Annotated in this window: 58 protein-coding genes (2 of these 58 only partly in view); 39 read left to right on the top strand and 19 right to left on the bottom strand. The window is 71.8% G+C overall.

Going from position 1 to position 55,206, the window contains the following annotated elements; all coding sequences use genetic code 11:
• Window positions 1–65: the start of a DinB family protein gene (locus BMW88_RS19465; RefSeq protein ID WP_089952718.1), read on the bottom strand. Its footprint begins 442 nt before the window's first position; only the first 65 of its 507 coding nucleotides appear in the window; its start codon is at window positions 63–65; its stop codon lies off the left edge, out of view.
• 255 nt (window positions 66–320) lie between these two features.
• On the opposite strand from BMW88_RS19465, the gene BMW88_RS19460 reads away from it, so the two are divergent.
• Both BMW88_RS19460 and BMW88_RS19455 read left to right on the top strand, forming a co-directional pair.
• Window positions 321–770 (top strand): tetratricopeptide repeat protein, encoded by a 450-nt coding sequence (locus BMW88_RS19460; protein WP_089952523.1) that lies wholly within the window; start codon window positions 321–323, stop codon window positions 768–770.
• A gap of 31 nt (window positions 771–801) precedes the next feature.
• Window positions 802–1,203 (top strand): VOC family protein, encoded by a 402-nt coding sequence (locus BMW88_RS19455; RefSeq protein ID WP_218148132.1) that lies wholly within the window; start codon window positions 802–804, stop codon window positions 1,201–1,203.
• A 49-nt stretch (window positions 1,204–1,252) separates the two neighbouring features.
• Here the strand turns inward: BMW88_RS19455 and BMW88_RS42815 are convergent, their stop codons facing one another.
• Window positions 1,253–1,987, bottom strand: a complete 735-nt coding sequence (locus BMW88_RS42815; protein WP_218148131.1) for an aminoglycoside phosphotransferase family protein — start codon at window positions 1,985–1,987, stop codon at window positions 1,253–1,255.
• Between the two features lie 108 nt (window positions 1,988–2,095).
• Between BMW88_RS42815 and BMW88_RS19445 the strand changes: the two genes are divergently transcribed.
• Window positions 2,096–3,040: a LysR family transcriptional regulator gene (locus BMW88_RS19445; protein WP_089952521.1), complete on the top strand. Its 945-nt coding sequence runs from the start codon at window positions 2,096–2,098 to the stop codon at window positions 3,038–3,040.
• Between the two features lie 39 nt (window positions 3,041–3,079).
• Here BMW88_RS19445 and BMW88_RS19440 read toward each other — a convergent pair whose 3' ends face one another.
• Window positions 3,080–4,699, bottom strand: a complete 1,620-nt coding sequence (locus BMW88_RS19440; protein WP_089952519.1) for an SDR family oxidoreductase — start codon at window positions 4,697–4,699, stop codon at window positions 3,080–3,082.
• Between the two features lie 195 nt (window positions 4,700–4,894).
• Between BMW88_RS19440 and BMW88_RS19435 the strand changes: the two genes are divergently transcribed.
• The gene (locus BMW88_RS19435; protein WP_089952517.1) at window positions 4,895–5,527 is read left to right on the top strand and encodes a TetR/AcrR family transcriptional regulator; all 633 of its coding nucleotides are present in this window, start codon (window positions 4,895–4,897) and stop codon (window positions 5,525–5,527) included.
• A 24-nt stretch (window positions 5,528–5,551) separates the two neighbouring features.
• Here the strand turns inward: BMW88_RS19435 and BMW88_RS19430 are convergent, their stop codons facing one another.
• From BMW88_RS19430 to BMW88_RS19405, 6 genes are all read right to left on the bottom strand, one after another.
• Window positions 5,552–6,505 (bottom strand): class I SAM-dependent methyltransferase, encoded by a 954-nt coding sequence (locus BMW88_RS19430; protein ID WP_089952514.1) that lies wholly within the window; start codon window positions 6,503–6,505, stop codon window positions 5,552–5,554.
• Window positions 6,506–6,614: 109 nt separating this feature from the next.
• Window positions 6,615–7,460 (bottom strand): SGNH/GDSL hydrolase family protein, encoded by an 846-nt coding sequence (locus BMW88_RS19425; protein ID WP_143116148.1) that lies wholly within the window; start codon window positions 7,458–7,460, stop codon window positions 6,615–6,617.
• A 62-nt stretch (window positions 7,461–7,522) separates the two neighbouring features.
• Window positions 7,523–9,742, bottom strand: a complete 2,220-nt coding sequence (locus BMW88_RS19420) for a heavy metal translocating P-type ATPase (RefSeq protein WP_089952511.1) — start codon at window positions 9,740–9,742, stop codon at window positions 7,523–7,525.
• Window positions 9,732–10,640: a hypothetical protein gene (locus tag BMW88_RS19415; protein ID WP_089952510.1), complete on the bottom strand. Its 909-nt coding sequence runs from the start codon at window positions 10,638–10,640 to the stop codon at window positions 9,732–9,734. Before BMW88_RS19415 ends, BMW88_RS19420 begins: the two co-directional genes overlap by 11 nt.
• Window positions 10,641–10,643: 3 nt before the next feature.
• Entirely contained in the window at window positions 10,644–10,850 is a 207-nt protein-coding gene (locus tag BMW88_RS19410) for a heavy-metal-associated domain-containing protein (protein ID WP_089952507.1), read from the bottom strand.
• A gap of 46 nt (window positions 10,851–10,896) precedes the next feature.
• Window positions 10,897–11,178 carry a metal-sensitive transcriptional regulator gene (locus BMW88_RS19405; protein ID WP_089952506.1) on the bottom strand — a complete coding sequence of 94 codons (282 nt, stop codon included), beginning with the start codon at window positions 11,176–11,178 and terminating at the stop codon, window positions 10,897–10,899.
• 163 nt (window positions 11,179–11,341) lie between these two features.
• On the opposite strand from BMW88_RS19405, the gene BMW88_RS19400 reads away from it, so the two are divergent.
• Entirely contained in the window at window positions 11,342–11,950 is a 609-nt protein-coding gene (locus tag BMW88_RS19400; RefSeq protein WP_177221192.1) for a P-loop nucleotide/nucleoside kinase family protein, read from the top strand.
• Window positions 11,951–11,985: 35 nt separating this feature from the next.
• On the opposite strand, the gene BMW88_RS19395 is transcribed toward BMW88_RS19400, so the two are convergent.
• On the bottom strand, window positions 11,986–13,758 hold the full coding sequence (locus tag BMW88_RS19395; RefSeq protein ID WP_089952502.1) for an FAD-binding dehydrogenase: 1,773 nt from the start codon (window positions 13,756–13,758) through the stop codon (window positions 11,986–11,988).
• 170 nt (window positions 13,759–13,928) lie between these two features.
• On the opposite strand from BMW88_RS19395, the gene BMW88_RS19390 reads away from it, so the two are divergent.
• Window positions 13,929–15,047, top strand: coding sequence for a PucR family transcriptional regulator (locus BMW88_RS19390; protein WP_245777916.1), 1,119 nt, complete (start codon window positions 13,929–13,931; stop codon window positions 15,045–15,047).
• A gap of 8 nt (window positions 15,048–15,055) precedes the next feature.
• Here BMW88_RS19390 and BMW88_RS19385 read toward each other — a convergent pair whose 3' ends face one another.
• Window positions 15,056–15,469, bottom strand: a complete 414-nt coding sequence (locus BMW88_RS19385) for a ribonuclease domain-containing protein (RefSeq protein WP_245777915.1) — start codon at window positions 15,467–15,469, stop codon at window positions 15,056–15,058.
• A gap of 187 nt (window positions 15,470–15,656) precedes the next feature.
• Here BMW88_RS19385 and BMW88_RS19380 point away from each other — a divergent pair, with 187 nt between their 5' ends.
• The 10 genes from BMW88_RS19380 to BMW88_RS19335 all read left to right on the top strand — a co-directional run bounded on the left by BMW88_RS19380 (window position 15,657) and on the right by BMW88_RS19335 (window position 23,652).
• Window positions 15,657–16,469 carry a cellulose binding domain-containing protein gene (locus BMW88_RS19380; RefSeq protein ID WP_089952498.1) on the top strand — a complete coding sequence of 271 codons (813 nt, stop codon included), beginning with the start codon at window positions 15,657–15,659 and terminating at the stop codon, window positions 16,467–16,469.
• A gap of 180 nt (window positions 16,470–16,649) precedes the next feature.
• Window positions 16,650–17,387, top strand: coding sequence for a protocatechuate 3,4-dioxygenase subunit beta (gene pcaH / locus BMW88_RS19375; protein ID WP_089952496.1), 738 nt, complete (start codon window positions 16,650–16,652; stop codon window positions 17,385–17,387).
• Entirely contained in the window at window positions 17,380–17,874 is a 495-nt protein-coding gene (locus BMW88_RS19370; protein ID WP_089952494.1) for a dioxygenase family protein, read from the top strand. Before pcaH ends, BMW88_RS19370 begins: the two co-directional genes overlap by 8 nt.
• 2 nt (window positions 17,875–17,876) lie before the next feature.
• Window positions 17,877–18,995, top strand: coding sequence for a lyase family protein (locus BMW88_RS19365; RefSeq protein ID WP_089952492.1), 1,119 nt, complete (start codon window positions 17,877–17,879; stop codon window positions 18,993–18,995).
• Window positions 18,988–19,740: an alpha/beta fold hydrolase gene (locus BMW88_RS19360; protein WP_089952490.1), complete on the top strand. Its 753-nt coding sequence runs from the start codon at window positions 18,988–18,990 to the stop codon at window positions 19,738–19,740. Before BMW88_RS19365 ends, BMW88_RS19360 begins: the two co-directional genes overlap by 8 nt.
• Window positions 19,737–20,078: a carboxymuconolactone decarboxylase family protein gene (locus BMW88_RS19355; RefSeq protein WP_089952711.1), complete on the top strand. Its 342-nt coding sequence runs from the start codon at window positions 19,737–19,739 to the stop codon at window positions 20,076–20,078. Before BMW88_RS19360 ends, BMW88_RS19355 begins: the two co-directional genes overlap by 4 nt.
• Window positions 20,075–20,731 carry a 3-oxoacid CoA-transferase subunit A gene (locus tag BMW88_RS19350; RefSeq protein ID WP_089952488.1) on the top strand — a complete coding sequence of 219 codons (657 nt, stop codon included), beginning with the start codon at window positions 20,075–20,077 and terminating at the stop codon, window positions 20,729–20,731. The genes BMW88_RS19355 and BMW88_RS19350 overlap by 4 nt, the downstream gene beginning before the upstream one ends.
• Window positions 20,728–21,363: a 3-oxoacid CoA-transferase subunit B gene (locus BMW88_RS19345; protein WP_089952486.1), complete on the top strand. Its 636-nt coding sequence runs from the start codon at window positions 20,728–20,730 to the stop codon at window positions 21,361–21,363. The genes BMW88_RS19350 and BMW88_RS19345 overlap by 4 nt, the downstream gene beginning before the upstream one ends.
• Window positions 21,360–22,529 carry a 4-hydroxybenzoate 3-monooxygenase gene (locus BMW88_RS19340; RefSeq protein ID WP_089952485.1) on the top strand — a complete coding sequence of 390 codons (1,170 nt, stop codon included), beginning with the start codon at window positions 21,360–21,362 and terminating at the stop codon, window positions 22,527–22,529. The genes BMW88_RS19345 and BMW88_RS19340 overlap by 4 nt, the downstream gene beginning before the upstream one ends.
• A gap of 34 nt (window positions 22,530–22,563) precedes the next feature.
• On the top strand, window positions 22,564–23,652 hold the full coding sequence (locus BMW88_RS19335) for a winged helix DNA-binding domain-containing protein (RefSeq protein WP_089952483.1): 1,089 nt from the start codon (window positions 22,564–22,566) through the stop codon (window positions 23,650–23,652).
• On the opposite strand, the gene BMW88_RS19330 is transcribed toward BMW88_RS19335, so the two are convergent.
• A complete protein-coding gene (locus tag BMW88_RS19330) occupies window positions 23,630–24,826 on the bottom strand; it encodes a molybdopterin molybdotransferase MoeA (protein ID WP_089952481.1) in 1,197 nt (398 codons plus the stop codon). The two genes, BMW88_RS19335 and BMW88_RS19330, sit on opposite strands and share 23 nt — an antisense overlap.
• A 62-nt stretch (window positions 24,827–24,888) precedes the next feature.
• Here BMW88_RS19330 and BMW88_RS19325 point away from each other — a divergent pair, with 62 nt between their 5' ends.
• From BMW88_RS19325 to fdhD, 3 genes are read left to right on the top strand one after another with little or no spacing between them, the layout of a single operon-like run.
• Window positions 24,889–26,136 carry an MFS transporter gene (locus tag BMW88_RS19325; RefSeq protein WP_089952480.1) on the top strand — a complete coding sequence of 416 codons (1,248 nt, stop codon included), beginning with the start codon at window positions 24,889–24,891 and terminating at the stop codon, window positions 26,134–26,136.
• Window positions 26,133–26,687 carry a hypothetical protein gene (locus BMW88_RS43360; RefSeq protein WP_245777914.1) on the top strand — a complete coding sequence of 185 codons (555 nt, stop codon included), beginning with the start codon at window positions 26,133–26,135 and terminating at the stop codon, window positions 26,685–26,687. Before BMW88_RS19325 ends, BMW88_RS43360 begins: the two co-directional genes overlap by 4 nt.
• Window positions 26,581–27,381, top strand: a complete 801-nt coding sequence (gene fdhD, locus BMW88_RS19320) for a formate dehydrogenase accessory sulfurtransferase FdhD (RefSeq protein ID WP_245777913.1) — start codon at window positions 26,581–26,583, stop codon at window positions 27,379–27,381. The genes BMW88_RS43360 and fdhD overlap by 107 nt, the downstream gene beginning before the upstream one ends.
• A gap of 127 nt (window positions 27,382–27,508) precedes the next feature.
• Here fdhD and BMW88_RS19315 read toward each other — a convergent pair whose 3' ends face one another.
• A complete protein-coding gene (locus BMW88_RS19315) occupies window positions 27,509–28,351 on the bottom strand; it encodes an enoyl-CoA hydratase/isomerase family protein (RefSeq protein ID WP_089952477.1) in 843 nt (280 codons plus the stop codon).
• A 108-nt stretch (window positions 28,352–28,459) separates the two neighbouring features.
• Between BMW88_RS19315 and BMW88_RS19310 the strand changes: the two genes are divergently transcribed.
• The 5 genes from BMW88_RS19310 (at window position 28,460) to BMW88_RS19290 (ending at window position 33,008) form a co-directional block, all read left to right on the top strand.
• Window positions 28,460–28,858, top strand: a complete 399-nt coding sequence (locus BMW88_RS19310) for a winged helix-turn-helix transcriptional regulator (RefSeq protein WP_089952476.1) — start codon at window positions 28,460–28,462, stop codon at window positions 28,856–28,858.
• 141 nt (window positions 28,859–28,999) lie between these two features.
• Window positions 29,000–29,869, top strand: a complete 870-nt coding sequence (locus BMW88_RS19305) for an ABC transporter ATP-binding protein (RefSeq protein ID WP_089952474.1) — start codon at window positions 29,000–29,002, stop codon at window positions 29,867–29,869.
• A 1-nt stretch (window position 29,870) separates the two neighbouring features.
• Window positions 29,871–30,953 (top strand): ABC transporter permease, encoded by a 1,083-nt coding sequence (locus BMW88_RS19300; protein WP_089952472.1) that lies wholly within the window; start codon window positions 29,871–29,873, stop codon window positions 30,951–30,953.
• A 4-nt stretch (window positions 30,954–30,957) separates the two neighbouring features.
• On the top strand, window positions 30,958–31,869 hold the full coding sequence (locus BMW88_RS19295; protein WP_089952470.1) for a Gfo/Idh/MocA family protein: 912 nt from the start codon (window positions 30,958–30,960) through the stop codon (window positions 31,867–31,869).
• Between the two features lie 32 nt (window positions 31,870–31,901).
• On the top strand, window positions 31,902–33,008 hold the full coding sequence (locus BMW88_RS19290) for a macrolide family glycosyltransferase (RefSeq protein ID WP_218148130.1): 1,107 nt from the start codon (window positions 31,902–31,904) through the stop codon (window positions 33,006–33,008).
• Here BMW88_RS19290 and BMW88_RS19285 read toward each other — a convergent pair.
• The 3 genes from BMW88_RS19285 to sucC all read right to left on the bottom strand — a co-directional run bounded on the left by BMW88_RS19285 (window position 32,983) and on the right by sucC (window position 36,344).
• Window positions 32,983–33,825 carry an alpha/beta fold hydrolase gene (locus tag BMW88_RS19285; protein ID WP_089952469.1) on the bottom strand — a complete coding sequence of 281 codons (843 nt, stop codon included), beginning with the start codon at window positions 33,823–33,825 and terminating at the stop codon, window positions 32,983–32,985. The two genes, BMW88_RS19290 and BMW88_RS19285, sit on opposite strands and share 26 nt — an antisense overlap.
• 525 nt (window positions 33,826–34,350) lie before the next feature.
• Window positions 34,351–35,232: a succinate--CoA ligase subunit alpha gene (sucD, locus tag BMW88_RS19280; RefSeq protein ID WP_089952467.1), complete on the bottom strand. Its 882-nt coding sequence runs from the start codon at window positions 35,230–35,232 to the stop codon at window positions 34,351–34,353.
• A complete protein-coding gene (sucC, locus tag BMW88_RS19275) occupies window positions 35,232–36,344 on the bottom strand; it encodes an ADP-forming succinate--CoA ligase subunit beta (RefSeq protein ID WP_089952465.1) in 1,113 nt (370 codons plus the stop codon). The genes sucD and sucC overlap by 1 nt, the downstream gene beginning before the upstream one ends.
• Before the next feature lie 125 nt (window positions 36,345–36,469).
• Between sucC and BMW88_RS19270 the strand changes: the two genes are divergently transcribed.
• The 6 genes from BMW88_RS19270 (at window position 36,470) to BMW88_RS19245 (ending at window position 44,736) form a co-directional block, all read left to right on the top strand.
• Complete coding sequence (locus tag BMW88_RS19270) at window positions 36,470–38,179, top strand: thiamine pyrophosphate-binding protein (RefSeq protein ID WP_089952464.1); 1,710 nt, start codon at window positions 36,470–36,472, stop codon at window positions 38,177–38,179.
• Between the two features lie 13 nt (window positions 38,180–38,192).
• Window positions 38,193–39,434 carry a formyl-CoA transferase gene (gene frc / locus BMW88_RS19265; protein WP_089952462.1) on the top strand — a complete coding sequence of 414 codons (1,242 nt, stop codon included), beginning with the start codon at window positions 38,193–38,195 and terminating at the stop codon, window positions 39,432–39,434.
• Between the two features lie 33 nt (window positions 39,435–39,467).
• Window positions 39,468–41,615 (top strand): acetate--CoA ligase family protein, encoded by a 2,148-nt coding sequence (locus BMW88_RS19260; RefSeq protein WP_089952460.1) that lies wholly within the window; start codon window positions 39,468–39,470, stop codon window positions 41,613–41,615.
• Window positions 41,616–41,767: 152 nt separating this feature from the next.
• Window positions 41,768–43,276 carry an Nramp family divalent metal transporter gene (locus BMW88_RS19255; RefSeq protein WP_245777912.1) on the top strand — a complete coding sequence of 503 codons (1,509 nt, stop codon included), beginning with the start codon at window positions 41,768–41,770 and terminating at the stop codon, window positions 43,274–43,276.
• Window positions 43,276–43,698 (top strand): hypothetical protein, encoded by a 423-nt coding sequence (locus BMW88_RS19250; protein ID WP_089952458.1) that lies wholly within the window; start codon window positions 43,276–43,278, stop codon window positions 43,696–43,698. Before BMW88_RS19255 ends, BMW88_RS19250 begins: the two co-directional genes overlap by 1 nt.
• A 24-nt stretch (window positions 43,699–43,722) precedes the next feature.
• Entirely contained in the window at window positions 43,723–44,736 is a 1,014-nt protein-coding gene (locus tag BMW88_RS19245; protein ID WP_218148143.1) for a TerC family protein, read from the top strand.
• On the opposite strand, the gene BMW88_RS19240 is transcribed toward BMW88_RS19245, so the two are convergent.
• Entirely contained in the window at window positions 44,727–44,927 is a 201-nt protein-coding gene (locus BMW88_RS19240; protein WP_089952454.1) for a hypothetical protein, read from the bottom strand. The genes BMW88_RS19245 and BMW88_RS19240 overlap by 10 nt on opposite strands.
• A 245-nt stretch (window positions 44,928–45,172) precedes the next feature.
• On the bottom strand, window positions 45,173–45,886 hold the full coding sequence (locus tag BMW88_RS19235; protein ID WP_089952453.1) for a GntR family transcriptional regulator: 714 nt from the start codon (window positions 45,884–45,886) through the stop codon (window positions 45,173–45,175).
• A 94-nt stretch (window positions 45,887–45,980) separates the two neighbouring features.
• On the opposite strand from BMW88_RS19235, the gene BMW88_RS19230 reads away from it, so the two are divergent.
• The 9 genes from BMW88_RS19230 to BMW88_RS19195 all read left to right on the top strand — a co-directional run bounded on the left by BMW88_RS19230 (window position 45,981) and on the right by BMW88_RS19195 (window position 55,090).
• Entirely contained in the window at window positions 45,981–46,958 is a 978-nt protein-coding gene (locus tag BMW88_RS19230) for a 2-dehydropantoate 2-reductase (RefSeq protein WP_089952451.1), read from the top strand.
• A 7-nt stretch (window positions 46,959–46,965) separates the two neighbouring features.
• Window positions 46,966–47,241: a LysR family transcriptional regulator gene (locus BMW88_RS44330; RefSeq protein ID WP_218148142.1), complete on the top strand. Its 276-nt coding sequence runs from the start codon at window positions 46,966–46,968 to the stop codon at window positions 47,239–47,241.
• On the top strand, window positions 47,232–47,477 hold the full coding sequence (locus BMW88_RS42805) for a type 2 periplasmic-binding domain-containing protein (RefSeq protein ID WP_218148129.1): 246 nt from the start codon (window positions 47,232–47,234) through the stop codon (window positions 47,475–47,477). The genes BMW88_RS44330 and BMW88_RS42805 overlap by 10 nt, the downstream gene beginning before the upstream one ends.
• 97 nt (window positions 47,478–47,574) lie before the next feature.
• Window positions 47,575–49,500 (top strand): molybdopterin oxidoreductase family protein, encoded by a 1,926-nt coding sequence (locus BMW88_RS19220; RefSeq protein ID WP_089952704.1) that lies wholly within the window; start codon window positions 47,575–47,577, stop codon window positions 49,498–49,500.
• The gene (locus BMW88_RS19215; RefSeq protein ID WP_089952449.1) at window positions 49,501–51,270 is read left to right on the top strand and encodes an NAD(P)H-dependent oxidoreductase subunit E; all 1,770 of its coding nucleotides are present in this window, start codon (window positions 49,501–49,503) and stop codon (window positions 51,268–51,270) included.
• On the top strand, window positions 51,267–52,190 hold the full coding sequence (locus tag BMW88_RS19210) for a 2Fe-2S iron-sulfur cluster-binding protein (protein WP_089952447.1): 924 nt from the start codon (window positions 51,267–51,269) through the stop codon (window positions 52,188–52,190). Before BMW88_RS19215 ends, BMW88_RS19210 begins: the two co-directional genes overlap by 4 nt.
• Before the next feature lie 38 nt (window positions 52,191–52,228).
• Window positions 52,229–53,770, top strand: a complete 1,542-nt coding sequence (locus tag BMW88_RS19205) for an aldehyde dehydrogenase family protein (protein WP_089952445.1) — start codon at window positions 52,229–52,231, stop codon at window positions 53,768–53,770.
• Window positions 53,767–54,768, top strand: coding sequence for an acyl-CoA dehydrogenase family protein (locus tag BMW88_RS19200; RefSeq protein ID WP_245777911.1), 1,002 nt, complete (start codon window positions 53,767–53,769; stop codon window positions 54,766–54,768). The genes BMW88_RS19205 and BMW88_RS19200 overlap by 4 nt, the downstream gene beginning before the upstream one ends.
• A 10-nt stretch (window positions 54,769–54,778) precedes the next feature.
• On the top strand, window positions 54,779–55,090 hold the full coding sequence (locus tag BMW88_RS19195) for a hypothetical protein (RefSeq protein WP_143116146.1): 312 nt from the start codon (window positions 54,779–54,781) through the stop codon (window positions 55,088–55,090).
• On the opposite strand, the gene BMW88_RS19190 is transcribed toward BMW88_RS19195, so the two are convergent.
• Window positions 55,085–55,206, bottom strand: the 3' portion of a protein-coding gene (locus BMW88_RS19190; RefSeq protein ID WP_089952441.1) for a thiopeptide-type bacteriocin biosynthesis protein. 1,381 nt of this gene lie beyond the right edge of the window; the window shows 122 of its 1,503 coding nt (coding positions 1,382–1,503); the start codon falls outside the window, past its right edge — the gene reads right to left on this strand; it ends in the stop codon at window positions 55,085–55,087. The genes BMW88_RS19195 and BMW88_RS19190 overlap by 6 nt on opposite strands.

Genomic DNA, 55,206 nt, shown 5'->3' with positions numbered 1-55,206 from the left:
AGGTAGGCGCGCAGGGTCTCGCGTTCGCCGCCCTGCAACGGGGGGCTGGGGCGTTCGGTGGTCATGGCGCCAGTCTGGGGTGCCGCGACGGTCTCGCGCACTCGCGATTCCCACCTGGATGGTGCCGGCAGGCGAGACTCGCGACACCGAGGACCTGGTGCGGGAGGTCTGGCGGCTCGCCGATCGGGAGGCCGTGCTGAACCCGAGGCGTACCTGGCGACGGCCACCACCCGGCTCGCGGCCAACGAGTCGCAGACCGCGCGGGCCCGCTGCCGGAATAACCCGCGGCGGTGGACGTTGTACGCGCCGGAAGGAGAGTCATGAGGGACAACGACTTCGCGGTGCACGACAGCACGGGGTACGACTTCAACGCCTACCAGCGCAACGGCGAGGTGGCGGCCGACCGCTGGGTGACCGCGATGCGCCTGTTCGACCCGGGGCACGTGGACACGCCGGCCGAGAAGTGGGAGCGGGCCCGGCTGCTGTTCGACAGCAGGGACTACATCAAGGCCGCTCAGCTGCTGGCCGAGGTGGCCGCCGAGGTGCCGTTCCAGACGGACCTCCGGCTGCTGCTCGCCCGCGCCTACTACCACTCGGCGCAGCTCGGCAAGGCCGAGGCGCAGCTCCGCGTGATCGTGGACCGCGACCCGGTCGAGCACTACGCGCACCTGCTGCTCGGGCGCACGCTGGAGCGGCAGGGACGGGCCGAGGAGGCCGCGCCGTGGCTGCGCCTGGCCGCCGCTTTCGGTGGCGAGACGGCCGACATCTAGAGGCGTGCCGCGTGACGTTGACGGGTGGTCGATGACGGATAGGCTCGAAGCCGTGCACCGCAGCAGGCTCTTCGGGATCTTCATCGACACACCCGTCGCGCAGGCCGGTTCGGCCGCGAGCTTCTGGTCCGCCGCACTGGGTGTGCCGGCGCGTCCGGTGGCGGGCGAGGAGCAGTTCACGGCTCTGGACGGCGCCGTACCCGGTTTGACCGTCGACGTCCAGGCGGTCGACGACGCGCCGCGCTACCACGTCGACATCGAGACCGACGACGTGCCGGCCGAGGTCGCCCGCCTGACCGCGCTGGGCGCGGAACCGGTCTCCCGCTGGCTGGACTGCCACACGCTGCGCGCACCCGGCGGCCATCTGCTCTGCGTGGTGCCAGTGCACAGCGACCAGGAGACGTTCGAAAGGCTGGCTCGAACCTGGCCGTGAGCCCGGACGCGAGCCTCTCCTGTCTCCGGAGGCCGCTCTCGGTCTCCCGTCAGGTGCCCAAGCCCCGGTCGATGGCGTCGGCGTGGTCCCCCAACCAGATGATCTCGTTGTGCAGCCAGGTTCCGGGACCGGCGACGCGCCCGGCACGGGCGTGGAAGTCGCGTTCTGCCTCGACTCTGGCAACGATGCGCCGGCCGAAGCTCTGGCGCCGCGGGTGTTCCAGCCCGTAGGCGTCGAGGAACGTGCGCAGGAGACCCACCTGGTGGTCGAGGTGTCTGACTATGTCGGCGCCGAGCAGCCACAACCAGGCGGCGTAGGCGAGGTCGCGCGTGCGGGGGCCGGGGGCGCCTTGGTCGAAGTCGAAGGCGGACACCGGGAGGCCATCGGCGAACGCGACGTTGAGTGGGGAGAAGTCGTTGTGGCACACCGTCTCCTCACCGCCCGCAAGCGGTGTGCCGGCGGTCGCGTCGTGCAATCGGCGCAGCAGCCGTGCCGCGGCGGTGATCTGGGCGGGTGACCACTCGCGGGCCCGGAAGGCGGTCAGCGTCGCACCCTGCTGGAAGCTGAGGACCTCGCGGCCCTCGGCGTCGATTCCGAGCAGCCGCGGTGCGGCCTCGCAGCCGACGTCCTCCAGGTGCCGGAGCAACCGGTGCACGAACGGTGAATGCGGCCCGACCGGCCGTCGCACGGTGTCCCCGACCCGGACCACCCCTTGCGTGATCCGGCCTCCGGTCAACGGGATCTCCGGTTCCCGCTCCGCTTCCGCCATCCCGTGCAGAACCACTCGCACTCCTCGTGGTTGTCTTCAATCCTCGGTGCGCTCATCAGACCGGAACCGGACGAGCGCCGTCCAACAACCGACACGCCGACAGAAGACAACCGGGAGTTGTTGATGGAGCTCGACCTCGGTGCCGTCCGGACCTTCCTCGCCGTGGTCGACGACGAGCACTTCACCGAGGCGGCCGACCGCCTGGGCATGAGCCAGCAGGCGGTGTCCAAGAGGATCGCCAGGCTGGAGGCCGACCTGGGCGTCACCCTGCTGAGCCGGTCCCGCACCGGAGCCAGGCCCACCGAGGACGGCGCGGCGTTCCTCCCGCACGCCCGCGCGCTGGTCAGCCTGGCCGACCAAGCCGTCGCGATGTTCCGCGCGCGCCGCCGCCCCCTGCGCATCGACGTGCTAGCCCGCGTCGCGGCGCCGATCGACGTGGTCCGGTCCTTCCACGACGCCGGTGACGTGGACGTCGACATGGTCGTGTCCCGGGGCGCCGTCTGCCGGTGGACGGCACTTGCCGAAGGGTCGGTCGACGTCGCCTTCGGCCGCGTCACCGAGCCCCTCCCGCCGGGGATCCGGCGCATCCCCGCCTGCCTGGAGCCCATCCCCGTCCTGGTCGGCCGCCGGCACCGGCTCGCCGGGTGCGAGCGCGTGCCGATGGCAGCGCTGGCGGGCCTGACGGCGTGGATGCCGGGCAACACCGGCGACAGCGAATGGGCGGAGTACTACCGATTCCTCGGCGCTGAGTCCGGCGTCCGGATCGACAGTTCCGGCCCGGTGTTCGGCGGTGAGCACGTCATGGACGAGATCGGGGCCTCGGACGACCTCATCACCTTCGGGAACACGAGGCAGTTCCCGGTGCGTCCGGACGTGGTCCAGCTCTCCGTCACCGATCCCACGCCGGTCTACCCCTGGTCGCTGCTGTGGCACGAGGCGAACCGCCACCCGTCGCTGCCGCTGTTCATCGCCCACGTGCAGGCCGGCTACCGCCCCGTCGCCGCAGGGAGCCGATGGCTGCCGGCGCCCGACCACGCGCTGTTCCCCGCCGGTCCCGGGAACAGCTGACGACCGCGCGGCATCGAGACCGCTGAGGCGTCGCCGTCGCTAGCTCGGGTCCAGCCTGGCGAACGCGCGCAGCAGCCCCGGCGCGACCCGGCCGGCCAGCCGCGCCGCCTTGGCCTCCACCGTCACCGGCACCACCGGCCGGTTGCGGCGCACCGCCCGCACGATCTCGGCGGCCACGCCTTCCGGGCCGAAGCCGCGCCGGGCGTAGATGCGCGAGGCGCGGTCCTGCTTGCGGCGTTCCTCGTCGGCGCTGACACCCGAGAACGTCGCGGTGGCGGTGATGTTCGTGGCCACGATGCCGGGGCAGACCGCGGTGACGCCGATGGCGTGCGGCTCCAGCTCGGCCCGCAGGCACTCCGAGAGCATGAACACCGCGGCCTTGCTGGTGGCGTACGCGGAGAGGATCTTCGACGGCAGGTAGGCCGCCACCGAGGACAGGTTCACGATGTGGCCGCCCTCTCCGCGTTCGACCATCAGCTCGCCGAACGCGCGGCAGCCGTGCACGACGCCCCACAGGTTCACGTCCAGAACCCGTTGCCACTGCTGCGTCGTCGTCGACAGGAACGAGCCGGCGTGGGCGATGCCGGCGTTGTTCACGACGACGTCGGGCACGCCGTGCTCGTCGGCGACCTGCCGGGCCCAGGCCCGGACCGCCTCCTCGGAGCGCACGTCCACCTGGTAGGCGTGACCGCCGGCCAGTCGTGCGGTCTCCTCGGCCCCGGGGAGGTCCACATCGGACACCACGACGCGGGCGCCCGCCCCGGCGAAGGCGAGCGCGGTCGCCCTGCCGATGCCGCTGCCACCGCCGGTGATCACGGCGAGCTCGCGCGGGGGAGCGGAGTCCTCGACGAACTCGCTGATCATCCTGGCGAGCGGTGCCGGGTGGCTGAGCGGGGCCCAGTGGCCGGCGGTGATCCTGCGGCGGCGAAGCCGCGGCACCCAGCGTTCGAGGGGGAGCGGTTCGGTGCGGACGTAGTGGTCGCGGGTCGGCTGGACCACCTGCACCGGCATGGGGGCGACGCGGTGCCGCGGCGCGCGCATGACCTGGCGGATGTTCGCCCGGTACAACGAGATCCCGCGCACCGCGTCGGACGCGAGCGTCGGGGCCGGGGTGGCGCGGACGCCTTCGAGCCGCCGCAGGAAGTCTCCCCAGCGGGGCGCGAGGTACAGGCGCCAGAACAGGGCGGGCAGCACCGGCAGGTGGAACGCGCCGATGTACCAGGAGCGCAAGAACTGCCGGACGTGCGCGACCGACAGCCCGCGGCGCGACCAGTGGCCCATGTGGTCGAGGCAGGGGCCGGAGATCGAGGTGAACGTCGCGATGCGCGCGCCGGGCGTGGTCACGGCCTCCCACGACTGGACGGAGCCCCAGTCGTGGCCGACGAGGTGCACCGGCTCGTCCGGGCTCACCGCGTCGATCACCGCGAACAGGTCGCGGGCGAGGTGCTCCAGCCGGTACCCGTCCTCGGTGGACGGGGCGGTGGACTCGCCGGCGCCCCGCACGTCGTAGGTGACGACGCGGAAGTCCTCCTCCAGCAGCGCGGCCACGCGGTCCCAGACGGCCTGCGTGTCCGGGTACCCGTGGACCAGGACCACGACGGGCCCCGACGTGCCGCGCACCCGCACCGCGAGTTCGACTTCTCCGGAACGCACCTTCACGGTTCCTCCACGACGAGCCGGTCGGCCTGCCCACCCGGGCCCATCCGCCGATCGGTCGGCGGACACGTCCGGGGTACCCCGCCGCGGCGCCGTCCGTCCGGCACGTGAGGTGGAACGAGGTCCACCGCGTGCCTCCGGCGATTGCTACGCCCGCGTAGCTTTGTAAAAGCTACGCCACCGTAGCAATATGGGGCGGTGAGCACAACGCGCCGGAAGTACGCCCGCCGCCTGCCTCCGCAGGAGCGCCGCGAGCAGCTCCTGGACGCCGCCCTGGCCCTGATCCCGGCGGGGTTCGACGCCGTGACCATGGAGTCCGTCGCCAACCGGGCGCAGGTGACCAAGCCCGTGCTCTACGACCTGTTCGCCAACCGCGGCGAGCTGATCGGCGCCCTGCTCGAACGCGAGGCGGCGCGCGCCACCGGCCAGGTCCTCGCCGCCCTGCCCACCGACTTCGCCACCCGCTCGCCGGACGACGCCTTCGCCGACGCCGTCCGCGTCTTCGTGAACGCCGTCGTGCAGGCCCCCGACCGCTGGCGCCTGGTGCTCCTCCCGCCCGAGGGCACGCCCCGCGAGTTCCGCGCCCAGGTCGAGCTGGTGCGCGCGGGTGTCCTGGCGCAGATCGAGGACCTGGCCGCACTGGGCCTGAAGGAACTGGGCCTGAAGGAATTGGGCCTGGAGGAGCTCGACGGCCTGGACGCGGAACTGCTGGGCCACGCGATGCTCGCGCTGGCCGAGATGTCCGGCCGGCTCGTGCTGACCGACCCCGGGAAGTTCACGCCGGACCGGCTGGTGGCCTTCGTGTCCCGGATCGCCCACGGCCTGCGCTGAGCACCCGCGCCTCCGTGACGACGCTCAGACCCGATGCACCCGCACGTGCGTGAGCAGCGCCAACCCGGTCGGGTCGGGAACGATCGACACGTCGCACCCCGGCAACAGCGCGCGCACGGCCGCCTCGTCGCGTTCGATGACCTGCCAGCCCAGCAGGTACTCCAACGGCCAGCGGAACAGGTTGGGCAAGACACTGGCGAAGTAGAACGTGCCGCCGGGACGGCAGAGCCTGGTCAGCACCGCCTCGGTGAGCCGCACGGCCGCGCGGTCGTTGAGATAGCCGTACAGGCCGTTGGCGAGCACCAGGTCGAACGGCCCGAGCTCGGCGAGAGGGTTGAGCGCGCGGAACACGTTGCCCGGAACCGCGGTCGTGACCTCGTTGAGCGGGCCGAGCCGCTTCTGCGCGAGGTCGAGCGCGTCGGGGTCGACGTCGGACAGCACGATCCGGTCGCCCGGCCGCAGGGCACCGGGCGGGAGGTGCCGCAGCTCCGGCGCGGCGCCGGAGGCGAGCACCAGCACCGACCGCGGTCCCTGGCGCGGCGCGGTGAAGGCGTCGCCGATCAGCCGTGCCTGGTGCGTCACCCGGTTGCGGTGCTGCTGGGTGATCGCCGAGCTCTGCAGGCTCGCCTCGACGTGCCAGCCGAGCGTGCCCGGCGCGGCGCCGTTGGCCTGCGCGAGGACGTGCTCGACGAGCCGGAAGTCGCTGGGGTAACCGCGGACCCATTCCTCCTCGTCGCGCATGAGCGGCGTACGCGCACACGCGGACCGCGCGGGCTGGACGACGGCGGCGATGTCCTCCTCCTGCATGCCCGCGTGCACGCCGGCACCGATCTGCTCGCCGAGGGCGCGGAAGCGGCCGCCGACGAGCCTGTGCGCCGAGGGATCGGCGAGGTTGAACTCCTTCTCACCGCGCAGGAAGCCGTCCACGGCGTCGCTGAGCCGGTGCAGAACGTCGGTGCTATGCGGGAGCACGGTCATCGCACACTCTTCCCTCGCTGCGGCAACGGTTCCAGAGCCTGTCAGGCGTGGCGTCCGGATGACAGGGTCTTTCGGGTCATACGGGCACGGCCCCGCCTTGGTTCGCGGGTCACCGGCTCGCGGCGGTCACGGCGTCCGCGATGGCCTGGTGCCCCGCTGGCGTCGGGTGCACATCGGTGCGGTCGCAGAAGTAGGTGAGCGCGCACACCTTGGCGACGGAGGCCGGGACCTGGCCGTACTTCGGGTCCTGCACCAGCTCGGTCAGCGCGCCGTAGCCGCCGGTCGTGCTCGTGACGTCGGCGAACTTCGCGCCGAACCGGTCGTACTGGGCCGCGATCCGCGCGTTGAAGTCCCGGAACATCGTCACCGACAGGCGGGCGAGGTCCTTGCCGTTGGGGAACGACGGGTTCACCCACGCGCCGAGGAACACGTCCGGGTAGGTCAGCCCGACGATCTTCACGTCCGGCGCGGCCTCCCGCAGCTCGGCGAGCGTGCCGGCGACGTTGGTCTGGATGGTCGCGACGGTCCTGGTCGCGCAGTCGAGCGGGTCCTGGGCGATGGCGCACGGCGTCAGGTCGTTGCCGCCGATCACGACGGTGACGAGTCCCGTCCGCCCACCTCGCAGCACCTCGACCGCGGCGTCGAGCTGGGTCCTGCCGCGCGCCTCGGGGCCGCACGCGGGCCTGGTGGCGAGGTCGCCGGAGGTGGCGCCGTCGCAGGCGAGGTTGACCAGGTCGAGACCGGCCTGCTCGGCGACGATCTGGGCGAAGCTCCGGCCGGCGCCGCCCGGTGCGAAACCGGTGGCGTAGGAGTCGCCGATCGACAGGTGGACCTGCCGCTGCGCGGACGGGGCGGTGGACGACGGCGGCGCGGGGGCGGGAACCTGCGCCGGTGGGGTCGAGGTGCATGCGGCGAGCGCCATGAGCAACGCCACGACCAGGGCAAACCTCGGCACACCTGCTCCTTCGGACCGGGAACTGACGTACCGAGGTTACGAGATCGCCCGTGAGGGTCGTGTCAGCGGAAGGCGCGCAGCCGCAGGCTGTTGCTCACCACGAACACCGACGAGAACGCCATCGCCGCACCCGCGATCATCGGGTTGAGCAGGCCGAGCGCGGCCAGCGGCAGGGCGGCGACGTTGTACGCGAACGCCCAGAACAGGTTGCCCTTGATCGTCGTGAGCGTGCGCCGGGCCAGCCGGATCGCGTCCACGGCGGCCAGCAGGTCACCGCGCACCAGCGTGAGGTCGCTCGCCTCGATCGCCACGTCCGTGCCGGTGCCCATGGCCAGGCCCAGATCGGCCTGGGCGAGGGCGGCGGCGTCGTTCACGCCGTCGCCGACCATCGCCACGACGCGCCCCTCGTCCTGCAGGCGCTTGATGACGTCGACCTTGTCCGCGGGCAGCACCTCGGCGATCACCGCGCCGGTCCCGTCCTCCGCGTCGATGCCGACCTCGGCCGCCACGGCGCGCGCCGCCGCCTCGTTGTCGCCGGTCAGCAGCACCGGGCGCAGGCCGAGCCCGCGCAGCCGCTCGATCGCCTCCTTCGACGTGGGCTTCACCGCGTCCGCGACGACCAGCACGCCGCGGGCCTCGCCGTCCCACGCGACCAGCACCGCGGTGCGCCCCTGCCGCTCGGCTGCCCGCTTGGCCTCGGCGAGACCGGCGTCGAGCCGGATGCTCCAGTCACCGAGCAGCCGTTCCCTGCCCACGAGCACGGCGTGACCGTCCACGACGCCCCGCACTCCGAGCCCTTCGACGTTCTGGAACTCCTCGACGGCGGGCACGTCACCCGCGGCGGTGGCGACGGCCTGGGCGATCGGGTGCTCCGAGGCGTGCTCCAGCGCGCCCGCGAGCCTCAGGACCTCGGCCTCGTCCTCGCCGTCGGCGGCGTGCACGCCGACCAGGCTCATCCGGCCGGTCGTCACGGTGCCGGTCTTGTCGAGCACCACGGTGTCGACGCGCCGGGTGGACTCCAGCACCTCCGGGCCCTTGATCAGGATGCCGAGCTGGGCGCCCCTGCCGGTGCCGACGAGCAGCGCGGTCGGGGTGGCGAGACCCAGCGCGCACGGGCAGGCGATGATCAGCACCGCCACCGCGGCCGTGAACGCCGCGCCGGCGCCGCCACCCGTGCCGAGCCAGAAGCCCAGCGTGCCGACGGCGAGCGCGATCACGATCGGCACGAACACCGCCGAGATCCGGTCGGCGAGGCGCTGGACCTCCGCCTTGCCGTTCTGCGCCTCCTCGACGAGCTTCGCCATCCGCGCGAGCTGCGTGTCCGACCCGATCCGCGTGGCCCGCACGACGAGCCGCCCGCCCGCGTTGACCGTGGCGCCGGCGACCGCGTCGCCGGGACGCACCTCCACCGGCACGGACTCGCCGGTGAGCATGCTCGCGTCGACCGCGGAGCTGCCCTCCTCGACGACGCCGTCGGTCGCGATCTTCTCGCCCGGCCGCACGACGAACCGGTCGCCGGCGCGCAGGTCGCCCGTCGGGACGCGGACCTCGGCGCCGTCCCGCAGGACCGCGACGTCCTTCGCGCCGAGCTCGAGGAGCGCCTTCAGGGCCGCCCCGGCACGGCGCTTGGACCGCGCCTCGAAGTAGCGGCCCGCGAGGATGAACGTCGTGACACCCGCCGCGACCTCGAGGTAGATGTTGCCCGTCCCGGCCATCCGCTCGACGGTGAACGTGAAGCCGTGCGTCATGCCCGGCGTTCCGGCGGTGCCCAGGAACAGCGCGTACAGCGACCACAGGAACGCCGCGCCGACGCCGAGGGAGATCAGCGTGTCCATCGTGGCTGCGCCGTGCCGCAGGTTCGTCCACGCCGCCCTGTGGAACGGCCACGCGGCGTAGGTGACGACCGGTCCGGCCAGTGCCAGCGACAGCCACTGCCAGTACGTGAACTGCAGCGCCGGGACCATCGCGAGCACGATCACCGGCACGGACAGCACCGCGGCCGTGACGAGCCGCTGCCGCACCGGCCTCGCCGGGTCGTGTTCGGCCTGTTCCGGCTCGTCGGAGGGAGGAGCGGGCAGCTCGGCGGTGTAGCCGGTGTCCTCGACGACCTTCACCAGGTCGGCGGGCGTCAGGTCACCCGCGTAGCTGATGCGCGCCTTCTCGGTGGCGTAGTTCACCGACGCCTCGACGCCGTCCAGCTTGTTGAGCTTGCGCTCGATCCGCGCGGCGCAGGACGCGCAGGTCATGCCGCCGATCGAGATCTCGATGGTGTCAGTGGCCATGACCGTCTTCCTCCTGGTGCGCTTCCGCCGCCGTGCCCGCGGTGGTGAGCGTGAACTCGGCGGTGCGGACCACGCCCTCGTGCTGGAAGTCGAGGAACAGCCGGTACCGCCCGGCGGTGGGAACCTCGACCGCGAACTTCACCTGGGCACTTTCCTCTGGGCCACTCTCCTCCGGGTGCACGTGCAGGTACGCGAGGTCGGCCGCCCGCAGCGCGACCAGGTGCCCCTTCGCACCCAGGTAGTCCTGCAGGTCCGTCACCGGCCGGCCGTTCCTGGTGATGGAGGCGGTGACGGTCGACGCGCTGCCGGCGGTCAGCTCGCCGTTGAGGGTTACCTCGTAACCGTCGACGGTGAACGTGCGGCTGTCCTCGTGCGTGCGCGGCCGGTAGTCGCCGGCCGCCTGGACGTCGGCGCCGAGCGTCGTCTTCGGCCCGCCCTCCGGCTTGAAGTCGGCGAACACCCGGTAGCTGCCCGCGGCGGGCAGGCGCAGCGGCACCGACCAGGTGCCGTCCGGCGCCATCTCCGGGTGCACGTGCTGGAAGTGCGACCCGTCCCGGCGGACGACGACGAGGTGCAGGCGCTTCTCGTGCTCCACGTCGAACTTCGTGACGGGCTGCCCACCCGGTCCGGCGATGTCGAAGCTGAGCGAGCTGTTCTGCTTGACCCGCAACGTGTAGCCGTTGTCCGACACGGACAGTCCCGGTGGCACCTTCGCCGGTTCGGCCTGATGCTCACCGTGCGGTGCTTCGCCCTGTGCCTCGCTTCGGCCGTGCGCCTCGGTTCGGCTGTGCGTCTCGGTCGCGGAAGGCGGTCCGGCCACGGCGCCCAAGGCCCACGTGCCACCGAAGACGACGGTCAGCACCACCCCGTAGAGCGCGACCTTGTACCCGGTCCTCATCGCTCAGCCCGCCAGCTCGTAGCCGGCCTCGGCGACCGCGGCCCGCACGTCGTCCAGCGCGACCGGCGCGGTGCTGGTGATCGTGACCCTGCCGGTCGGCAGGTCGACCGCCACGCCGCTGACGCCGCTGATCCGGCTGATCTCCTCGGTCACCGAGCTGACGCAGTGGCCGCAGGTCATGCCGGTGACGACGTGGACGGACTCGCTCATGGCTCTCTCCTCGTGGTATCCGCGGCGTGGTATCCGCGGCGTGGTGTCAGGAGCGGACCAGGCGCGCGATGGCGCCGCTGGCTTCCGCGATCTTCGCGTCGGCCGCGGTCCCGCCCTCGCTGATGGCCTGGCTCACGCAGTGCTTCAGGTGCTCGTCGAGCAACCCCAGTGAGACCGCCTGCAACGCCCTGGTGGCCGCGGAGATCTGGGTGAGCACGTCGATGCAGTACTCGTCGTTCTCGATCATCCGCTGCAAGCCGCGGACCTGCCCCTCGATCCGGCGAAGGCGGCGCAGGTGGGCGTCCGAGTTCTGGGCGTAGCCGTGCATGTCTCGCTCCTCCTCGGCCACCGCGCGGCCGGCCGGTGGCGCCGGGGGAGCGGTGGCTCGCGGTATTTATACCCTAGGGGGGTATGGGTATGTCAAAGGACGCCGGGTTGCCCCGAGAGCGAACAGTGATCACGGGCGGACGCGCCGGTGCTTCGATGGGCGCATGACCGAACGCGCCTTCCGCAGGTACCTGGACCTGGAACCGTCCGCGGACGAGCCCGTGCTGGTGCCGGTGGCCGGTGTTCCCGGCAGTGGCAAGAGCACGCTCGCCGAGTCGCTGGCCCGGCACCGGCGCGGCCCGATCCTCTCGATGGACTGGGTGCTGGGAACGATGACGCAGTTCAGCGACCTGACCGACGAGACGGCGGGATCGCTGGTGGACCTGAACCTCTTCGCCGCGGCCGCCCGGCACGTGCAGCTCGGGATCGACGTCGTCGTCGACGCGACCGCGCACACCCGCGGGCAACGCGACCGGTGGCGCGAGCTGACCGAACGGCTCGGCGGGACCTTCGTCGGCGTCGAGTGCGTCTGCTCGGACGAACGCCTGCACCGCGAGCGGGTCGAGGGGCGGGACCGCGGCATTCCCGGTTGGTACCCAACGGTTCCGTGGGAGCACGTCCAACGGATGCGGGACTTGTGGGAGCTGTGGGAGGAAGACCACCTGGTGCTCGACTCGGCGGTCGAGACGCCGGCCGATGCGCTGGAGCGCGTCCTGGCCGCGGTGCGGGACCTGCGGTCGGCAGGGGAGACCGCAGGTCCCGCGACTCGCTAGGCGGTGTCCCGCGAGTCGCGCTCGCGGGACACGTCCTAAGCGCTCTCCGCCGCGGCGGCGCGCCCGGCGGCGCGTCCGGAGAACAGGCAGCCACCGAGGAACGTGCCCTCCAGCGCGCGGTACCCGTGCACGCCGCCGCCGCCGAACCCGGCCACCTCGCCCGCCGCGTACAGGCCGCGGATCGGCCGGCCGTTCGAGCCGAGCACCCGGCCCTGGAGGTCGGTCTGCAGGCCGCCCAGCGTCTTGCGGGTCAGGATGTTCATCCTGATCGCGATCAGCGGGCCGGAGCCGGGGTCGAGGAGCTTGTGCAACCCGACCGTGCGGGCCAGGCTGTCGCCGCTGTAGGCCAGCGAGTTGCGGATCCCCATCACCTGCACGTCCTTGGTGAAGGGGTTGTCCACCTGCAGGTCGCGGATGGTGATCTGGCGGCGCAGCTCGTCCAGGTCGATCAGGTTCTGGCCGGTCAGCGCGTTCATGCCCGCCACCAGGTCCGGCAGGTTGTTCTTGATGACGAAGTCGACGCCCTTGTCCATGAACGCCTTCACCGGCGGCGGCGTGCTGTTCAGCAGGCGCATGGCCAGGTAGGCGATGAGGTTCTTCGCGGTGATCTCCGGGTTCTGCTCGGAACCGGAGAGCACGAACTCCTTGTCGATGATCTTCTTGTTCAGGACGAACCACGAGTAGTCGTAGCCGGACCTGCCGATCAGCTCCAGCGTGCCGAGCGTGTCGAGCGACGGGATGCCCGGGTTGGGGAACCGGCGTCCGCGCGCGTCGAGCCACAGCGACGAGGGCGCTGCCAGCACGCGGATGCCGTGGTCCGGCCAGATCGGTGTGTGGTTGATCATGCCCTCGGTGTAGTGCCACATGCGGTCGCGGTTGACGACCCGGCCGCCCGCGAGCTCGGTGATCGCCAGCATCCGGCCGTCGACGTGCGCGGGCACGCCGGTGACCAGCCGCCGCGGCGCCGGGCCCAGGCGGGCGGGCCAGTTGCGCCGCACCAGGTCCTTGTTGGCGCCGATGCCACCCGAGGTGACGATCACCATCGGGGCGTGCAGCTCGAAGTCGCCGACCTTGGTGCGGGAGCTGGGCGTGCCGCGCTGGGCGCTGCTGGGCTCGAGGACGCTGCCGCGCACGCCGGTGACCGCGCCGTTGGTGACGACGAGCCCGTCGACCTGGTGCCGGAACCGGAAGGTGACCTTGCCGTCGCGCACGGCGTCGCGGACCTTCTTCTCGAACGGCTCCATCACACCGGGGCCGGTGCCGAGCGTCATGTGGAAGCGGGGCACCGAGTTGCCAGGACCGTCGGCGAGCTGCCCGCCGCGCTCGGCCCAGCCCACGATCGGCACCCACCGCACGCCCAGCCCGTACAGCCACGAGCGCTTCTCGCCGGCCGCGAAGTTGAGGTAGGCCTCGGCCCACTTGGCGCCCCAGTGGTCCTCGCCCAAGGGGTCGTTCACGCCGCGGTCGAACCCGGCGGTGTTGAACCAGTCGGCGCGGGCCAGCTCCAGCGAGTCCTTGATGCCCGCCGTGCGCTGCTCGGCCGAGTCGATGAGGAAGAGGCCGCCGAGCGACCAGAACGCCTGGCCGCCCAGGCTGGCCTCGGGTTCCTGGTCGAGCAGCAGCACCTTGCGGCCGGCCGCGGCGAGCTCGGAGGTGGCGACGAGCCCGGCGAGGCCGTGGCCGACCACGATCACGTCCGCGTCGGCTCTCGGCGCCGCGCCGGCGACGGCCGGTCCCAGTGTGGCGCCCGCGGCGATCGCGCCGCTCGCGGCAAGGAGGTTGCGGCGGCTGATGTTCCGGTCTGACATCCCAGGACCTTCCTCGTTGAAGGGCGGTGCCAATGCGAATTACTCTCGCGTAAAGGAACTAACCAGTAACCGCGGAGCGGGGATAGGGGCCCGCCGCCAAACGGCGACGGCTGTGTTGTGGCCGTCCCACAACCGGTGTTTGCGGAGGCGTTGTGCCGGGGATGTCCGCGATGGTTCGCCAAGTGCTCCACGCCGTCGCCGCCGACGACGAGGTGGTGGAACGGGTCGTCGACGCCGCGCGTGCCCACTCGCCGGAGGTCGCCCGGCTCCCGGCCGAGGAGAACCGCCGCCACATCGCCTTCCTGCTCTCCGAGGGGATCAGCCACCTCGAACGGGGTGGTGCTCCCGACGACGGCGACTTCTCCGCCGCGCTGGCGCTGGGCGCCGACCGCGCCGCTCAGGGCGTGTCGATGGCGGGCCTGCTGCGGGGTGTGCACGCCGGCCGCACCGAGCTGATCCGCGCGAGCGTGGAGCTGGCGCGGTCGTCGGGCGTGGACGACGGCACGATCCTGAACTTCATGATCGACCTGGACCACTACGTCGGCGCGGTCGAGCGGCACATCGTGAGCGGCTACCACACGGCCGAGCTGCGGCTGTCCCGGACGGTCCGCGACCTGCACGCCCAGGTGCTGCGCCGGCTGCTCGTGTCCGGCGAGCCCCCCGACGCCTCCGAGCTGGCCCGCGCGGGCCTGCGCCAGGACGGCAGCTACCACTGCGTGGTGTCCGGGGTGACCGACCCGAGCCACGCGAGGGCGCTGGAGCAACGGCTGCAGACCTCCGGTGGCGTGTACGGGCTGGTCGAGGGGCGGCTGGCCGGGCTGGCGCACACACCGCCGGCGTCGTCGGAGGACCTGCTCGTGGTCTCACCCGCGACCGGGCTCAAGTCGTTGCGCACCATGTACTCGATGTGCGCGCGGGCGTTGTCGGTCGCCGCGCCGGGAGGCGTCCGGTCGCTGACCGACCTCGCCGGCGAGACCGCTCTCGCCGCGTTCCCGGCGCTGGCGGACACGCTGGCCGACGCGCTGCTCGGGCAGCTCGACCCGAAGAGCACCTTCCACCACGAGATGGTGGCGACGGCGTTGTGCTACCTCGACCACGGCGGCCGGCTCAGCGCGACGGCCGCGGCGCTGCACATCCACGCCAACACCGTGCGGTACCGGCTGGACCGGTTGGTGGAGCTGACCGGCGCCGACCTCGGCGAGAACCCGGACGCGGGGCGGTCGCACGTGCTGACGACGCTGCACACCTGGTGGGCGCTGCGGTCGTGGATCGACCGCGGCGCCCGGTGAGCCGGTCCTCAGAGGCGGTAGAAGTTGGCGTAGTGGTCGGGGGAGAAGTAGACGGAGCCGGTGGTGCGGTCGACCACGATCCGGTAGGCGTCCCGGGAAGCGTTGCAGGCCCGCGGGTAGACGTCGAACTCCTGGTAGCTGTGGCCGGCCGGGAGCTGGCCCTCGCGGTTGTAGAAGGTGCCGCCGGCGAAGTTGCACTGCCCGTTCGGCCAGCTGTACCAGCCGCGCGAGCCCGGGTACCCCTTGGCCGACCAGGTCGAGTCGGCGGATCGGGCCGCCGAGCACCGGGTCTGGGTGCACGAGCTGTGAACGGCCGCGTCCGCGGCAGGGGTGACGACGACCGTGGTCAGGCCGAAGACGGACGCGACGACGGCGAGAGCGGCGAGCGTGCGACGTGTCCAGTGCGTGCGCAGGGTGTGCACTTCAGACCTCCATCGACGGGGGCGGGAACCCCGTGATCCTTTCGGCTGGTCATCACGGGACGGTGAACGGCAGGCGACCTCGCGCGCAACGGCTGGGGCCTCTTCGCCACCACGGACTCCGACCGCCCGAGTTGATCAACGCCGAACAGCCGATTGCGATCGCTGCCACCGGCGATAAGTTCGATCCATGGCAGCACGCAAGCACTGGGTGGTGCTGTTGACCCTGCTCACCGCCGCCTGCACGGCCGAGCACGGCGGCACGCCTTTTCCCGCACCGGGAACCTCCTCCTCCCCGTCGGTGGCGGGAGAACCGTCCACAAAGGTTCGCGCCGTTGTGGACGGACGCACCGTCGAGCTGGCCGACGGCACCCGTGCCCGCGTCTCCCTGCTCGCCGAGCCGACCCCGTGCGGTGCCGCCGCGGCCCGGGAGTTCGCCACCGCGACGTTGCTGGACAAGGAGGTCCGCGTCACCAGCATCACTCCCGGCGAGGTCTCCCTGACGCTGCCGGACGGCACCGACTACGCGCTGATCGCGGTCCGCACCGGGATGCTGCGCACCGCCGGTGCCGACGGTGGCCCGCTCACCGAGGCGGAGTCGAAGGCGGCGCAGGCGAAGCTCGGTCTGTGGGCGCAGGACTGTCCCACGTCGACGACTCCCGAGCCGCCGCCTCCCGCCGCGCCGTCCTGCGTGGTCGTCTACCGGGTCACGAGCCAGTGGCCCGGCTCGTTCCAGGGCGAGGTGACGGTGCGGAACGTCAGCGACGCGCTGGTCGACGGCTGGACGTTGCGCTGGCGGTTCGCCGGCGGTCAGACCGTGGCGCAGATGTGGAACGCCACCGCCTCCCAGCAGGGCGCCGACGTGACCGTCGTCAACGCCCCCTACACCGCCTTGATCGTGGCCGGCGGCTCGGTCTCGATCGGGTTCAACGGCTCGGTGTCCGGCCCGAACCCGGCACCGGCCGAGTTCACGCTGAACGGCGCGCCCTGCACCGCGGGCTAGCTCCCGCCCGTGACCCGCATCGAACCGCGCTGAAGTCGCCGCACCCGCAGCCGAAGCGTTCCGCATCCTCCCACCTGCTGGTACACGCGGTCGCCCGACCGCGGCAAGCCGACCGGCCTTTCCACTCAGTGGAAGCGTTCGGTCGACGACGCGCGGGACGCGTGCCTAACGTTCGGTCGCGTGACGACCAGCCAGCAAGAGATCAGCGACGAGATCGCGAAGATCCAGGCCGGCACACCGGTGGGTGCGCCGCTGCTGGACTTCCCGCCGTACCGCAGCACCCTGCTGCGTCACCCCACCAAGGAGCCGCGGCACGCCGACCCCGAGGGCGCCGAGCTGTTCGCGCCGGTCTTCGGGCACTCCGACGTGGCCGCGATCGAGGCCGACCTGACCGTGCAGCGCGGCGGTGAGCCGATCGGCGAGCGGATCCGGGTGCACGGCCGCGTCCTCGACGGCGACGGCCGCCCGGTGCGGCGGCAGCTCGTGGAGATCTGGCAGGCCAACGCCGCCGGCCGCTACTCCCACCAGGGCGACCAGCACCCGGCCCCGCTGGACCCGAACTTCACCGGCGTCGGGCGGTGCCTGACCGACGACGCGGGCTGGTACTCGTTCACCTCGATCAAGCCCGGCCCCTACCCGTGGCGCAACCACCACAACGCCTGGCGGCCGGCGCACATCCACTTCTCCCTGTTCGGCACGGACTTCACCCAGCGGCTGATCACCCAGATGTACTTCCCCGGCGACCAGCTCCTGGCGCTGGACCCGATCGCCCAGTCGATCACCGACCCCGCCGCCCTGTCCCGGCTGGTCGCCTCCTACGACCACTCGCTGTCCGAGCACGAGTGGCTGCTCGGCTACCGCTGGGACATCGTCCTGACCGGCAGCCACGCGACCTACCTGGAGCCGTCCGATGACTGAGGCCACCCCGGGGCAGACCATCGGCCCGTTCTTCCACCACGCGCTGGCGTTCCCCGGCGACGCGGAGCTGGTGCCGTTCGGCTCGGCCGGGTCCGTGGTGCTGCACGGCCACGTGCGCGACGGCGCGGGCGACCCGGTGCCGGACGCGATGATCGAGATCCGGCAGACCGACGCGTCCGGCGCGGTGCCGGGGACCGGTGGCTCGCTGCGGCGGCGCGGCGCCGGGTTCACCGGGTGGGGCCGGTGCTGCACGGACGCCGCGGGGCACTACTGGTTCAGCACCGTCGAGCCGGGCCTGCCGTTCTTCGCGGTGACCGTCTTCGCGCGCGGGCTCCTCGACCGCCTGTTCACCCGGATCTACCTGCCGGGAACGCCGGGAGCGGTGGACGGCCTGGTGGCCGAGCGCGAGGACGACGGCCGGCTGAGGTTCGACATCCACCTGCAGGGGCCGTCCGAGACGGTGTTCCTCCGGTACCCGCGGACGTGATCATGCTGCCAGGTTCCCACCGCGCCGCCGGGCTGCTCGACGACGCCGCGCTGGTGCGGGCGATGCTGGAGGTCGAGATCGCCTGGGCGCGGGTGCTCGGCTCCGAGGTCTCGCTGGACGGCTGGGTGCCCTCGCTGGACCCGGCCGAGGTCGAGGCCGCGGGCAACCCGGTGCTGCCGCTGGTGTCCGCGCTGCGCTCACGGGTGACCGGATCCGTCCACACCGGACTGACCAGTCAGGACGTGCTCGACTCCGCCTTGATGCTGCTGGCGCGCGGGGCGCTGGAGCGGGTGGCGGCCGACCTGCGGCGGGTCGCCCGCGCGCTGGCCGGGCTGGCGCGGGAGCACCGGTCGACCGTGATGGCGGGACGCACCCTGACGCAGTTCGCCGTGCCGATCACGTTCGGGCTCAAGGCCGCGCGGTGGCTCGCGGGCGTGCTGGACTCGCTGGACGAGCTGGACGTCGTCGCCCGGTCCCTGCCGGTGCAGTGCGGGGGCGCGGCGGGCACGTTGTCGCGGGCGGCGGCCGCGGTGGACCCGGTCGAGGCGGCCTCGGCGTTCGCCGGTCACCTGGGACTGGTGTGGCCAGGGCTGCCCTGGCACACCAGCCGCGGGCCGGTCACGCGGCTCGGTGACGCGGTGGTCCGCGCGTGCGACGCGCTCGGGGTGATGGCCGCCGACCTGCTGACGCTCGGGCGGCCCGAGATCGGTGAGGTGTCCGAGGCGGCCGTGGCCGGGCGCGGCGCGTCGTCGACCATGCCGCACAAGCGCAACCCGGTGTTGTCGGTGCTGGTGAACAGCGCCGCGCTGCAGGCCCCGCAGTTGGGGGCGCAGCTGCACCTGTGCGCGGCGCGGGCCGTGGACGAGCGGCCGGACGGCGCCTGGCACGCCGAGTGGCCGGCGCTGCGGAGGCTGTTGGAGCTGGCGGTCGTCGCGGCCTCGCAGGCCGCGGAACTGGCCGGGGGGATCGAGGTGCACGCCGGCGTCATGGCGCGGCGGGTGGCCGACGCCGCGCCGGACCTGCTGGCCGAGCAGGGTGGCGGCACGGACCCGGCCGCCTACCTGGGGGCGGCGGAGTCGTTCGTGGACGAGGTGCTGAAGAGGTGGCGCGATCGTGGTTGAGCTGAGCCTGACGAGGCTGGCGGGAACGGGGACGTCCGGACGGCTGCTGCTGGTCGGCCCGTCGCTGGGCACCTCCGTGGCGTCGCTGTGGCGGGACTGCGCGGGGTCGCTGCCCGGTGACGTCGAGGTGGTCGGCTGGGACCTGCCGGGACACGGCGCCGCGGCCCCGGCCACCGGACCGTTCACCGTGCGGGACGTCGCGGACGCGGTGGCCGGGCGCGGCGCGGCGCTCGCGGAGGGGCGGCCGGTGGACTACGCCGGCGTCTCGTTCGGCGGCGCGGTCGGGTTCGACCTCGCCACGAGGGCGGACGGGCCGTTCGGCGCCGTGGTGTGCATCGCCGCGGCGCCCCGCATCGGGCAGCCGGAGATGTGGCGGGAGCGGGCCGCGCTGGTGCGGCGGGCCGGAACACCGGCGGTGGTCGAGGGGGCGGCCCACCGGTGGTTCGCGCCGGGGTTCGCCGACCGGTCACCCGGCGTCGCCGGGGAGCTGCTGGCGGCGTTGGCGGAGGTGGACGACGAGTCCTACGCCCTGGCGTGCGAGGCGCTGGCGGGGTTCGAGGCCCGTGCGGCGGTGAAGCCCCTGTGGGTGTTGGTGGGAGCGCACGACGTCGTGGTGTCGCCGGAGAACGCGGACCTGGTGCTGAGCCGGTGCGGGCACCTGCCGCCCGCCGAGGACCCCGCCGGCGTCGCGGTGGCGGTGCGGCGGGTGCTGGAGGAGATGCGGTGTCCTACGACGACGGCATGAAGGTCCGGCGGGAGGTGCTCGGGGACGCGCACGTCGACCGGGCGGCGCCGGACGACTTCACCCGCGACTTCCAGGAGTTCATCACCCGCTACGCGTGGGGTGAGATCTGGACGCGGCCCGGCCTGGATCGGCGGACGCGCAGCGCCGTCACCCTCACGGCGCTGATCGCGCGGGGGCACTGGGACGAGCTCGGGCTGCACGTCGCCGCCGCGCGGCGCAACGGGTTGAGCGAGGACGAGATCGGCGAGGTGATCCTGCAGACCGCCGTCTACTGCGGGGTGCCCGCGGCCAACCACGCGTTCGCCGTCGCGCGGCGGGTGCTGAAGGAGGACGTGTGATCGTGCACGAGACCGCGCTGGAGGCCGTGGCGGACACGCCGGACGGGGCCACGGTGCTGATCGGCGGGTTCGGCCCGGCCGGGGAGCCGGTGGAGCTGATCGAGGCGCTGCTCGACAGCGGCGCGAAGGGGCTGACGGTGGTGAGCAACAACGCGGGTTCCGGCGAGACCGGGATCGCGGCGCTGATCCGCGAGGACCGGGTGGCGAAGGTGGTGTGCTCGTACCCGCGGCAGGCGGACTCACGGCACTTCGACGACGCCTACCGGGCGGGCCGGGTGGAGCTCGACCTGGTGCCGCAGGGCAACCTCGCCGAGCGCATCCGGGCCGGCGGGGCCGGTATAGGCGCGTTCTTCACGCCGACCGGGTACGGCACGATGCTCGCCGAGGGCAAGGAGACCCGCGTCATCGGCGGCAAGGGCTACGTGCTGGAGTACCCGATCACGGGCGATGTCGCGCTGGTGAAAGCCCACCGCGCGGACGCGCGCGGCAACCTCGTCTACCGCAAGACCGGGCGCAACTTCGGCCCGGTCATGGCCGCGGCGGCCACGACGACGGTCGTGCAGGTCGAGGAGTTCGGCGACATCGACCCGGAGCACGTGGTCACGCCGTGCATCTACGTCAACCGGATCGTCCACATCGGACGTGCGGCATGATCGACCGGCAGGGCCTGGCCAAGCTGGTGGCGGCCGACATCCCGGCCGGCGCGTTCGTCAACCTCGGCATCGGGCTGCCCACCGAGGTCGCCGACCACCTCGCCCCGGACAGCGGCGTGGTGCTGCACACCGAGAACGGCATGCTCGGGATGGGGCCGCAGGCGCGGGGCGGCGACGTCGACCGCGACCTGATCAACGCGGGCAAGGTCCCCGTCACGGAACTGCCCGGCGCGTCGTACTTCCACCACGCCGACTCGTTCGCGATGATGCGCGGCGGCCATCTCGACGTGTGCGTCCTGGGCGCCTACCAGGTATCCGCGCGAGGCGACCTCGCCAACTGGCACAGCGGGGCGCCGGACGCGATCCCGGCCGTGGGCGGCGCCATGGACCTCGCGGTGGGCGCGAAGCAGGTGTTCGTGATGATGAACCTGCTGACCAGGGACGGCAAGCCGAAGCTGCTCCCCGAGTGCACCTACCCGCTGACCGGGCTGCGGTGCGTCACCCGCGTCTACACCGACCTCGCGACGTTCCTGATCACCGGCGGCGGTGTGGTCGTCCGCGACCTGCACGGCATCGAGTTCACCGATCTCCAGAACCTGCTGGACGTCCCGCTCGAACAGGAGCTGTCATGACGCGCACCCAGGTCGGCATCGTCGGCGCGGGACCGGCGGGGCTGATGCTCTCGCACCTGTTGTCGCTCAACGGCATCGACAGCGTCGTGATCGACAACCGGACGCGCGCGGACATCGAGAACACCGTCCGCGCCGGCATCCTGGAGCCCGACAGCGTCCGGCTGCTCGTCGACACCGGCGTGTCCGACCGGGTGCTGCGCGACGGGCAGCCGCACGAGGGCATCGACCTGCGGTTCGGCGGCGAGAGCCACCGCGTCGACTTCCGCGCCCTGGTGGGCGAGGCGGTCTGGCTGTACCCGCAGACCGACGTGTTCGCGGACCTGGCGGACGCGCGGGAACGCGACGGCGGTGACGTCCGGTTCGGCGTCAGCGGCACGGCGGTCGACATCACCGAGCCCGCGATCCGGTTCACCGACAGCGAGGGCAGGCGGCAGGAGGTGCGCTGCGACCTGCTCGTCGGCGCGGACGGCTCCCGCTCCACCTGCCGGGCCGAGGTGCCGGAGGCGGTGCGCGCCCACAGCTCCCGCGAGTACCCGTTCGCCTGGTTCGGCATCATCACCGCCGCCCCGCCCAGCGCTCCCGAGCTCGTCTACGCGCACTCGCCGCGCGGGTTCGCGCTGATCAGCCGGCGCACCGAGACGCACCAGCGGATGTACTTCCAGTGCGACCCCGAGACCGACCCGGCGGACTGGCCGGACGACCGGATCTGGGAGGAGCTGCAGGCGCGGGTGGCGGGCCCGGACGGCTTCACCCTCCGCGAGGGACCCATCACCGAGAAGACGGTGCTGCGCTTCCGGTCGTTCGTCGCGGAACCCATGCGCCACCGCGCGCTGCTGCTCGCCGGGGACGCTGCCCACACCGTGCCGCCGACCGGCGCGAAGGGCCTCAACCTGGCGCTGGCGGACGTGAACGTGCTCAGCGAGGTCATCGAACGCGCGCTGGCGAAGAGGGACGGCGACGCGCTCGACGAGTACGGGCCGCGGGCGCTGGACCGCGTCTGGAAGGCGCAGCACTTCTCGTACTGGATGACGACGATGCTGCACGCCCTGCCCGGTGCGACGGACTTCGACGTGCGCAGGCAGCTCGGCGAGCTGGGCTCCGTCGTCGGGTCGGAAGCGGGCGCGAGGTTCCTCGCCGAGGGCTACACCGGCCGCTGGCCGGCTTGAGCGCGGCTGAAGCGCGGTCGGCGAGACTGGCCCGATGGACATCGCGGCACTGCGCCTCGGCAACATCGGGCGGCTCCAGTCGGCGGAGGACGTCGTGCGCCACTTGGGCGCCGTGCAGGGCCAGGACTACGGCCAGTCCCTGTGGGCGCTGGGGATGCGCACGGCGAACGGCCGCATCGCCGACATCGAGGAGGCGCTGCGGACCGGCCGTGTCGTCCGCACGTGGCTCCTGCGCGGCACGATCCACTACGTCCTCGCCGAGGACGTCCGGTGGATGCTCGCCCTGTTCGACGCGCGCTACCTCGCCAGGCAGACACCCAAGGCCTGGCAGTACCACCACATGACACCCGAGCTGATGTCGCTGGCGCGCAAGACGTTCGTGAAAGCGCTGAGCGGCGGCAACTGCCTCACCCGGCGCGAGATGATCGACCTGATGGCGGGCGTCGGCATCCCGGACGACCGGCAGCAGAGCTACTTCACGTTCCTCCACCTCGCCCAGGAGGGCCTGGTGGTGCCCGGACCTCCGCGCGGCAAGGAGCAGACCTTCGTGCTGCTGGAGGAGTGGGCGCCCGTCCAGCGCTCGCTCGACACCGACGAGGCGCTGGCCGTGCTCGCGTCGCGGTTCTTCGGCAGCCACGGCCCGGCGACGCTGGCGGACTTCGCGAACTGGTGCGGCATCGGGGTGCGCGAGGCGTCCCGCGGCCTGGCGGCGGTGAAGTCCGAGCTGGTGTGCGAGACGGTCGACGGCAAGGAGTACTGGCTCCCGCCGGACCTCACGCCCGCCTCGGGGGCGTTGCTGGTGCCCGCCTACGACGAGCTGGTGATCGGCTACAAGGACCGCGGCGCGTTCTTCACCCGCTACGACGAGATCCCGATCTCCACCTACAACGGCATGTTCTACGCCACGATCATCGAGGACGGCCAGATCGCCGGGTTGTGGCGCCGGGTCGTGAAGAAGAGCTCGGTGGACGTGGAGCTGCGGCCGCTACCGGGCTTCGACGTCGACCGGCTCGCCGGGCACACCGCGCGGCTGGCCGATTTCCTCGGGCTGCCGGTGCGGACGATCGTGAAGGACGCGCCCGAGACCGGGTCGTCGAAGGTCAGCTGGCGCTCCCGCAAGTGAGCAGCTCCACCTCGCCGCCCCGGTGCCCCGGCGGGACGACGGCGAGCGCGCCGGCGAGCGCGGCGCCCCGCAGCGAGCCGGGCCGGTCGTGCCCGACCGGCACGGCCACCCCGCGCGATCGGGTCACCGGGACCAGCCGCGTGTCCCGGGGGTGCGCGCCGACGTCGCCGAGCCAGGCGGTGGCCGGTGGGCGGGCGGTGTGGCCGCCGAGGGTGTCCAGCAGGGGCCGGAGCAAGGTCATGACGGCGGCGAAGGCGGCGAACGGGTTGCCCGGCAGGCCCACGACGCAGCGGCCGCCGGGCAGGACGGCCAGCAGCATCGGGTGGCCCGGCCGGCAGGCGACGCCGCTCACGAGGACGTCGGCGCCGAGGGTGGCGAGCACGTGGCGCAGGTGGTCCGCCGCGCCCACCGAGGTGGCGCCGCACGTGACGAGGACGTCGGCCGCGCCTCCGGTGAGGGCGGCGGCCAGCGCGGCGGGATCGTCGCGCAGGTAGGTGGTGCCGAGCAGGTCGGCTCCGGTCAGCAGGCTCGGCAGCATCGGGCCGATGGCGTCGCGGACCCGGCCGGGGCGCGGCGGGCCGGAGCGCAGGAGCTCGTCGCCGGTGACCACGACCGCCGCCCGCGGCCGGCGGTGGACCAGGAGGGTGTCGTGGCCCGCGCCGGCGGCGAGACCGAGGACGGCGGGGGAGACGACGGCACCGGTGTGGAGGAGCTCCTCGCCCGCCGACCAGTCCTCGCCGCGGCGGCGGAGGTGTTTGCCGCGGTGCGGGGGACGTCCGCAGCTCTCCCGCCGGCAGTCGGTGTGGCGGCACGGCACGCCGGTGTCGACGGAGAGCACGGCGCCCGCCACCGCGCTCTGCTCGACTGGCACCACCAGGTCCGAGCCGTCCGGCACCGGTGCGCCCGTCGCCACGCCGAACGCCTCACCGGGGCCCAGCGCCACCCCGGGCACCGGATCGCCGGCGGCCACCCGGCCGGTGATCGTCCACGGCCCCGGCCCGCTCACCGCGTAGCCGTCCATCGCCGACGTGGCGCAGGCCGGTTGGTCCGCGAGGGCCCGCACAGCCGACGCGAGCACCGCTCCGACGGCGTCGGGCAGCGCGACTTCGACGGCGTCCAGCGGTTTCACCGCGTCTCGCGCCGTCTGCCGGGCGAGCGTCCAGGGCATGGTCATGAGGGCTCCCGTGGTATAGCCTACTTCATACTGTATGCAATCGTCGGAGCGGGGTGAAGGGCATGTCAGCCGCGACCTACGTCCGTGATCACGTCGGGAGGCTCTACCGGGTGGGGGAGACCGACCTCGAGGTGTCGGGGAGGTCGCGCCGCGCGGTGCTGTGGGCGGCGTGGGCCGCGATGCTCGCAGCCGGCATCGGGCAGTACGGGTTCGGGGCGCTCATCCCGCGGTTGCAGGACCGGTGGAGCGTCACCGAGCTGTTCTGGGTGCTGGCGCTGTGGACCGCGTGCCAGGCGGGCACCGCGTTCCCCGCCGCCTGGTTGCGGCAGCGCGGGCGGCTCACCTCCACCGGTGCCCTGTGGATCGGCGCGGTCCTGTGCGGCACCGGGCTGCTCACGCTCGGCCAGGGGCAGCTCGTCGGGTACGCGGTGCTCGGCGGCGTCGGCGCGGGACTGGTCTACGCGACGTGCCTCGGCACGGTCGTCCGCTGGTACCCGGAGCGCGTCACGAGGAAGGTCGCGTTCGTCAGCGCCGCCTTCGCGTACGGCTCGGTGCCGTTCGTGCTCGCCGCCGGGGTGCTCTCCGCCGACCTCGGCTTGTTCCTCGCGCAGGCGGCGGTCGCGGTCACCCTGGTCGTGGCGGCCGCCGGGGCGTTCCTGGCGGACCCGCCCGAGCACTGGTGGCCGCCGGACGTGCCGCCGCGCGAGTGGGCGCTCGACCGGGCGCGCGTGCCGAACCGGTCCGCGCTCAAGGAGTTCCGCACGCGCGAGGCCATGCGGTGCGGCACCTTCTGGTGGCTCTACGGCGGGGTGGCGTTCGCGGCCGCCGTGTCGCTGTACGACCTGGCGTACCTGCCGTTGTTCGTGGGGGACCGGGTGCTCGGCGTGGTCGCGCTGGCGACGCTCGCCGCGGCGACGGGCACGGGACGGGTGCTGGTCGGGTGGATCTCCGACCGGGCCGGCCGGCGCAGGGCGCTCGTCTGGACGCTGGCGACCGGCGGACTGGCCCAGTTCGTGCTGCTGTTCTCCCAGAACGTGCCGGGGCTGCTCGTCGGCGCCACGCTCGCCGGGCTCGGCACGGGGTGCTGCTACTCGTTGCTGGTCGGCGTCACCAGGGAGTACTTCGGCGAGACGAACGGCGCGCAGAACTTCGGCGTGCTCTACACGGCGAAGGCCGCCGGCGCGCTGATCGCGGCGGTCGTCCTCGCCTCGCAGGGGCCCGCGTTCGCGTTCATCGCCGCCGGCGTGCTCGGCCTCGCCGGAGCGGTGCTCGCGGCGCACCTGTCGCAGCCGGGGAGGCCGCGGCTGTGAGCCGCGTGCCGAGGCTCTCGAAGGGCTGGCACCGGACGCCCGCCGACGGCTGGTGCCTGATGGAGCTGACGTCGGTGCTCGCGGGCGAGGTGTGGTCGGACCGGCCCGCCTGCGTGCACCCGGTGCTGGCGTGCGTGGCCCGCTGCGTCAACGACCGGTCCTCGGAGGACGGACGGCGTGAGCTGCTGCCGTTCGCCACGGAGGTGATCGGGACGGAGAAGGCGCCGGCGGGCCCGCTGGTCGCGCATTGCGTGCGCCGGGCCGGGATCACCGCGCCGAGGTGGTGGCCGCGGAGCTGGGTCGTGACGAGGGCGGTGCGGGCGCTCACCGGGGACGAGGTGCTGCGGCGGCTGCTCGGCGAGTGCGTGGCGATCTGCCGGGAGGCGACCGAAGGGGAGGGTGCACGTGGGACGGGTGACGAGCAGGCGGCGCGTGGTGCGGCTGGTGGACGACGCGGCCACCGCGCGGCCGGACGCGCTGGCGGTGGAGGAGCCGCTGGAGATCCGCGTGCGCGGCCGGTCCCTCGCCGTGACCATGCGCACGCCGGGTGACGACTTCGACCTCGCCGCGGGCTTCCTGGTCAGCGAGGGCGTGGTGCGCGCCCCGTCCGACATCGCCTCGATCCGCTACTGCGCGGGCGCCACGGCGGACGGTGGCAACACCTACAACGTCCTCGACGTCGGGCTCGGCGAGGGCGTCGCGCCACCGGACCCGTCGATCGAGCGCAACTTCTACACCACGTCGTCGTGCGGCCTGTGCGGCAAGGCGAGCCTCGACGCCGTGCGCACCACCGCGAGCTGGCAGGTGGCGGCCGACCCGATCCGGCTCGCACCGGCGCTGGTCACCGGGTTCCCGGCGAAGCTCCGTGCCGCGCAACGGGTCTTCGACCGCACCGGTGGCCTGCACGCGGCCGGGCTGTTCAGCGCCGGGGGAGAGCTCCTGTGCCTGCGGGAGGACGTCGGCCGGCACAACGCGGTCGACAAGGTCGTCGGCTGGGCCACCCGCGCCGGGCGGCTGCCGTTGACCGGCACCGTGCTCATGGTGAGCGGGCGCGCCTCGTTCGAGTTGGTGCAGAAGGCCGTGATGGCCGGGATTCCGGTGCTCACCGCCGTGTCCGCGCCGTCGTCGCTCGCCGCCGACCTCGCGGAGGAGACGGGGCTCACCCTGGTCGGGTTCCTGCGGGGCAACTCGATGAACGTCTACACGGGAGCGCACCGCCTGGGTGTCACGGCCGGGAGGCGCTAAGGCGGCCGTCGCCGAGCCGGCCCGCGGACGAACTGGTCACCAGGTCGCCGCCACGCGCGGTCGGCTGCCCCGCGTGCAACCGCGGGGCGTCGAGAACGGCCACCTCCCCGCGAGCTGACCGGCGACCTCATCCGCGCAAGGAGCGCATCAACCCTTCCAGATCGCGTTCACCCTCGGGCGTCTGGGCACCCTCGGCCACCGCGTCCGCCATGAGCTGCCGGGTCTCCGGACGGCTGATCAGCGCGCCCCACACCGCCTCTTCCCTGGCGAAGCCCTCCGTGAGGTCCTCGGGAGGCAGGGTGGCCTTCATGCCGGCGATGACGCCCTCGGGCAGGTCGGCGATGTGACGAGCCACCCGCGCGACGTAGGCGTCCAGTTCCGCCGCCGGCAGGGCTCGGTTGATCCAGCCGTAGGAGGCCGCGGTCGTGGCGTCGAACAGGTCACCGGTCAGGAGGATCTCCAACGCCCGGTTGCGCCCCATCCGCTGACGCAGGTACTGGGTGGCGCCGCCGCTGGGGACGATGCCCATGAGACCCTCGACCTGGCCCAGCCCGGCGGTCTCGGCCGCGGCGAACGCCATGTCGGCGGCGGCGACGAACTCCGCTCCGCTCCCGCGTGCTTTGCCGGTCAGCTTGACGATCGTCACCTGCGGTTGGTGCCGCAGGAGCTCGCCGACGGCCTGGAACACATTCGTCCCGGCGGGCGCCTGGGCCGCCATCTCCTGCAAGACGTCCAGTTGCTCGGCCATGTTCATGTCCCCGTGGGCGATGAAGAACTCCGGGTTCGCGCTGGAAAAGACGATCACCTTCGTCGCCGGGTCGTTCCGGAGCGCGTCCAGGACCGTGTGCAGCTCACGCATCATCGTCAGGCCGAGCGCGTTCACCGGCGGGTTGTCCAGCACGATCTCGGCGACGCCGTTGCCGGTGCTGACGCGGAGGTTCGAACAGGTGGCCGGCTGCGGATGGGGCATGGTCGAGCTCCGATCGGGTAACGGCGGAAGTTGTAGATTCGCCTGAGAACCAAGAATCGGTGGTGGCGCGCGATGCGGCAAGAACGCACTTCGGAAGAACCAGGGATCATGAGTGATACCTACGTGCTCGGCACCGGCTTCGACGGGTGGCCGGGCTTCGGGGCCGACTGCCCGAGCCGGCCGGTCCTGGACCAGATCGCGGACAAGTGGTCGATGATGGTGATCGCCGTGCTGGAGCGCCCGGCCAGGTTCAACGAGATCAAGCGCCGTCTTGGCGGTGTGACCCAACGTGTCCTCACGCAGTCCCTGCGCCGCCTGGAGCGCAACGGGATGATCGAGCGGAAGGTGCTGCCGACCTCCCCCGTCGGGGTGGAGTACTCGCTGACGCCGCTGGGGCGGTCGCTGCGCGAACCGTTCTGGCACCTGTACTCCTGGACGGTCCGGCACAGCGAGCAGATCCAGCGCAGTCAGCGCGCTTTCGACGAGCGTTCCCGGCAGCCCGGCTGAGGTCGCTGCTCCGGCGCGTGAATCCACAACGGACTCGGCCCTGATGCCCAGGCCGCAGACGTTGGTCCGATCGGCGTCCTCCGCGAGGATGACGCCGCGCGACGGACGCGATCTTGGACGGCGCCGGCCTACCGTCGTCCCATGTTGACTGTGAGGGGGATCAGCCGGAACTTCGGCGACCACCGGGTGCTCGACGAGGTGAGCTTCGACGTGCGGCCCGGCCGGATGACGGGCTTCCTGGGCGCCAACGGGTCCGGCAAGACGACCACCATGCGCATCGTGCTGGGGGTGCTCGCCGCGCACGGGGGCTCGGTGAGCTGGCGGGGTGAGGCGATCACGCCGCAGCGCCGTCCGCACTTCGGCTACATGCCGGAGGAACGCGGCCTGTACCCGAAGATGAAGGTCCGCGAGCAGATCACCTGGCTCGGCCGGCTGCACGGCGTCGACAAGGCGACCGCGCGGGCCAACACCGACCGGCTGCTCGCCGACCTGGAGCTGACCGGCCGCGCCGACGACCGGCTGGAGTCGCTGTCGCTCGGCAACCAGCAGCGCGTGCAGATCGCGGCCGCGCTGGTGCACGACCCGGACGTGCTGATCCTCGACGAGCCGTTCTCCGGCCTCGACCCGATCGCCGTCGAGACGGTGCTCGACGTGCTGCGCAAGCGGGCGGCGAGCGGGGTGCCGGTGCTGTTCTCCAGCCACCAGCTCGCGATCGTGGAACGGCTCTGCGACGACGTCGTGATCATCTCGAAGGGACGGATCGCGGCGAACGGGTCGCGCGAGGAGCTGCGGCGCACCCACGCCTCCGACCGCTACGAGCTCGTCGTCGCGGAGGACGCGGGCTGGGTCCGCGACGTCCCCGGCGTGGCGGTCCTGGAGCTCGACGGGCCCCGCGTGGTGTTCGAGGCGGATCCCCAGCAGGTGCTCAGGGCCGCGCTCGACCGCGGAGAGGTCCGCTCGTTCACGCCGGTCGTGCCCACGCTCGACGAGATCTTCAGGGAAGTGATCTGACATGGACCGGGTGTCGTCCACCAGGGCGTCGTTCGCCCAGGCGACCTGGCTCGTCGCCGAACGGGAGATGAGGACCTTCGTCTCCACCAAGGGCTTCTGGATCGGGTTCCTCGCGACCGTCGCGGGGTTGTTCGCGCTCACCGTGCTGCCGACGGTGTTCGGCGGCGACGACCCGCGGGTCGCGGCCGTCGGATCGGCCGTGCAGGCGGTGCAGGGCAAGCAGCTCGACGTGCGGGAGGTCGCCGACGTGGCGGCGGCCGCCGAGCTGGTCAGGGCTGACGAGGTCGAGGCAGCGATCGTGCCGGACGGCGGCGGGATCAAGGTCCTCGCGCTCAACGACCCGCCGGCCGACGTGATCCGCCAGCTCGTCGCCTCGCCGCCGGTCGAGCTGCTGGACGCCTCGGCGGTGAACTCCGACCAGCGGTTCGTCACCGTGCTCGTGTTCGGGCTGGTGTTCCTGATGTTCGGCATGGGCGGCGCGGCGATCGCGCAGAGCACCGTGACCGAGAAGCAGACCCGGATCGTGGAGATCCTCGTGTCCACCGTGCCGGTGCGGGCGCTGCTCGCCGGCAAGATCCTCGGGCACGTGCTCCTCACGCTGGGGCAGGTGGTGGTGCTCGCGCTCGCGGCGCCGATCGCGCTGCGGGTCGCCGGGCTGTCGGAGCTGCTGGCCGTCGTGGTGCCCGCGCTGGGCTGGTTCGTGCCGTTCCTGATGCTCGGGTTCGTGCTGATCTCGTCGATGTGGGCGGTGGCCGGCGCGCTGGTCAGCCGTCAGGAGGACCTCGGCTCGACGATGGGCCTGGTCATGCTCGCGGTGATGGGGCCGTACTTCGGCGTGCAGTTCTTCTTCGACAACCCCGCGGTGCTCGGTGTCATGTCGTTCGTGCCGTTCACGGCCGGGGTCGCGATGCCGGTGCGGATGTTCGCGCAGCAGGCCCAGCCCTGGGAGGCGCTGGTCTCGCTCGGCATCCTCGCGGTGACCGTCGTGGTGATCCTGCTGGCCGCCTCGCGCCTGTACACCGGGTCGCTGTTGCAGACCGGGGGCAGGGTGAAGCTCTCGAAGGCCTGGGCACCGGCAGAATAGGCGCATGACCGCTGATCCGATCCGCCTCGCCGTCGTCGGCCTGGGTGCCATGGGCACCCGGATGCTGACGGCGGCGCTGGCACATCCCGGCTACACCGTGGTCGCGGGCGTCGACGTCGTCCCCCGCGCGCTCGACGTCCCGGTCGTGGCCTCGCTGGACGAGGTTCTGTCCGATGTGGACGCCGTGTACGTCGCGACCCCGCCCGCGTCGCACGCCGCGCTGGTGCTCAGCGCGTTCGACGCCGGCAAGGCGGTGTTCTGCGAGAAGCCGCTGGCGGTCGACCTGGGCGAGGCCCGCGGGATGGCCGAGGCCGCCGCGGGACGGCCGAACGCGGTGAACTTCGCGTTGTCGGACATGGCGGCCACCCTGGAGGTCGAACGCCGGCTGCCCGAGCTCGGCCCGCTGCGGGGCGTGGAGATCAGGCTGCAGTTCCCCCGCTGGCCGCGGGCGTTCCAGGCGGAGGCCGCCTGGCTCGCGCGGTCCGAGCAGGGCGGGTTCGTGCGCGAGGTGCTGTCGCACTTCGTCTACCTCACCGACCGGCTGCTCGGGCCGCTCACCGTCGAGTCGGTGTCGTCGGACTGCCCCGAGGCGGGCGCCGCCGAGGTCGCGGCCCGTGGCCTGCTGCGGGGCAGCGGGGTGCCGGTGCACGTGTCGGCGTTCTCCGGCTTGGCCGGGCCGGAGGTCTACGAGTGGACGGTGTGGGGCACCACGCGGTCGCTGCGCCTCACCCAGTGGGCCGACCTGTCCAGTTCGGACGGTGGCGCGTGGGAGCCGGTGCCGGTGGAGCGGACCGGGTCGGACCACTCGCGCCTCACGCTGTTCGCGCAGGCGGTGCGCGGCGGGCACCCGCGGGACCTGGCGGACTTCGCGAGCGGGCTGCGGGTGGCCGAGGTGGTCGAGGCCTTCCTGCGGTAAATGGCTTGACCTCGTTCGGCAGGATCGTGCGGATGGGGATCCTCTTCGTCACGCTCGCCGGGCACGGCCACGTCACACCGACCCTCGCGGTGGTCGAGGAGCTGGTGCGACGCGGCGTCGAGATCGACTACGCGACCGGCTCCGAGCACGCGGCAGCGGTGACCGCGGCCGGCGCGCGGTGGGTCGAGCTGCCCGCGCTGCCGGAGTTCCGCCCGGTGCGGCCCGACCCGCTCGGCGAGTGGTTCCGGCACTACTTCGCGGCGATGAGCGCGACCTACCCGGTCCTGCTCGACCGCTGCCGCACCGACCGGCCCGACCTGATCTGCTACGACGCGACGAACTGGCCCGCGCGGCTCGTCGCGCGGCGGCTCGGCATCCCGGCGGTGCGCACGCTGCCGCACATCGCCTCCAACGAGCAGCACCGGGTGATGGACGTCGACCTGAACCCGCACCTCAGCGAGGACACCGCCCGGTTCGCGGCCGAGCACGGCGTCGAGATCGACCCGTGGGGCACCGTCGAGGCCCCTGAGGCGTGCAGCGTCGTGTTCCTGCCGAGGGAGTTCCAGCCGTTCGGCGACACGTTCGACGAGACGTTCCACTTCGTCGGCCCGGTGCTCGGGCGCCGCGGCGACGAGGAGTGGTCGCCCCGCCGGACGGACCTGCCGCTGCTCTACGTCTCGCTCGGCTCGGTCATGAGCGACCCGGCGTTCTACCGGGCGTGCGCCGAGCAGTTCGGTGACGGTGCCTGGCAGGTGGTGATGTCCGCGCGGGACGCCGGCGAGGTGCCGGAGAACTTCGACGTGCGGCCGTGGTTCCCGCAGCCGGCGGTGCTGAGGCACGCCGCCGCGTTCATCAGCCACGGCGGCATGAACTCCGTCATGGAGGCGCTCCAGCAGGGCGTGCCGCTGGTGGTCGTGCCGCTGACGCCGGAGCAGGGCGAGAACGCGGACCGCGTGGCCGAGCTGGGCCTGGGCGAACGCGTCCACGACCACGCGGACCTGCGCGCGACCGTGGACCGCGTCGCCTCGAGCGACACGATCCGGCGCAACGTCGACCGGATGCGTGCCGCCATCGAGAACAGCGGCGGCGCCGCACGGGCCGCCGACGTCATCCTCAGCCGAGCACCTCGCGCAGCTTGACGCCGAACTCCTCCGGCTTGCCCGCGTAGCCGAACTCGCCACCGAGGAAACCGCCGTGGTGGCTGGGGAAGACGACAGCCTCGTCGCCAAGCAGCTTCGCGGTGTGCACGGCCGTGCGCGCGGTGAACGCGTTGCCCGTCTCCTCGCCGACCGCGATCACCACGCGAGTGGGCGCGGCCTTCAGCTCGTCGACCCGCGGGTAGTAGTCGGTGATGGGGAGCGAGGCGGTGCCGAGCAGCGGGTCGTCGCGCTTGCCGTCGTCCTCCGCGGGCACGCCGAACTGCCCGGGATCCGGGGCGGGCAGGGCGAAGTACTCGTCGGTGTACTCGCCCTGCCAGGAGCTCATCTGCATGAACGCGGCCATGCCCGCGCCCCAGCCGCCGGCCTGGTAGGCCGCGATGAACGCATCGCGCGCGCGGCGGGCGGCAGGCGCGTCGGGCAGCACGTCGATGATGGGCGGCTCGTGCGCGACGAGCGTGACCACGTCGTCCGGGTAGGCCGCGACGAGTTCGAGGGCCGTGACCGCGCCACCGCTCGACGCGAACAGGTCGACCGGGCCGCCGACGGCCTCGATCACCGCGTGGACGTCCGCCGCCTGCTGCTCGGGCGTGTTGTCGGTGCGACCGTCCGAACGGGTGCTCCTGCCGATGCCGCGCGGGTCGTAGGTGATCACCTTGCGGTCGGGGAACTGCGCTCGCAGGGCGGTGAAGCCGCTGGCGTCCATGGGCTGCCCGATCATCATCAGCGGCCGGCCGCCCTCGCCTTCCACGTCGTAGGTGATGGCCGCGTTGCCGGTTTCCAGAACGTGTGTCGCCATTGGATTCTCCCCAGTGGAGTCGGATGCGAGCAGCGTAGCCACACACGTGAACCGAGATGGGTTGACAGGCCGATCGACCTGCGCATCTCCCGCTGCCGGTGAAGATCGCACGACTCGGGCACCGGTGGCGGCAGGGGCATCGGAGAGGCGGTGACCGTCCGGCTCGTGGAGCAGGGCCCGGACGTGGTGATCACGGGACGGCGTGAGGACGTCTTGGAGGCGGCGACCGGGGCGTGGACCGCCGGCTTCGCCTTCGCGGTCGTCAGGTTCCCGGCCTCGCTCGAGGCTGGGCCACCTCCGAGCGTCGTGGCGACCGCGCGGTGCGTGCGCACCACCGCCGAGTGCGGGGGTGGGCCGGCGGAACCGCTGACTGCCCCGGGCCGCACGGACATAGGCCGAGAGCGACAGCCCGCGGGTTGGCGGACTGTCCCGGTCCCGTCACGACACGGGTCGGGACAGCCGGCCGACGACGGCACCTGGCTCGCCTCGACCCACCGGGAGGGCGGGCCGAGACGCCGCGGCCCGTCAGCCCGCCGTCAGGATCGCCCTGGCGAGCGCGGCCGTCTCGGACGGTGTCCTGCCGACCCTGATCCCGGCCGCCTCCATGGCCCGCTTCTTGGCCTCCGCCGTGCCGGAGGACCCCGAGACGATGGCACCCGCGTGGCCCATCGTCCTGCCCTCGGGCGCGGTGAAGCCGGCGACATAACCCACGACGGGCTTGGACACGTTGTCCCGCACGAACTCCGCCGCCCGCTCCTCGGCGTCGCCGCCGATCTCGCCGATCACCACGATCAGCTCGGTGTCCTGGTCGGCCTCGAACGCCGCGATCGCGTCGATGTGCGTGGTGCCGACGATCGGGTCGCCGCCGATGCCGACGCACGTGGTGAAGCCGAAGTCCTTCAGCTCGTGCATCAGCTGGTAGGTCAGCGTGCCCGACTTCGACACCAGGCCGATGGAGCCGGGCTTGGTGATGTCGGCGGGGATGATGCCCGCGTTGGACTTGCCGGGGCTGATGATGCCGGGGCAGTTGGGGCCGATGATCCTGGTCGGCGAACCGGCCGCGTGTGCCCGGAAGCGCGCCGTGTCGTGGACCGGGACGCCTTCGGTGATCACCACGGCCAGGCCGATGCCCGCGTCGACCGCCTCGGTGACGGCGTCGGCGGTGAACGCCGGTGGCACGAAGAGCACCGACACGTCCGCGCCGGTCTGCGCCATCGCCTCGGCCACCGTGCCGAACACCGGCAGCGTCACGTCGTCGAAGTCGGCGGACGTGCCCGCTTTGCGCGCGTTGACACCGCCGACGACCCGCGTGCCGGCCGCGAGCATGCGCCGCGTGTGCTTGGTGCCCTCCGAGCCCGTCATGCCCTGCACGATGACGCGGCTGTGCTCGTCGAGGAAGATCGCCATCAGGACCCCTGACCGGTCTGGGCGCCGGCGAGGGCGGCGGCACGGCGCGCCGCGTCGTCCATCGTGTGCGCCACGGTGATCAGCGGGTGCCGTGCCTCGTCGAGGATGCGGTGGCCCGCTTCGGCGTTGTTGCCGTCCAGGCGCACGACCAGCGGCTTGTCGGCGCGGTCGCCCAGCAGGCCGAGCGCCTGCACGATCCCGCCGGCCACCGCGTCGCACGCGGTGATGCCGCCGAAGACGTTCACGAACACGCTGCGCACCGACGGGTCGGAGAGCACGACGTCCAGAGCGTCGGCCATCACCTGGGCCGAGGCGCCGCCGCCGATGTCGAGGAAGTTCGCGGGCGCGGCGCCCGCCAGCGCCACGACGTCCAAAGTGGACATCACAAGCCCCGCGCCGTTGCCGATGACCCCGACGGTGCCGTCGAGCTTGACGTAGTTGAGGCCCTTCCCGGCCGCCCGCACCTCCAGCGGGTCGCCCTCGGCACCCGCGTCAGGACGAGAGTGCCGGAACGACGCGTTGTCGTCCAGCGTCACCTTGCCGTCCAGCGCCAGGATCTCGCCGGACTCGGTGCGCGCCAGCGGGTTCACCTCGACCAGGGTCGCGTCCTCGGCGACGAAGACCTTCCACAGGGCGGAAGCGATGGCGTTCACCTCCGCGGCGACGCCGGGTGGGAACACCGCGGACGCGTCGAAGGACGAAGCCGGCATCCGGGTGATGGAGTCCGCCATCTCCTCGATCTCCACGCCGCCGACGGCCGACACCATGCCGATGAACGTCCTGTTGGCACGGTCGAGCAGGAACGACAGGTAGTACTCCTCCGCGATCTCGCTCGCCTCGGTCACCAGCACCTTGCGCACGGTGTGGCCCTTGATGTCCATCCCCAGGACGGTCGAGGCCGCCGCGAAGGCTTCGTCGGGCGTCGAAGCGAGCTTGACGCCGCCGGCCTTGCCCCGTCCGCCGGTCTTCACCTGGGCCTTCACGACGACGGTCCCGCCCAGGGAGGCGGCGGCCTCGCGCGCGGACTCAGGAGTGTCCGCGACGATCCCGCGCGGAACGGGCACCCCGTACCGCTCGAAGAGGTCCCGTGCCTCGTGTTCGAAAAGATCCACCGTCTGCGTCCTCTCGCCGAAAACTCGCGGCCATCTATGGACATCCGGTTGGCAGCGGAGTAACGATATGCCTACCTCATACGGTATGCAATCTACAGTTCAACGCCAAGGGGAGCTGATCGCCGATGACGAGTTCCGCGGAGCCGGGGCCGGGGTCCGGGTCGACTGCCGAGTCCATTTCCGGAGGTCACCTGGTGGCCAAGGCGCTCAAGGCAGAGGGCGTCGACACCATCTTCACGCTGTGCGGCGGTCACATCATCGACATCTACGACGGCTGCGTGGACGAGGGCATCGCCGTCGTCGACGTCCGGCACGAGCAGGTCGCGGCGCACGCGGCCGACGGTTACGCGCGGATCACCGGCAAGCCCGGTTGTGCCGTGGTGACCGCGGGACCGGGAACCACCGACGCCGTCACGGGTGTCGCCAACGCCTTCCGCGCGGAGAGCCCGATGCTGCTGATCGGCGGCCAGGGTGCGTTGAGCCAGCACAAGATGGGCTCGTTGCAGGACCTCCCGCACGTCGACATGATGACGCCGATCACCAAGTTCGCCGCCACCGTCCCGCACACCGCCCGCATCGCGGACATGGTGTCGATGGCGTTCCGGGAGGCGAACGCCGGCGCGCCCGGCCCCTCGTTCCTGGAGATCCCGCGCGACGTCCTGGACGCCAAGGTGCCGCTGAGCACCGCCCGCATCCCGGAAGCCGGGCGCTACCGCGCGTCCACCCGCAGCGCCGGTGACCCCTGTGACGTCGAGAAGCTCGCCGACCTGCTGGTGCACGCCAGGAAGCCGGCGATCCTGCTCGGCAGCCAGGTGTGGACGACGCGCGCCACGGACTCCGCGGCCGAACTGGTGCGCACCCTCAACATCCCCGCCTACATGAACGGCGCCGGCCGCGGCACCCTGCCTCCCGGCGACGCGCACCACTTCCAGCTCTCGCGCCGCTACGCCTTCGACAACGCCGACGTGATCGTGATCGTCGGTACCCCGTTCGACTTCCGGATGGGCTACGGCCGCAGGCTCTCCGCCGACGCGACGGTCGTCCAGATCGACCTCGACTACCGCACCGTCGGCAAGAACCGCGACGTCGACCTCGGCATCGTCGGCGACGCGGACCTGGTGCTCTCCAGCGTCACGCAGGCCGCGTCGGGCCGCGAGGACAACGGCGCGATGAGCCGCAAGGTGTGGCTGGAGGAGCTGCAGGCGGTCGAGGAGGCGGCCCGGCGCAAGCGCGCGGAGCACCTGCTCTCCGACGACGTGCCGATCCACCCCTACCGCTTGGTGAGCGAGATCAACGACTTCCTCACCGAGGACTCCATCTACATCGGCGACGGCGGCGACGTCGTCACGTTCTCCGGTCAGGTCGTGCAGCCCAAGTCACCGGGTCACTGGATGGACCCCGGTCCACTCGGGACACTCGGGGTCGGCGTCCCGTTCGTGCTCGCGGCCAAGCTCGCGCGGCCGGACAAGGAGGTCGTGGCGCTCTTCGGCGACGGCGCGTTCAGCCTCACCGGCTGGGACTTCGAGACGCTGGTCCGCTACGACCTGCCGTTCGTCGGCGTCGTCGGCAACAACTCGTCGATGAACCAGATCCGCTACGGGCAGGCCGCCAAGTACGGCCTGGAGCGCGAGCGCGTCGGCAACACGCTCGGCGACGTGAAGTACGACCAGTTCGCCAAGATGCTCGGCGGCTACGGCGAAGAGGTGCGCGACCCCAAGGACATCGGGCCCGCCCTGCGCCGCGCGCGGGAGTCGGGCAAACCCTCGCTGATCAACGTGTGGATCGACCCCGACGTGTACGCGCCCGGAACCATGAACCAGACGATGTACAAGTAGGTGAGCTGACCAAATGGGTGAAACTCCGACCAAGGCCCTGGAGGGCGTCAAAGTCCTCGACATGACGCACGTGCAGTCCGGACCGTCGTCGACCCAGCTCCTCGCCTGGCTGGGTGCGGACGTCATCAAGCTGGAGACGCCGGGCAAGGGTGACATCACCCGCGGGCAGCTGCGCGATCTGCCCGATGTGGACAGTCTCTACTTCACGATGCTCAACTGCAACAAGCGGAGCATCACGCTCAACATGAAGGCCCCCGAGGGCAAGGAGGTCTTCGAGAAGCTCGTCGCCGACGTCGACGTCCTGGTCGAGAACTTCGGGCCCGGTGTCGTCGAGCGGTTCGGCTACCCGTGGGAGAAGCTGCACGAGATCAACCCCAGGCTCGTCTACGCCTCGATCAAGGGCTTCGGACCCGGCCGCTACGCCGGCTTCAAGGCGTACGAGGTGATCGCGCAGGCGATGGGCGGTTCGATGAGCACCACCGGGTTCGAGGACGGCCCGCCCCTCGCGACCGGCGCGCAGATCGGCGACTCCGGCACCGGGATCCACCTGGTGGCCGCGATCCTGGCCGCGCTGTACCAGCGGACCGGCACCGGGCGCGGGCAGCGCGTCCAGGTCGCGATGCAGGACGCCGTGCTGAACCTGTGCCGGGTGAAGCTGCGCGACCAGCAGCGGCTCGCCCACGGGCCGCTGGAGGAGTACCCGAACGAGCAGTTCTCCGACGAGGTGCCCCGCTCCGGCAACGCGTCCGGTGGTGGCCAGCCGGGCTGGGCGGTGCGGTGCGCGCCCGGCGGTCCCAACGACTACATCTACGTGATCATCCAGCCGGTCGGCTGGAAACCGCTGACCGAGCTCATCGGCAGGCCCGAGCTCGCGGAGGACCCCGCGTGGGCCACGCCGGAGGTCCGGCTCCCCAAGCTGGACAAGGCGTTCGCGCTGATCGAGGAGTGGACGGAGAAGCACACCAAGTGGGAGGTGATGGACGAGCTCAACGCCCACAACATCCCGTGCGGACCCATCCTGTCCACCAAGGAGATCATCGAGGACGAGACGCTGGCGCAGCTCGGCACCGTGGTCGAGGTGGACCACCCCGAGCGCGGCACGTTCAAGACGGTCGGCAACCCCCTCAAGCTCTCCGACTCGGTCGTCGAGGTGCAGCGCCCGCCGCTGCTCGGTGAGCACAACGACGAGGTGCTCGGCGCGCTCGGCTACAGCGCGGACCGGCTGGCCGGGCTGCGCGCCGCCGGCGTCATCTAACCGCCCACGCGAACCCCAGGGAGACGAGATCTCATGCCGGACAACGGCTACGACCGCGCCGCGGTCGAGAACGTGCTCGCGAAGGTGCGGGCGGAGGGACGGTCCTCGCTCACCGCACCCGAGGGCAAGCGGGTCTGCGACGCCTACGGGATCGCGACCCCCGCCGAGGCGCTGGCGAAGTCGTCGGAGAGCGCCGTCGCGTTCGCCGAGGAGATCGGCTACCCGGTCGTGCTCAAGATCGTGTCGCCGGACATCCTGCACAAGACCGAGGCCGGCGGTGTGCTCGTGGGGCTGCGGAACTCGGCCGAGGTCGCCGAGGGCTACCGCACGATCATCCACAACGCCAGGAACTACCGGGGCGACGCCGACATCACCGGTGTCCAGGTGCAGCAGCAGCTACCGACCGGGAACGACGTCCACGAGGTGATCGTCGGCGCCGTGACCGACGGGACGTTCGGCAAGGTCGTCGCCTTCGGCCTCGGCGGTGTGCTGGTCGAGGTGCTCAAGGACGTCACGTTCCGGCTGGCGCCCACGAGCCCCGCCGAGGCGCTGTCGATGGTCGGCGGCATCGCGGCCGCGGAGGTCCTGCGCGGTGTGCGCGGCGCGCGGGGCGTCGACGCCGGCCGGATCGCCGACCTGATCCACCGCGTCTCCGACCTCGTCACGGACTTCCCGCAGCTCGCGGAGGTCGACCTCAACCCGGTGCTGGCGACGCCCTCCGGGGCGACCGCCGTCGACGTGCGCATCCTGGTGGACGAGAACGCCGCCGAGGTGCCGCACCGGTTCACGCGGGACGAGATCCTCGCCTCGATGAACCGGATCATGAAGCCGTCGGCCGTGGCCGTGATCGGTGCCTCGAACGAAGAGGGCAAGATCGGCAACTCGGTGATGAGGAACCTCGTCAACGGCGGCTTCCAGGGCGAGATCCACCCGGTCAACCCCAAGGCGGACGAGGTGCTCGACCGCAAGGCGTTCGCGAGCGTCGCCGACGTACCGGGGGACGTCGACGTCGCGGTCTTCGCCATCCCGGCGAAGTTCGTTCCCGCGGCGTTGGAGGAGGCGGGGAAGAAGGGCGTCGCCGGCGCGATCATGATCCCGTCCGGCTTCGGCGAGACGGGCAACGTCGAGCTGCAGGACGAGATCGTCGCGATCGCCCGCAAGCACGGTGTCCGCATCCTCGGACCCAACATCTACGGCTACTACTACACGCCGGAGAACCTCTCGGCCACGTTCTGCACGCCGTACGACGTCAAGGGCGGCGTCGCCCTGTCGTCGCAGAGCGGCGGGATCGGCATGGCGATCCTCGGGTTCAGCCGTTCCTCGGGGATGGGCGTCTCCGCGATCGTCGGTGTGGGCAACAAGGCCGACATCGACGAGGACGACCTGCTGACGTTCTTCGAGCAGGACCCGAACACCCAGCTCGTCGCGATGCACCTGGAGGACCTGAAGGACGGCCGTTCCTTCGCGGAGACGGCGAAACGGGTCTCGCGGAAGAAACCGGTCGTGGTGCTCAAGGCGGGACGGACCGCCCAGGGGGCCAAGGCGGCCAGCTCGCACACCGGCGCGCTGGCGGGCGACGACCGGGTCTACGACGACATCCTCAGGCAGAGCGGCGTGATCCGCGCACCAGGGCTGAACGACCTGCTGGAGTACGCGCGCGGCATCCCGCTGCTCGCGACGCCGAAGGGCGAGAACGTCGTCATCATCACCGGCGCGGGCGGCTCCGGGGTGCTGCTCTCGGACGCCTGCGTGGACAACGGCCTCCGCCTGATGAGCATCCCGGACGACCTGGACGCGGCGTTCCGCGAGTTCATCCCGCCCTTCGGCGCGGCGGGCAACCCCGTCGACATCACCGGCGGGGAACCGCCCTCCACGTACCGGAACACGATCGCGCTCGGCCTCGCGGACGACCGCATCCATTCGCTGATCCTCGGCTACTGGCACACCATCATCACACCGCCGATGGTGTTCGCGAAGCTCGTGGTCGACGTGGTGGAGGAGTACCGGTCCAACGGCATCCACAAGCCCGTTGTCGCCTCGCTCGCCGGTGACGTCGAGGTCGAGGAAGCCAGCGAGTACCTGTACCGGAACGGAGTGGTTGCTTATCCGTACACAACGGAGAAGCCTGTCGCAGTGCTGGGTGCCAAGTACCGGTGGGCCCGTGCTGCCGGCTTGCTGTAAGCGGTCGTGAGCGCTTTCCGTTGCTGCGGCAGCGGAAAGCACTCGTGGCCGGCAAGGGAGAGATGGCCCGTCCGCGACCGTGAACACGCCCGCGGTCGCGAACCCGCCAGGGAGGTCAACGAAGACAGCCGGTCCTCTGGAGGTCGTTTACCGTGGATGATCCAAATCTGGTCGCCCGTGCGGAGGTGGCCTCGCCGCCCCGGAAAGCCGGGGAGCGCGAGGAGCGCGTCTGGCCCGCGGGCAGGCTGGAAGCGATGCCCATCAGGAAACTGCCCGACGCGCCACCGTCGATCCACCTGCTGGGCCCCACCGTCTTCCTGGTGGCACTCGGCGTGGGCATGGGCGAGGCCTACATGTGGCCCCGGCTCGTGCTGTTGTTCGGCCCGGACATCCGATGGCTCTTCCTGATCGGCGTGACCCTGCAGGCCGTCGTGATGCTGGAGATGGCCCGCTACGCCATGGCGACGGGCGAGAGCATCTTCTTCGGCGCGGCCCGCGTGTTCAAACCGATCATGTGGTTCTTCTTCGTCGTCGCGATGGCCGTCTACATCTGGCCGGGACACCTCTCCGCGGGCGCGGCGGCGCTGGAGCGGATCACCGGCATCCCGTGGGCGGTCTCGGCCTGCGTGGGCCTGGTCCTGGTCGGCGTGCTGTTCAGCCTGGCGAAGGTCATCTACAACCTGCTCGAGAACCTGCTGTCCATCCTCATCGGCGTGCTCGTCGTCAGCACCGCCGTCGTCGCGGCGATGGTCGGCACGTGGCAGGACCTCGTCACCACGGTGACCGGCATGTTCCAGTTCGGCTACCTGCCGGCGGAGGCGATGTCGGCGACGTGGTTCCCGGTCATCGTCGGCTCGATCGCCTTCGCGGGCCCGTCCGGCATGCAGCAGATGTGGTACACGCTGCACCTGCGCGACAGCGGCGCCGGCATGGGTGCGCACATCCCGAAGGTGCGCGGTCTGCGGCACGCGGGCGAAGAGGAGGAGATGCCCAGCCGCGGCTTCATGTTCGACACGTCGGACCCGGCGGAGATGGCGAAGTGGAAGGGCTGGCGGCGCTGGGTGACGTTCGACGCGCTGCTGCTCTTCTGGGGCATCACGATGCTCGTCACCGTCTCCTTCACCGTGCTCGCCCAGGCGGCCAACCGGGAGAGCCCGGACGTGAAGGCGCTGATCGAGGCGGGCGAACGGGAAGCGGCGCTCAACGGCATGTCGGACGCGTTCGCCTCCGCCGGTGGACCGGTCCTCGGCGCGGTCTTCCTCGGGTTCATCGCGTTGATCGGCCTGAACGCCACGCTGGGCCTGTTCGACTCGTTCTCCCGCGGCCAGGCCGACATGGCCTACCACTTCGTGCGCGGTGCGAAGCGGTTCGGCATGTCGCACCTCTACGCGGGGTTCCTGTGGGGCGTCATCACGTTCGGCATCGTCATCCTGTTGTGGGGGCCGGCCGACGGACCGGGAGCGATCCTCGACGTCCTCGCGTTCCTGTCGACGTTCGCGATGGGGGCCTACTGCGTGGTGCTGCTGCTGGTGAACAACCGGATGCTGCCCAAACCCATCCGCCCCAGGCTGGTCACGAACGTCATCATCGGGCTCGGTGCCGTGTTCTACCTCGGCATGCTCTTCTACAGCCTGGTCCGCTTCGGCGTCGTGGTCGACTGATGGAGACCGTGCGAGCAGTCCCCGGTGCGGCGGTCGGACTCGCCGCAGGGGTCGTCGCGGGTGGGCTGGCGGCCCTGGTCGGCCAGCCCCTCCCGTGGGCGGCGCTCACGGTGCTCGCGCTCGGGGTGCCGCTCGCGGTGCTCGGTGGCGGGCTCGGCGTCCTGCTGGCGTCGGGCCGGCTCTCGCGCGGGCGGTTCGCCCCCGTCGCGCTGTTCTGGCTGGCGGGTTTCCCGCTGGCCAGGCTGGTGCACGAGCTCACCGTGGGCCTGGTGCTCACCGGCCAGGTCCGGTTTCCCCCCGACCTGGCCGGCTTCCTCGCCTACCAGGGGATCGTGAGCCTCGGCTGGGCGATCGGTTTCCTGTGGCTGCACGAGCGGATCGCACTGCGCCTGCGCGTGCGCGCCGCCACCACGTCCCGCTGACCTTCCGCCGGAGGAGCGAGAATGCTGGATCTACCTGTCTGGGTGTGGATCGCGACCATGGGCGGCATCGCCGCCATCATCGCGTTCGACTTCTACCTGGTGGTGCGCAAACCGCACGAGCCGTCGTTCCGCGAGTCGTTGTGCTGGGTGCTCTTCTACGTCGGGCTGGCCGTCCTGTTCGGACTCGGCGTCACGGTGTTCGCCGGGCCCGGCCGCGGCGGCGAGTTCTTCGCGGGCTGGATCACCGAGTACTCGCTGAGCGTCGACAACCTGTTCGTGTTCGTGATCATCATGGCCAGGTTCGCCGTGCCGCGGGAGTACCGGCAGAAGGTGCTCATCGTCGGCATCGTCCTGGCCCTGCTGCTGCGAGCGGTGTTCATCGCGCTCGGCGCACAGGCGATCTCGCGGTTCGACTGGTTGTTCTACTTCTTCGGCGCCTTCCTGATCTTCACCGCGTGGAAGCTGGTGAAGCAGGACGAGACCGAGGAGGCCGACGTCCCGGAGAACGCCGCTCTGCGCGCGGTGAAGAGGTTCCTGCCGGCGACCACGGTCTACCACGGTGCCGCGCTGACGACGCGCGTCGACGGCAAGCGTGTGGTCACGCCCATGCTGATCGTCATGGTCGCGGTCGGCACCACGGACCTGCTGTTCGCGGTCGACTCGATCCCGGCGATCTTCGGCCTCACCAAGGAGCCCTACCTGGTGCTGACCGCCAACGCGTTCGCGTTGATGGGCCTGCGCCAGCTCTTCTTCCTGGTGGGCGGGCTGCTGGACCGCCTGGTGCACCTCAGCAAGGGCCTCGCGGTGGTGCTCGCGTTCATCGGGGTCAAGCTCATCTTCGAGGCGATGCACCACCACGGCGTCCCGTGGGCTCCGGAGATCCCGATCGCGGTGTCGCTCGGGGTGATCGTGGTGACGCTCGCCATCACCACGGTGTGGAGCCTGCACACCTCCCGGCGGGCCGCCCGGTCCGCCGTCGAGGGGGCCGAGAGCGCGCAGCGGAGCGAGGACGCTCCGGTGAGGGGCACTCAGCCGTGAAGGGTGCGGTCCTCGGCGTTCTCGCCCTGCGAACCGGGGCGGAGCGTCCTGGGCACGGCCGCGACGGCCTCGGCGTCCCTGCGCTGCTCGTCCAGCGCGGCGGACAACCCGAGGCCGATCGCGCGGCCGTCGGCGGAGGATCCCTGGCGCGGCCGGGTCAGCGACCGCGCGAAGTCCTTGAAGCGGGACATGACTTTCCTTCTCTCAGCGTCGATGGCGGCTTCCGAGGCGCGCGGCGGCCCGGAAGGCACTGCCGCACGGGAGTACCAGGGTTGCGGCCGGGGTGCTCTCCCGCGGGTACCCGTTCCGGGCCCCCGCCGACCCCATCCCTGACGCGATTCAGCATACTGCGTTTTGTATGCAATCGAACGCCATCGTGTCGCGGATCACCCGTTCGATACCAAATGACCGTTTTGGGTGATCCGCGAGGGACGACTCAGCCGTCCTCCTCGGTCTTCCGGTCGTGGTAGGTCTGGCGGGTCAGCTCCGCGTGGCGGTGCATGACCTCGCCGGCCCGCTCGGCGTCGCCGTCGGCGATGGCGGCGATCAGCTCGGCGTGCTCGTTCCACGAGTCCCGGCTGCGCGGGCGGGCGATCGGCGTGTAGTACCAGCGGACCCGGCGGTCGACGAGCCCGATCATCTCGGCCAGGACCTTGTTGCGGCCGATCGTCGCGACGGTCGCGTGCAGGTTGGCGTTCGCCTCGACCAGGCGGTCCACGTCGGCGGCGGCCAGCGCGTCCTCACCGGCCTTCTGCAGCTTCTTGAGCTGCTTCACGTCCTCTGCGGTCGCGTGCTCGGCCGCGAGCTTGGCGGAGTAGGTTTCGAGCACGCTGCGCACGGCGAGCAGCTGGTCGGCCTCCTCCTCGGTCGGGGTGTGCACGAAAGCGCCCTGGGCCGGCCGCAGGTCGACCCAGCCGTCGGTCTGCAGCCGTTGCAGGGCCTCGCGCACCGGCTGCCTGCTCACACCCAGGTACTCGGCGAGCTCGGCCTCGACCAGGTGCTGGCCGGGGGCGAGGGTGCGGTTGACGATGAGCTCGAGCAGGGCGTCGTAGACGGCTTGACGCAGCGGCGCGGGCCGTTCGACGCGGCGGCTCGCCGCGGCGCTGAGCGGCCCGCGGGCGGCCCGGCGGCCACTGGGCGAAGAGGTCATTCGGACAGAATACAGGTTTTGGTATGCAAAAAGCATTTCTGAACGGCACGCCGTCTTATGTATACTGTATGCAATATGACGATCGGGGCGTGACATGAAGATCGCTGTTCTCGGAGCCGGGGCGATCGGTGCCTACGTCGGTGCGGCCTTGCACCGTGCGGGCGTGGAAGTCCACCTGATCGCCCGCGGAGCCCATCTCGCCGCCATGCGGGAGCGCGGCGTGCGGGTGCTGAGCCCGCGCGGTGACTTCACCGCGCGGCCACCCGTGACCTCCGATCCCGGCGAGGTGGGCGAGGCCGACTACGTCTTCCTCGGCCTGAAGGCGTACTCGTACGCGTCCTCGGGAGAGCTGCTGGCGCCGCTCATGGGGCCGCGCACCGCCGTGATCGCGGCGCAGAACGGGATCCCCTGGTGGTACTTCCACGGCATGACAGGGCATCCGCTCGAAGGGCGCCGGATCGAGGCCGTGGATCCCGGTGGCTCCGTCACCGCCGTACTGCCCATGGAACGGGCGATCGGCTGCGTCGTCTACTGCTCGACCGAGATCGAGGCGCCGGGCGTGGTCCGGCACCTGGAGGGCACGCGGTTCTCGATCGGCGAGCCGGACCGGTCGATCTCGCCGCGCTGCACGGCGCTGAGCGAGGCCATGATCGCGGGTGGGCTGAAGTGCCCGGTGGAGGAGGACGTCCGCGAGGACATCTGGATCAAGCTGATGGGCAACGTGGCCTTCAACCCGTTGAGCGCGCTGACCCGCGCGACGATGGCGGAGATCTGCGACCACTCCGACAGCCGCGACCTGGTGGCCCAGATGATGGCCGAGACCCTGACCATCGCGCGCGCCGCGGGCTGCGACCCGAAGATCTCCATCGACAAGCGCATCGACGGCGCCCGCCGCGTCGGGCACCACAAGACCTCGATGCTGCAGGACCTCGAAGCGGGCAAGCGGCTGGAGATCGACGCGATCATCGGCGCGGTGGTGGAGATCGCCGAGCTGACCCGCGTGCCGGCGCCGACGCTGCGGCACGTCTACGCGGCGATCGACCTCCTCTCGCGCACGTCGCTGGTGTCGTAGTTGTTGGCTGCGCCAGCTCGAGTACCTGGTCGCCCTGGCCCGTGAACGCCACTTCGCCCGCGCGGCCGAGGCCTGCCACGTCTCGCAGCCGTCGCTGTCGGCGGCGATCAGCAAGCTCGAACGCGTCCTGCTGTGGGCGCACCGCGTGCTCGCCGACCGCGATGCCCCGCGGCAGGACTTCTCGCGCATGCGCCAGTCGCTCTCCGGTGTGTTGCGGATCGGCGCCATCCCCACCGCCCTGCCGGCCGCGCCGTTCCGCCGGCGTCACCCGACGTGCGGGTGACGCCGGAGTCGTTGTCGTCGCAGGAGATCGTGCGACGGCTGGACGAGTTCGAGCTCGACATCACGATGACCTGCGTCGACGGCTCGGTCCGCGCCCTGCCGCTGTACGAGGAGCGCTACGTCCTGCTGGCACCGGCGGACGATGAGATCGCCTCCCGGTCGGTGGCGCGGTGGGCTGAGGTGGCCGGCGGGAAGCTCGCGGGGACGGGCGCGCACTCGTACGCGGTCCGGGGCTGACGCCGGGTCGGCCGGTGGCGCCGGTCCGGTGCCGCGACGGAAATGGGGCTAGCGCGGGCCGCAGATTGCATACAGTATGGAGACCGGAGGTGTCGCGATGAGCAGGCGGAAGAAGACCGAGCCCTACGTGCGGCTGACCCAGCCCTTGGTGCGGGAGGCGGGTGTGCTGCGGCCGGCCACCTGGGACGAGGCCCTGGACGTTGCGGCGGAGGGCTTCCGCCGCAACGTCGCGCGGGGCGGGCCGGACGCGTTCGGCATGTTCTCGTGCGCGCGGGCCACCAACGAGATGAACTACATGGCCCAGAAGTTCACGCGCGCGGTGATCGGGACGAACAACGTCGACTCGTGCAACCGCACGTGCCACGCCCCGAGCGTGGCGGGGCTGGCCAAGGTGTTCGGCAGCGGCGGTGGCACCTCCTCCTACCAGGAGATCGAGGACGCCGACCTGATCGTGCTGTGGGGCTCCAACGCCCGCGAGGCGCACCCGATCTTCTTCCAGCACGTGCTGAAGGCGGTCAACCGGGGCGCGCGGCTCTACGTGGTCGACCCGAGGCTGACCAGCACGGGCAAGTGGGCGCACCGGTGGCTGCGGCTCAACGTCGGCACGGACATCCCGCTGGCCCACGCCATCGCCCGCGAGATCATCGCCTCGGGACTGGTCAACCAGTCGTTCGTCGACCGCGCCACCGAGGGCTACGCGGACTTCGTGAAGGCCGTCGAGCCGTGGACGCTGCCGGTCGCCGAGCTGGAGACCGGGGTGCCGGCCGAGCTGATCCGCGAGCTCGCGCACGCCTACGCCAAGGCGGACCGCGCGCAGCTGAGCTGGACGCTCGGCATCACCGAGCACCACAACGGCACCGACAACGTGCTGAGCCTCATCAACCTGTCGCTGCTCACCGGCCAGGTCGGGAGGTACGGCGCGGGACTGAACCCGTTGCGGGGCCAGAACAACGTGCAGGGCGGTGGCGACATGGGCGCCATCCCCGACCGGCTGCCGGGCTTCCAGGACGTCACCGACCCGGACGTCGTCGCGAAGTTCAACACGGCGTGGGGTGCCGACGTGCCGCCGCAGAAGGGTTGGAACCTCACCCAGATGCTGGAGGCGATGGAACGCGGTGACCTGACCACCGTCTACATCATCGGCGAGAACCCGGTGCAGTCCGAGGCCGACTGCGAGCACACGGTCAAGCGGCTGTCCAACCTGGACCACGTGGTGGTGCAGGACATCTTCCTCACCAAGACCGCGCAGCTCGCCCACGTCGTGCTCCCGGCGGCGGCCGCCTGGTGCGAGACCGACGGCACGTTCACCAACAGCGAGCGGCGCGTCCAGCGGGTGCGCAAGGCCCTCACACCGCCGGAGGGCGCGCGCGACGACATCGAGATCATGGGCGAGATCGCGCGGCGGCTCGGCGCGGACTGGCAGCACAAGACCGGCGAGGACGTGTGGGACGAGCTGCGCGGCCTGTCCCCGTTGCACACCGGCATGTCCTACCGGCGGCTGGAGGAGCTCGGCGGCATCCAGTGGCCGTGCCCGAGCGAGGACTCCCTCGAACCGAGCTTCCTGCACGGCAGGCTGTGGGAGGACGACCCGGTCAAGCGCGGCACGCCGGCCGCGTTCTCGCCGGTGCCGCACAGCCCGCCGGTCGACGAGCTGACCGAGGAGTTCCCGTTCCGGCTCACCACCGGGCGGCGGCTCGACTCCTACAACACCGGCGTCCAGTCCGGCGGCTTCGAGTCGCCGCTGCGCCGGGGCGAGACGCTCGACCTGCACCCCCGTGACGCCGCGGCGCTCGGCGTCCGGGAGGGCGAACAGGTGCGGATCACGTCCCGGCGCGGGCAGATCCAGGCGCCGGTGCGGTTCGACGACGGGCTCAAGCCGGGACTGGTGTTCATGACGTTCCACTTCCCGGACGAGATCGACGTCAACGTGCTCACGATCGAGGCGACCTGCCCGATCGCCGGCACCGCCGAGTACAAGGCCGCGGCCATCCGCATCGACAAGATCCCGGTGGAGGTGGGCTGAGTGGACCTCAAGCTGCTCGACGCCGAGCCCTCCGAGGCCGAACGCGTCGTCGTCGACCTGTTCACCGGCGCGGGACGGGACCAGTTGCTGCCCGCCCTGCACGCCGTCAACGACCGGGTCGGCTGGATCAGCCAGGGCGCGCTGAACCACATCTGCCGCGTCCTGCACGTGCCACCGGCCGAGGCGTACGGGGTGGCGAGCTTCTACTCGCTGTTCTCGCTGACCGAGCGGCCGGCCAGGATCGTGCACATCTGCGTCGACCTGGCCTGCCGGCTCAACGGCGCGCAACCGTTGTGCGACCGGCTGACCGACGAGCTCGGGCCGGCGGGAGCGCGCAGCGGCTGGCTGCGCAGCCCCTGCCTCGGGGTGTGCGAGAAGGCGCCCGCGGCACTGGCGTTCGAGGCGGGGGAGGTGGCGAAGGAGCAGCTCCTGGCACCCACCAACGCCGGTGAGGTGATCGCGGTGGCGGCCACCGGTCCCACCCGCGCCGCCGACGGGCGGGCCGAGGTGCCGCAGGCGGGGCAGGCCGGCCTGCGGCTGCTCAAGCGGGTCGGCGTCGTCGACCCGGAGTCGCTGGACGACTACCGGGCCGCGGGCGGCTACGCGGCGTTGCGGACGGCGTTGCGCCTGGGACCGGCCGACGTGATCCGCGAGATCTCCGACGCCGGGCTGGTGGGCCGCGGCGGCGCGGCGTTCCCGACGGGGCGCAAGTGGGACGCGACCGCCCGCCAGCCCGTCCGCCCGCACCACCTGGTGTGCAACGCGGACGAGAGCGAGCCCGGCACGTTCAAGGACCGGCTGCTGATGGAGGGGGACCCGTTCGCGGTGATCGAGTCGATGACGATCGCCGGGTTCGCCGCCGGCTGCTCGCGCGGCTACCTCTACCTGCGCGGTGAGTACCCGCGGGCGCTGCACCTGCTGCGCAACGCCATCTCGAAGGCGCGCGAGCGGAACTTCCTCGGCGAGGACGTCATGGGCCACCGGGGTTTCTCGTTCGACATCGAGATCCGCCGCGGCGCGGGCGCGTACATCTGCGGCGAGGAGACCGCGATCTTCAACTCCATCGAGGGCTTCCGCGGGGAACCGCGCTCGAAGCCGCCGTTCCCGGTCGAGTCGGGGCTCTTCGGCCGACCGACCGTGGTCAACAACGTGGAGACGCTGGTCAACGTGCCGCTGATCCTCACGGAGGGGTGCGAGGCGTACCGGCGCATCGGCACCGGGGCGTCCACCGGGCCGAAGCTGTTCTGCCTGTCGGGCAACGTGAGGCGTCCGGGCGTGTACGAGGTGCCGTTCGGCACCACGCTCGGGGAGCTCCTCGACCTGGCGGGTGGCGTGCCGCCAGGCCGGGAGCTGCGAGCGGTACTGCTCGGCGGGGCGGCAGGCGGGTTCGTCCGCCCGGACGAGCTCGACCTGCCGCTCACCCTGGAGGACGCGCGGGCCGCCGGCACCACGCTCGGCTCCGGTGTCGTGCTGGTGCTGGACGACACCGCGGACCTGGGCGGCTTCCTGTTGCGCATCGCCGCCTTCTTCCGCGACGAGTCGTGCGGGCAGTGCGTGCCGTGCCGGATCGGCACCGTGCGCCAGGAGGAGGCGCTGCACCGGTTGGTGGGCAAGCGCCCGCTGGGCACTTCGGCGGCGGACCTCCAGCTGCTGCGGGAAGTCGGGCAGGTCATGCGCGACTCGTCCATCTGCGGTCTCGGCCAGACCGCGTGGAACGCCATCGAATCGGCTCTCGACCGGCTGGGCTACGCAGTGGAGGCAGCATCGTGACGATCGTGGAAATCGGTCTGCCGAAGCGGCTCGTCGAGGTGACGCTGGACGGCGAAAGCGTTCGTGTGCCGGAAGGAGTGACCATCCTGGACGCCTGCACGGCGGTCGGGAAGTCGATCCCGACACTCTGCTACGGCGACACGTTGAAGCCCGCAAACGCTTGTCGCATCTGCATGGTCGAGGTCGAAGGGGCGCGCACGCTGGTGCCGTCGTGCTCACGCAAGGTCGAGCCCGGCATGGTCGTGCGCACCGACTCCGAACGCACACAGCACAGCCGCAAGCTGGTGCTGGAGCTCCTCGGGTCCGCCACGGACCTCTCCACCACGCCGCACGTGGACGAGTGGATGTCGGCGTGCGGCGCCGACCCCTCCCGGTTCGGCCCGCCGGCGCCCCCGGCGGCCGACCGCGACGACCGCCGGCCGGGCGAGCACGAGGAGGTCGACGGGTCGGTCGCCGCGACTGTGCGGCAACCGACCAAAGTGGACAATCCGCTGTACGTCCGCGACTACGGCAAGTGCATCCTGTGCTACAAGTGCGTGGACGCGTGCGGCGACCAGTGGCAGAACAGCTTCGCGATCTCGGTGGCCGGCCGGGGTTTCGACGCCCGGATCTCCACGGAGTTCGCCACGCCGCTGCCCGAAAGCGCTTGCGTCTACTGCGGCAACTGCATCGAGGTCTGCCCGACCGGTGCGCTGAGCTTCAAGAGCGAGCACGACAAGCGCGAGAACGGCACCTGGGACGAAGAGGCGCAGACCCGGACCACCACGATCTGCACCTTCTGCGGTGTCGGCTGCAACCTGACGCTGCACGTGCAGGACAACGAGATCGTCAAGGTCACTTCGCCGCACGACAGCACCGTCACGCACGGAAACCTGTGCATCAAGGGCCGTTTCGGCTGGCAGCACGTGCAGAACCGCTGATCGAACGGCCACACTTCGCCCGGCAGGAAGGCCGCCCGATGTCGTTGATCCTCAAACCCGGCACCTCGTGGGACGAGGTCTATTCGCAGTGCGTCCGGATCGCGCCCGAGGCGTTCCACGACGATCGGCTGCTCAACCACCTCGGCGGTGCGTGGAGCCGCGCCGGCGAACCGGTGCCCGCCACGAGCCCCGTCGACGGCTCCACGATCGCGGGCCCGCCGTTCCTGGACTTCGACGTCGCGGGCCGCGCGGTGGTCTCCGCCGTCGAGCAGCACGTGGCGTGGCGCGAAGTGCCTCTCGCGCAACGCAAAGCGCGCGTGTCCGCGGCGCTGGACGCCCTGGCCGAGCACCGCGACCTGCTGGCGTTGCTGCTGGTGTGGGAGATCGGCAAGCCGTGGCGGCTCGCGACGGCCGACGTCGACCGCTGCGTCGAGGGCGTCCGCTGGTACGTCGAGGAGATCGACGCGATGCTGGCGGGCCGGACGCCGCTGTCCGGACCGGTGAGCAACATCGCCTCGTGGAACTACCCGATGAGCGTGCTGATGCACGCGATGCTCGTGCAGGCGCTGGCGGGCAACGCGGTCATCGCCAAGGCGCCGACCGACGGCGGCGTGAGCTGCCTGACGCTCGCGACCGCGCTGGCCGTCCGCTCCGGCCTGCCGCTCACCCTGGTCAGCGGCAGCGGGTCCGAGCTCGCGCCGGTGCTGGTCGGGTCGTCGTTCCTGGGCTGCGTGTCCTTCGTGGGCGGCCGGGACGTCGGCGGTGCCATCGCGGCTCGGCTGGTCGACTCGAACCGGCGGCACGTGCTGGAGCAGGAGGGGCTGAACTGCTGGGGCGTCTGGGAAACCGACTCCTGGGACGTGCTCGGCGCGCAGATCCGCAAGGCCTTCGACTACGGCAAGCAGCGTTGCACCGCCTACCCGCGCTATGTGGTGCAACGGTCGTTGTTCGACAAGTTCCTCGACGTCTACCTGCCCGCCGTGCGGGACGTGACGTTCGGCCACCCGCTCGCCGTCGCCTCGCCCGGCGACGAGCTGCCCGCGCTGGACTACGGGCCGTTGATCAACGACGCGAAGGCCAAGGAGCTCGGCGACGTCGTGCAGGAGGCGGTCCGGGCCGGTGGCGTGCCGCTGTACCGCGGCTCGCTCGGCTCCGGCAGGTTCCTGCCGGGCCAGCAGACCGCCGCCTACCTGGCGCCGGTCGCGATCCTCGACCCGCCGCGGTCCTCCGTCCTGCACCACGCGGAACCGTTCGGACCGGTCGACACGATCGTCCTGGTCGACACCGAGGCGGAGCTGCTGGCCGCGATGAACGCCTCGAACGGCGCGCTGGTCGCGTCGCTGGCGTGTGACGACGAAGCGACCGCCCGGCGGTTGAGCGCGGACATCCAGGCGTTCAAGGTCGGCATCAACAAGCCGCGTTCGCGTGGCGACCGCGACGAGGTGTTCGGTGGCCGTGGCGCCTCTTGGCGCGGTGCGTTCGTAGGCGGCGCGTTGCTCGTACACGCCGTCACCGAGGGCCCGCCCGGTGAACGCCCGTACGGCAACTTCCCCTCCTACTCGCTCTACCCGCCGACGTGACGTACCGGGCGGACCTGCTCCGCATCGTGCGGAACGTGGTGGCGCCCTCCGCCGCCGACGTCGACCAGCGGGCCAGCTTCCCCCGTGCCGCCCTGAACGCCCTCGGCGCGCGGGGCCTGCTGGGGATGACGATCTCGCGGGCGGTGGGCGGGGGAGGGCAGGACCTGCGGTCGGCGGCACGGGTCGTCGAACACGTCGCCGGCGTCTGCGGCGCGACGGCTTCCGTGCTGCGCTCGCACTACGCCGCGTGCGCCGTGCTGGACCGCTCCGGCCCCCACCGGGTGCGGGCGGAGATCGCGGCCGGCCGGCACCTGACCACGCTGGCCGCCTTCGGCGCGTCCGGCGAGGTGTCCGCGCACGGCGACGTGGTGCAGGTCCGTGCGCGCAAGAGCTGGGTGATCGCGGCCGGCGAGGCGGACAGCTACGTCTGGTCCAGCGGCTCGGCGCTGTGGCTCGTCCCGGCCCAGGCGCCAGGCCTGCTGGTGCCGGCCGACCACGCCGCGATGGGCCTGCGGGGAACCGTCGCCACGTGCGTGCGGGCCGACCCGGTCCGCGTGCCGGCGTCCAACAGGTTGTGGTCGGAGGAGCTCGCGCTCCCGTGGTTCCTGGTGCTGGGGGCGGCGGTGTCGCTCGGTCTGATGGAGGGCGCGCTGGCGGCGGCGCTGGGCCACCTCGGCGGCGGCGATCCGCGCACCAGGGCCGACCTGGCCCGGATGCGGCTGCGCACGGACTCGGTCCGGGTGCTCTGCAACGACACGCTGTCCGCCGTGACGTGGCACCCGGAACGGTCCGCCGACCGCGTGCGGCTGCTGGCGGTCACCGCGACCGAGGCGGCCGTCGCGGTGACGGACCTGGCGATGAAGGTGTGCGGCGATGCGGCGTTCCGCCGCGACCTCGGCATCGAACGCCGGTTCCGGGACGCGCGGGCGGCGGCCGCGATCGAGCCGACGGTGGACTTCCTGCTGGACGAGGTGGAGATGCGGTCATCGGTTGGCTAGGGTCGCCGCCATGTCCTCCTGGCCACCGGAACAGCAGTGGAGTCAGCCCGCTCGGCCAGGATCCCGCGGGGGACCGCTGCTGGGCGTGCTGGCCCTGTGCCTCGGCGTGGCCGGGGTCGTGGTGACGTTCCTCCCGGTCGACCTGACCGGCACCCGCGCGTACCTGGCGTGGGTCTTCGGGTTGCCGGGTCTCGTGGTGGCCGTGTTCGGTCTGCTCGGCGACCGCGCAGGCAAGGCGATGGCGGCGATCGGCGCGGTGCTGTCGTTGCTGGCCGTGGCCATCGGCGTCATCACCATCGGCAACGTCGTCGGCGTGCTATGACGCGAGCGGCAGGAAGTAGACGAGCGCGTCGTCCACGCCGTCGAGCCCGATGACGTCGTGGGCGATGTCGTCGTAGAACCCGCCGACCAGCCCGGTGCGGATGCCCTGGCTCGCCG

This window comes from Lentzea xinjiangensis (assembly GCF_900110955.1).
Lineage (GTDB): Bacteria > Actinomycetota > Actinomycetes > Mycobacteriales > Pseudonocardiaceae > Lentzea > Lentzea xinjiangensis.
The sequence above is the reverse complement of the archived record's forward strand: the minus strand, read 5'-3'. Positions and strand labels throughout refer to the sequence as shown.

Bases quoted from the DNA above. Each gene is read 5' to 3' on its own strand.
- BMW88_RS19395 (WP_089952502.1), bottom strand. From the start codon at position 13,758: ATGTCAGACCGGAACATCAGCCGCCGCAACCTCCTTGCCGCGAGCGGC.
- BMW88_RS19230 (WP_089952451.1), top strand. From the start codon at position 45,981: ATGAAGATCGCTGTTCTCGGAGCCGGGGCGATCGGTGCCTACGTCGGT.
- BMW88_RS19365 (WP_089952492.1), top strand. From the start codon at position 17,877: ATGCTGCCAGGTTCCCACCGCGCCGCCGGGCTGCTCGACGACGCCGCG.
- BMW88_RS19415 (WP_089952510.1), bottom strand. From the start codon at position 10,640: ATGAGGACCGGGTACAAGGTCGCGCTCTACGGGGTGGTGCTGACCGTC.
- BMW88_RS19420 (WP_089952511.1), bottom strand. From the start codon at position 9,742: ATGGCCACTGACACCATCGAGATCTCGATCGGCGGCATGACCTGCGCG.
- BMW88_RS19340 (WP_089952485.1), top strand. From the start codon at position 21,360: ATGACGCGCACCCAGGTCGGCATCGTCGGCGCGGGACCGGCGGGGCTG.
- BMW88_RS19370 (WP_089952494.1), top strand. From the start codon at position 17,380: ATGACTGAGGCCACCCCGGGGCAGACCATCGGCCCGTTCTTCCACCAC.
- BMW88_RS19310 (WP_089952476.1), top strand. From the start codon at position 28,460: ATGAGTGATACCTACGTGCTCGGCACCGGCTTCGACGGGTGGCCGGGC.
- sucD (WP_089952467.1), bottom strand. From the start codon at position 35,232: ATGGCGATCTTCCTCGACGAGCACAGCCGCGTCATCGTGCAGGGCATG.
- BMW88_RS19295 (WP_089952470.1), top strand. From the start codon at position 30,958: ATGACCGCTGATCCGATCCGCCTCGCCGTCGTCGGCCTGGGTGCCATG.
- BMW88_RS19335 (WP_089952483.1), top strand. From the start codon at position 22,564: ATGGACATCGCGGCACTGCGCCTCGGCAACATCGGGCGGCTCCAGTCG.
- BMW88_RS19240 (WP_089952454.1), bottom strand. From the start codon at position 44,927: ATGTCCCGCTTCAAGGACTTCGCGCGGTCGCTGACCCGGCCGCGCCAG.
- BMW88_RS19455 (WP_218148132.1), top strand. From the start codon at position 802: ATGACGGATAGGCTCGAAGCCGTGCACCGCAGCAGGCTCTTCGGGATC.
- BMW88_RS19220 (WP_089952704.1), top strand. From the start codon at position 47,575: ATGAGCAGGCGGAAGAAGACCGAGCCCTACGTGCGGCTGACCCAGCCC.
- BMW88_RS19260 (WP_089952460.1), top strand. From the start codon at position 39,468: ATGCCGGACAACGGCTACGACCGCGCCGCGGTCGAGAACGTGCTCGCG.
- frc (WP_089952462.1), top strand. From the start codon at position 38,193: ATGGGTGAAACTCCGACCAAGGCCCTGGAGGGCGTCAAAGTCCTCGAC.
- BMW88_RS19445 (WP_089952521.1), top strand. From the start codon at position 2,096: ATGGAGCTCGACCTCGGTGCCGTCCGGACCTTCCTCGCCGTGGTCGAC.
- BMW88_RS19400 (WP_177221192.1), top strand. From the start codon at position 11,342: ATGACCGAACGCGCCTTCCGCAGGTACCTGGACCTGGAACCGTCCGCG.
- BMW88_RS19250 (WP_089952458.1), top strand. From the start codon at position 43,276: ATGGAGACCGTGCGAGCAGTCCCCGGTGCGGCGGTCGGACTCGCCGCA.
- BMW88_RS19305 (WP_089952474.1), top strand. From the start codon at position 29,000: ATGTTGACTGTGAGGGGGATCAGCCGGAACTTCGGCGACCACCGGGTG.
- BMW88_RS19235 (WP_089952453.1), bottom strand. From the start codon at position 45,886: ATGACCTCTTCGCCCAGTGGCCGCCGGGCCGCCCGCGGGCCGCTCAGC.
- BMW88_RS19460 (WP_089952523.1), top strand. From the start codon at position 321: ATGAGGGACAACGACTTCGCGGTGCACGACAGCACGGGGTACGACTTC.
- BMW88_RS19325 (WP_089952480.1), top strand. From the start codon at position 24,889: ATGTCAGCCGCGACCTACGTCCGTGATCACGTCGGGAGGCTCTACCGG.
- BMW88_RS19290 (WP_218148130.1), top strand. From the start codon at position 31,902: ATGGGGATCCTCTTCGTCACGCTCGCCGGGCACGGCCACGTCACACCG.
- BMW88_RS19195 (WP_143116146.1), top strand. From the start codon at position 54,779: ATGTCCTCCTGGCCACCGGAACAGCAGTGGAGTCAGCCCGCTCGGCCA.
- BMW88_RS19410 (WP_089952507.1), bottom strand. From the start codon at position 10,850: ATGAGCGAGTCCGTCCACGTCGTCACCGGCATGACCTGCGGCCACTGC.
- BMW88_RS19345 (WP_089952486.1), top strand. From the start codon at position 20,728: ATGATCGACCGGCAGGGCCTGGCCAAGCTGGTGGCGGCCGACATCCCG.
- BMW88_RS19355 (WP_089952711.1), top strand. From the start codon at position 19,737: ATGAAGGTCCGGCGGGAGGTGCTCGGGGACGCGCACGTCGACCGGGCG.
- BMW88_RS19300 (WP_089952472.1), top strand. From the start codon at position 29,871: ATGGACCGGGTGTCGTCCACCAGGGCGTCGTTCGCCCAGGCGACCTGG.
- BMW88_RS19405 (WP_089952506.1), bottom strand. From the start codon at position 11,178: ATGCACGGCTACGCCCAGAACTCGGACGCCCACCTGCGCCGCCTTCGC.
- BMW88_RS19205 (WP_089952445.1), top strand. From the start codon at position 52,229: ATGTCGTTGATCCTCAAACCCGGCACCTCGTGGGACGAGGTCTATTCG.
- BMW88_RS19380 (WP_089952498.1), top strand. From the start codon at position 15,657: ATGGCAGCACGCAAGCACTGGGTGGTGCTGTTGACCCTGCTCACCGCC.
- BMW88_RS19390 (WP_245777916.1), top strand. From the start codon at position 13,929: ATGGTTCGCCAAGTGCTCCACGCCGTCGCCGCCGACGACGAGGTGGTG.
- BMW88_RS19430 (WP_089952514.1), bottom strand. From the start codon at position 6,505: ATGACCGTGCTCCCGCATAGCACCGACGTTCTGCACCGGCTCAGCGAC.
- BMW88_RS19330 (WP_089952481.1), bottom strand. From the start codon at position 24,826: ATGACCATGCCCTGGACGCTCGCCCGGCAGACGGCGCGAGACGCGGTG.
- BMW88_RS19270 (WP_089952464.1), top strand. From the start codon at position 36,470: ATGACGAGTTCCGCGGAGCCGGGGCCGGGGTCCGGGTCGACTGCCGAG.
- BMW88_RS19315 (WP_089952477.1), bottom strand. From the start codon at position 28,351: ATGCCCCATCCGCAGCCGGCCACCTGTTCGAACCTCCGCGTCAGCACC.
- BMW88_RS19285 (WP_089952469.1), bottom strand. From the start codon at position 33,825: ATGGCGACACACGTTCTGGAAACCGGCAACGCGGCCATCACCTACGAC.